Annotated in this window: 58 protein-coding genes (2 of these 58 cut by a window edge); 14 read left to right on the forward strand and 44 right to left on the reverse strand. The window is 35.4% G+C overall.

The genetic code is table 11. From position 1 onward, the window contains the following. The 16 genes from mraY to AN959_RS00380 all read right to left on the reverse strand — a co-directional run. A protein-coding gene (mraY, locus tag AN959_RS00310; RefSeq protein WP_053590099.1) for a phospho-N-acetylmuramoyl-pentapeptide-transferase crosses the window boundary here: on the reverse strand, nucleotides 1–235 show its 5' end (the start). Its footprint begins 737 nt before the window's first position; the window shows 235 of its 972 coding nt (coding positions 1–235); its start codon is at nucleotides 233–235; its stop codon lies beyond the left edge, outside the window. Nucleotides 236–286: 51 nt separating this feature from the next. Next, nucleotides 287–2,137 carry a penicillin-binding transpeptidase domain-containing protein gene (locus tag AN959_RS00315; RefSeq protein WP_056829050.1) on the reverse strand — a complete coding sequence of 617 codons (1,851 nt, stop codon included), beginning with the start codon at nucleotides 2,135–2,137 and terminating at the stop codon, nucleotides 287–289. 116 nt (nucleotides 2,138–2,253) lie between these two features. Beyond that, nucleotides 2,254–4,455 (reverse strand): penicillin-binding transpeptidase domain-containing protein, encoded by a 2,202-nt coding sequence (locus AN959_RS00320; RefSeq protein WP_056827382.1) that lies wholly within the window; start codon nucleotides 4,453–4,455, stop codon nucleotides 2,254–2,256. Further along, nucleotides 4,452–4,820: a cell division protein FtsL gene (gene ftsL / locus AN959_RS00325; protein ID WP_053590101.1), complete on the reverse strand. Its 369-nt coding sequence runs from the start codon at nucleotides 4,818–4,820 to the stop codon at nucleotides 4,452–4,454. The genes AN959_RS00320 and ftsL overlap by 4 nt, the downstream gene beginning before the upstream one ends. Then, the gene (gene rsmH, locus AN959_RS00330; protein WP_056827385.1) at nucleotides 4,821–5,771 is read right to left on the reverse strand and encodes a 16S rRNA (cytosine(1402)-N(4))-methyltransferase RsmH; all 951 of its coding nucleotides are present in this window, start codon (nucleotides 5,769–5,771) and stop codon (nucleotides 4,821–4,823) included. 14 nt (nucleotides 5,772–5,785) lie between these two features. Then, nucleotides 5,786–6,217, reverse strand: a complete 432-nt coding sequence (gene mraZ, locus AN959_RS00335; RefSeq protein ID WP_053590103.1) for a division/cell wall cluster transcriptional repressor MraZ — start codon at nucleotides 6,215–6,217, stop codon at nucleotides 5,786–5,788. Between the two features lie 451 nt (nucleotides 6,218–6,668). Beyond that, on the reverse strand, nucleotides 6,669–8,288 hold the full coding sequence (gene bshC, locus AN959_RS00340; protein WP_056827386.1) for a bacillithiol biosynthesis cysteine-adding enzyme BshC: 1,620 nt from the start codon (nucleotides 8,286–8,288) through the stop codon (nucleotides 6,669–6,671). Between the two features lie 165 nt (nucleotides 8,289–8,453). Continuing rightward, a complete protein-coding gene (locus AN959_RS21995) occupies nucleotides 8,454–8,822 on the reverse strand; it encodes a DUF3397 domain-containing protein (RefSeq protein ID WP_082460671.1) in 369 nt (122 codons plus the stop codon). 4 nt (nucleotides 8,823–8,826) lie between these two features. Continuing rightward, nucleotides 8,827–9,708, reverse strand: coding sequence for a 2-dehydropantoate 2-reductase (locus AN959_RS00345; protein ID WP_056827388.1), 882 nt, complete (start codon nucleotides 9,706–9,708; stop codon nucleotides 8,827–8,829). A 65-nt stretch (nucleotides 9,709–9,773) separates the two neighbouring features. Then, the gene (locus AN959_RS00350; RefSeq protein WP_371256450.1) at nucleotides 9,774–11,315 is read right to left on the reverse strand and encodes an acyl-CoA carboxylase subunit beta; all 1,542 of its coding nucleotides are present in this window, start codon (nucleotides 11,313–11,315) and stop codon (nucleotides 9,774–9,776) included. 160 nt (nucleotides 11,316–11,475) lie between these two features. Then, nucleotides 11,476–11,688, reverse strand: a complete 213-nt coding sequence (locus AN959_RS00355; protein WP_053590107.1) for an acetyl-CoA carboxylase biotin carboxyl carrier protein subunit — start codon at nucleotides 11,686–11,688, stop codon at nucleotides 11,476–11,478. Next, nucleotides 11,685–13,046: an acetyl/propionyl/methylcrotonyl-CoA carboxylase subunit alpha gene (locus AN959_RS00360; protein WP_056827392.1), complete on the reverse strand. Its 1,362-nt coding sequence runs from the start codon at nucleotides 13,044–13,046 to the stop codon at nucleotides 11,685–11,687. Before AN959_RS00360 ends, AN959_RS00355 begins: the two co-directional genes overlap by 4 nt. Before the next feature lie 159 nt (nucleotides 13,047–13,205). Then, nucleotides 13,206–13,598, reverse strand: a complete 393-nt coding sequence (locus tag AN959_RS00365; protein ID WP_056827394.1) for a hypothetical protein — start codon at nucleotides 13,596–13,598, stop codon at nucleotides 13,206–13,208. 373 nt (nucleotides 13,599–13,971) lie between these two features. Beyond that, the gene (locus AN959_RS00370; protein WP_056827396.1) at nucleotides 13,972–14,736 is read right to left on the reverse strand and encodes an enoyl-CoA hydratase/isomerase family protein; all 765 of its coding nucleotides are present in this window, start codon (nucleotides 14,734–14,736) and stop codon (nucleotides 13,972–13,974) included. A gap of 92 nt (nucleotides 14,737–14,828) precedes the next feature. After that, nucleotides 14,829–15,002 carry a 50S ribosomal protein L32 gene (gene rpmF / locus AN959_RS00375; RefSeq protein WP_053590111.1) on the reverse strand — a complete coding sequence of 58 codons (174 nt, stop codon included), beginning with the start codon at nucleotides 15,000–15,002 and terminating at the stop codon, nucleotides 14,829–14,831. Nucleotides 15,003–15,026: 24 nt separating this feature from the next. Further along, nucleotides 15,027–15,566 (reverse strand): DUF177 domain-containing protein, encoded by a 540-nt coding sequence (locus AN959_RS00380; protein WP_053590112.1) that lies wholly within the window; start codon nucleotides 15,564–15,566, stop codon nucleotides 15,027–15,029. 181 nt (nucleotides 15,567–15,747) lie between these two features. Between AN959_RS00380 and AN959_RS00385 the strand changes: the two genes are divergently transcribed. Then, nucleotides 15,748–16,962, forward strand: a complete 1,215-nt coding sequence (locus AN959_RS00385; protein WP_056829052.1) for a nucleotidyltransferase — start codon at nucleotides 15,748–15,750, stop codon at nucleotides 16,960–16,962. A 4-nt stretch (nucleotides 16,963–16,966) separates the two neighbouring features. Here the strand turns inward: AN959_RS00385 and AN959_RS00390 are convergent, their stop codons facing one another. Further along, nucleotides 16,967–18,049 carry a SepM family pheromone-processing serine protease gene (locus AN959_RS00390; RefSeq protein ID WP_371256451.1) on the reverse strand — a complete coding sequence of 361 codons (1,083 nt, stop codon included), beginning with the start codon at nucleotides 18,047–18,049 and terminating at the stop codon, nucleotides 16,967–16,969. Between the two features lie 60 nt (nucleotides 18,050–18,109). Here AN959_RS00390 and AN959_RS00395 point away from each other — a divergent pair, with 60 nt between their 5' ends. After that, nucleotides 18,110–18,991, forward strand: coding sequence for a hypothetical protein (locus AN959_RS00395; RefSeq protein WP_056827399.1), 882 nt, complete (start codon nucleotides 18,110–18,112; stop codon nucleotides 18,989–18,991). Nucleotides 18,992–19,100: 109 nt separating this feature from the next. On the opposite strand, the gene coaD is transcribed toward AN959_RS00395, so the two are convergent. The 3 genes from coaD to AN959_RS00410 form a co-directional block, all read right to left on the reverse strand. Next, entirely contained in the window at nucleotides 19,101–19,586 is a 486-nt protein-coding gene (gene coaD, locus AN959_RS00400) for a pantetheine-phosphate adenylyltransferase (RefSeq protein WP_053590114.1), read from the reverse strand. Between the two features lies 1 nt (nucleotide 19,587). After that, the gene (gene rsmD / locus AN959_RS00405; RefSeq protein ID WP_056827402.1) at nucleotides 19,588–20,154 is read right to left on the reverse strand and encodes a 16S rRNA (guanine(966)-N(2))-methyltransferase RsmD; all 567 of its coding nucleotides are present in this window, start codon (nucleotides 20,152–20,154) and stop codon (nucleotides 19,588–19,590) included. A 107-nt stretch (nucleotides 20,155–20,261) separates the two neighbouring features. Beyond that, the gene (locus AN959_RS00410) at nucleotides 20,262–21,680 is read right to left on the reverse strand and encodes a hypothetical protein (RefSeq protein ID WP_056827404.1); all 1,419 of its coding nucleotides are present in this window, start codon (nucleotides 21,678–21,680) and stop codon (nucleotides 20,262–20,264) included. Nucleotides 21,681–21,723: 43 nt separating this feature from the next. On the opposite strand from AN959_RS00410, the gene AN959_RS00415 reads away from it, so the two are divergent. Then, a complete protein-coding gene (locus tag AN959_RS00415; RefSeq protein ID WP_331457312.1) occupies nucleotides 21,724–22,119 on the forward strand; it encodes a methylthioribose kinase in 396 nt (131 codons plus the stop codon). 6 nt (nucleotides 22,120–22,125) lie between these two features. Here the strand turns inward: AN959_RS00415 and AN959_RS00420 are convergent, their stop codons facing one another. Next, nucleotides 22,126–22,398, reverse strand: a complete 273-nt coding sequence (locus tag AN959_RS00420) for a YlbG family protein (RefSeq protein ID WP_053590118.1) — start codon at nucleotides 22,396–22,398, stop codon at nucleotides 22,126–22,128. Nucleotides 22,399–22,532: 134 nt separating this feature from the next. On the opposite strand from AN959_RS00420, the gene AN959_RS00425 reads away from it, so the two are divergent. Beyond that, nucleotides 22,533–23,435, forward strand: coding sequence for a glycerophosphodiester phosphodiesterase (locus AN959_RS00425; RefSeq protein ID WP_053590119.1), 903 nt, complete (start codon nucleotides 22,533–22,535; stop codon nucleotides 23,433–23,435). A gap of 65 nt (nucleotides 23,436–23,500) precedes the next feature. On the opposite strand, the gene AN959_RS00430 is transcribed toward AN959_RS00425, so the two are convergent. Further along, complete coding sequence (locus AN959_RS00430; RefSeq protein ID WP_053590120.1) at nucleotides 23,501–23,950, reverse strand: YlbF family regulator; 450 nt, start codon at nucleotides 23,948–23,950, stop codon at nucleotides 23,501–23,503. 82 nt (nucleotides 23,951–24,032) lie between these two features. Here AN959_RS00430 and AN959_RS00435 point away from each other — a divergent pair, with 82 nt between their 5' ends. Beyond that, complete coding sequence (locus tag AN959_RS00435; protein ID WP_056827405.1) at nucleotides 24,033–24,530, forward strand: PaaI family thioesterase; 498 nt, start codon at nucleotides 24,033–24,035, stop codon at nucleotides 24,528–24,530. Here AN959_RS00435 and AN959_RS00440 read toward each other — a convergent pair. Continuing rightward, a complete protein-coding gene (locus tag AN959_RS00440; RefSeq protein WP_156350702.1) occupies nucleotides 24,479–26,101 on the reverse strand; it encodes a UDP-N-acetylmuramoyl-L-alanyl-D-glutamate--2,6-diaminopimelate ligase in 1,623 nt (540 codons plus the stop codon). The genes AN959_RS00435 and AN959_RS00440 overlap by 52 nt on opposite strands. Here AN959_RS00440 and AN959_RS00445 point away from each other — a divergent pair. Further along, nucleotides 26,078–26,782: a hypothetical protein gene (locus AN959_RS00445; protein WP_056827409.1), complete on the forward strand. Its 705-nt coding sequence runs from the start codon at nucleotides 26,078–26,080 to the stop codon at nucleotides 26,780–26,782. The genes AN959_RS00440 and AN959_RS00445 overlap by 24 nt on opposite strands. Before the next feature lie 3 nt (nucleotides 26,783–26,785). Here AN959_RS00445 and AN959_RS00450 read toward each other — a convergent pair whose 3' ends face one another. Further along, nucleotides 26,786–27,859 carry a CAP-associated domain-containing protein gene (locus tag AN959_RS00450; RefSeq protein WP_056827410.1) on the reverse strand — a complete coding sequence of 358 codons (1,074 nt, stop codon included), beginning with the start codon at nucleotides 27,857–27,859 and terminating at the stop codon, nucleotides 26,786–26,788. 152 nt (nucleotides 27,860–28,011) lie between these two features. Between AN959_RS00450 and AN959_RS00455 the strand changes: the two genes are divergently transcribed. Next, the gene (locus tag AN959_RS00455) at nucleotides 28,012–28,377 is read left to right on the forward strand and encodes a YugN family protein (protein WP_053590125.1); all 366 of its coding nucleotides are present in this window, start codon (nucleotides 28,012–28,014) and stop codon (nucleotides 28,375–28,377) included. Between the two features lie 111 nt (nucleotides 28,378–28,488). Continuing rightward, nucleotides 28,489–29,553 carry a sporulation integral membrane protein YtvI gene (gene ytvI, locus AN959_RS00460; protein ID WP_056827412.1) on the forward strand — a complete coding sequence of 355 codons (1,065 nt, stop codon included), beginning with the start codon at nucleotides 28,489–28,491 and terminating at the stop codon, nucleotides 29,551–29,553. A gap of 51 nt (nucleotides 29,554–29,604) precedes the next feature. On the opposite strand, the gene AN959_RS00465 is transcribed toward ytvI, so the two are convergent. From AN959_RS00465 to cyoE, 7 genes are all read right to left on the reverse strand, one after another. Continuing rightward, the gene (locus AN959_RS00465; protein ID WP_172794277.1) at nucleotides 29,605–30,066 is read right to left on the reverse strand and encodes a DUF420 domain-containing protein; all 462 of its coding nucleotides are present in this window, start codon (nucleotides 30,064–30,066) and stop codon (nucleotides 29,605–29,607) included. A 36-nt stretch (nucleotides 30,067–30,102) separates the two neighbouring features. Beyond that, on the reverse strand, nucleotides 30,103–31,014 hold the full coding sequence (gene ctaG, locus AN959_RS00470; RefSeq protein ID WP_056827414.1) for a cytochrome c oxidase assembly factor CtaG: 912 nt from the start codon (nucleotides 31,012–31,014) through the stop codon (nucleotides 30,103–30,105). A 1,091-nt stretch (nucleotides 31,015–32,105) separates the two neighbouring features. After that, complete coding sequence (gene ctaF, locus AN959_RS00475; RefSeq protein ID WP_056827416.1) at nucleotides 32,106–32,438, reverse strand: cytochrome c oxidase subunit IVB; 333 nt, start codon at nucleotides 32,436–32,438, stop codon at nucleotides 32,106–32,108. A gap of 1 nt (nucleotide 32,439) precedes the next feature. Further along, the gene (locus tag AN959_RS00480) at nucleotides 32,440–33,066 is read right to left on the reverse strand and encodes a cytochrome (ubi)quinol oxidase subunit III (protein WP_053590130.1); all 627 of its coding nucleotides are present in this window, start codon (nucleotides 33,064–33,066) and stop codon (nucleotides 32,440–32,442) included. 2 nt (nucleotides 33,067–33,068) lie between these two features. Beyond that, nucleotides 33,069–34,931: a cytochrome c oxidase subunit I gene (locus AN959_RS00485; RefSeq protein ID WP_056827418.1), complete on the reverse strand. Its 1,863-nt coding sequence runs from the start codon at nucleotides 34,929–34,931 to the stop codon at nucleotides 33,069–33,071. A 32-nt stretch (nucleotides 34,932–34,963) separates the two neighbouring features. Continuing rightward, nucleotides 34,964–36,046 (reverse strand): cytochrome c oxidase subunit II, encoded by a 1,083-nt coding sequence (gene coxB / locus AN959_RS00490; protein WP_056827420.1) that lies wholly within the window; start codon nucleotides 36,044–36,046, stop codon nucleotides 34,964–34,966. Between the two features lie 100 nt (nucleotides 36,047–36,146). After that, a complete protein-coding gene (cyoE, locus tag AN959_RS00495; protein ID WP_053590133.1) occupies nucleotides 36,147–37,070 on the reverse strand; it encodes a heme o synthase in 924 nt (307 codons plus the stop codon). A gap of 325 nt (nucleotides 37,071–37,395) precedes the next feature. Between cyoE and AN959_RS00500 the strand changes: the two genes are divergently transcribed. After that, nucleotides 37,396–38,307 (forward strand): heme A synthase, encoded by a 912-nt coding sequence (locus AN959_RS00500; RefSeq protein WP_056827422.1) that lies wholly within the window; start codon nucleotides 37,396–37,398, stop codon nucleotides 38,305–38,307. A 739-nt stretch (nucleotides 38,308–39,046) separates the two neighbouring features. Here AN959_RS00500 and pyc read toward each other — a convergent pair. From pyc to AN959_RS00515, 3 genes are all read right to left on the reverse strand, one after another. Then, on the reverse strand, nucleotides 39,047–42,490 hold the full coding sequence (pyc, locus tag AN959_RS00505) for a pyruvate carboxylase (protein WP_056827423.1): 3,444 nt from the start codon (nucleotides 42,488–42,490) through the stop codon (nucleotides 39,047–39,049). A gap of 16 nt (nucleotides 42,491–42,506) precedes the next feature. Beyond that, nucleotides 42,507–43,673, reverse strand: coding sequence for an FtsW/RodA/SpoVE family cell cycle protein (locus AN959_RS00510; protein ID WP_053590136.1), 1,167 nt, complete (start codon nucleotides 43,671–43,673; stop codon nucleotides 42,507–42,509). 85 nt (nucleotides 43,674–43,758) lie between these two features. Next, nucleotides 43,759–44,040 carry a YlaN family protein gene (locus AN959_RS00515; protein WP_053590137.1) on the reverse strand — a complete coding sequence of 94 codons (282 nt, stop codon included), beginning with the start codon at nucleotides 44,038–44,040 and terminating at the stop codon, nucleotides 43,759–43,761. Between the two features lie 178 nt (nucleotides 44,041–44,218). Between AN959_RS00515 and AN959_RS00520 the strand changes: the two genes are divergently transcribed. Next, a complete protein-coding gene (locus tag AN959_RS00520; RefSeq protein ID WP_053590138.1) occupies nucleotides 44,219–44,716 on the forward strand; it encodes a hypothetical protein in 498 nt (165 codons plus the stop codon). A gap of 11 nt (nucleotides 44,717–44,727) precedes the next feature. Next, a complete protein-coding gene (locus tag AN959_RS00525; RefSeq protein WP_053590139.1) occupies nucleotides 44,728–44,931 on the forward strand; it encodes a YlaI family protein in 204 nt (67 codons plus the stop codon). A gap of 256 nt (nucleotides 44,932–45,187) precedes the next feature. Here AN959_RS00525 and AN959_RS00530 read toward each other — a convergent pair whose 3' ends face one another. Together AN959_RS00530 and typA are read right to left on the reverse strand one after the other, a co-directional pair. Continuing rightward, a complete protein-coding gene (locus AN959_RS00530) occupies nucleotides 45,188–45,514 on the reverse strand; it encodes a YlaH-like family protein (RefSeq protein ID WP_253278847.1) in 327 nt (108 codons plus the stop codon). A 21-nt stretch (nucleotides 45,515–45,535) separates the two neighbouring features. Further along, on the reverse strand, nucleotides 45,536–47,383 hold the full coding sequence (typA, locus tag AN959_RS00535) for a translational GTPase TypA (protein ID WP_053590140.1): 1,848 nt from the start codon (nucleotides 47,381–47,383) through the stop codon (nucleotides 45,536–45,538). A gap of 106 nt (nucleotides 47,384–47,489) precedes the next feature. Between typA and AN959_RS00540 the strand changes: the two genes are divergently transcribed. Further along, nucleotides 47,490–47,675, forward strand: coding sequence for a YlaF family protein (locus AN959_RS00540; protein ID WP_056827425.1), 186 nt, complete (start codon nucleotides 47,490–47,492; stop codon nucleotides 47,673–47,675). A gap of 35 nt (nucleotides 47,676–47,710) precedes the next feature. On the opposite strand, the gene AN959_RS00545 is transcribed toward AN959_RS00540, so the two are convergent. Both AN959_RS00545 and AN959_RS00550 read right to left on the reverse strand, forming a co-directional pair. Next, complete coding sequence (locus AN959_RS00545; RefSeq protein ID WP_056829058.1) at nucleotides 47,711–48,502, reverse strand: inositol monophosphatase family protein; 792 nt, start codon at nucleotides 48,500–48,502, stop codon at nucleotides 47,711–47,713. Between the two features lie 103 nt (nucleotides 48,503–48,605). Beyond that, entirely contained in the window at nucleotides 48,606–48,803 is a 198-nt protein-coding gene (locus AN959_RS00550) for a hypothetical protein (RefSeq protein WP_053590142.1), read from the reverse strand. A 158-nt stretch (nucleotides 48,804–48,961) separates the two neighbouring features. Between AN959_RS00550 and AN959_RS00555 the strand changes: the two genes are divergently transcribed. Then, nucleotides 48,962–49,609 (forward strand): YktB family protein, encoded by a 648-nt coding sequence (locus tag AN959_RS00555; protein WP_056827427.1) that lies wholly within the window; start codon nucleotides 48,962–48,964, stop codon nucleotides 49,607–49,609. 80 nt (nucleotides 49,610–49,689) lie between these two features. Here the strand turns inward: AN959_RS00555 and AN959_RS00560 are convergent, their stop codons facing one another. After that, entirely contained in the window at nucleotides 49,690–49,959 is a 270-nt protein-coding gene (locus AN959_RS00560; protein ID WP_053590144.1) for a UPF0223 family protein, read from the reverse strand. Between the two features lie 12 nt (nucleotides 49,960–49,971). Then, nucleotides 49,972–50,931 carry a nitronate monooxygenase family protein gene (locus AN959_RS00565; RefSeq protein ID WP_056827428.1) on the reverse strand — a complete coding sequence of 320 codons (960 nt, stop codon included), beginning with the start codon at nucleotides 50,929–50,931 and terminating at the stop codon, nucleotides 49,972–49,974. 202 nt (nucleotides 50,932–51,133) lie between these two features. On the opposite strand from AN959_RS00565, the gene AN959_RS00570 reads away from it, so the two are divergent. Then, entirely contained in the window at nucleotides 51,134–52,603 is a 1,470-nt protein-coding gene (locus tag AN959_RS00570) for an aminotransferase class I/II-fold pyridoxal phosphate-dependent enzyme (RefSeq protein ID WP_056827430.1), read from the forward strand. A gap of 54 nt (nucleotides 52,604–52,657) precedes the next feature. Here the strand turns inward: AN959_RS00570 and AN959_RS20870 are convergent, their stop codons facing one another. From AN959_RS20870 to AN959_RS00590, 4 genes are all read right to left on the reverse strand, one after another. After that, nucleotides 52,658–53,332 carry an LrgB family protein gene (locus AN959_RS20870; protein ID WP_056827432.1) on the reverse strand — a complete coding sequence of 225 codons (675 nt, stop codon included), beginning with the start codon at nucleotides 53,330–53,332 and terminating at the stop codon, nucleotides 52,658–52,660. Then, on the reverse strand, nucleotides 53,333–53,716 hold the full coding sequence (locus AN959_RS20875; protein ID WP_256363910.1) for a CidA/LrgA family protein: 384 nt from the start codon (nucleotides 53,714–53,716) through the stop codon (nucleotides 53,333–53,335). It abuts the gene before it with no gap. A gap of 118 nt (nucleotides 53,717–53,834) precedes the next feature. Beyond that, nucleotides 53,835–54,650 carry a polysaccharide deacetylase family protein gene (locus AN959_RS00585; protein ID WP_056827434.1) on the reverse strand — a complete coding sequence of 272 codons (816 nt, stop codon included), beginning with the start codon at nucleotides 54,648–54,650 and terminating at the stop codon, nucleotides 53,835–53,837. Nucleotides 54,651–54,737: 87 nt separating this feature from the next. Beyond that, nucleotides 54,738–57,671: the 3' portion of an efflux RND transporter permease subunit gene (locus AN959_RS00590; protein ID WP_056827437.1), read on the reverse strand. The gene runs 114 nt beyond the window's last position; 2,934 of the gene's 3,048 nt are visible here — the last part of the coding sequence; the start codon falls outside the window, past its right edge; its stop codon occupies nucleotides 54,738–54,740.

The following is a 57,671-nucleotide window of genomic DNA, read 5'->3' on the forward strand; positions in this document are numbered from 1 at the left end:
TTGTTAGCTTATCGAAGTAAAATGAGACTGCTACAGTCGAAATAATGATCGAAATTAAAAATATAAGCCCACCCATTGTAGGTGTTCCTGCTTTTTTTTGATGGGATTCTGGTCCTTCTTCTCGAATACTTTGACCAAACTTCATCCTTCTTAAATACGGGATAATTATTGGTGCAAGAATAACGGACAAAAGAAAACTAATACTAATTGTAATAATCGTTGTAGATAAAGTCATGAAAAAATCTCCTTAGTTGCGATCAACTATCAATAAATTTACTATAGTTAATTATTTTGTGTAGACATGTATTTTTCCGTCTAATGGAATTAAACTGTTTTCCTTTGGTAATTGTGAAAGTATTTCTTCCCCATCACCATGCCAAACAATTGTAAATGGATACATATAAGATGTTATCTCTTTTTTCTTTATTCCTACTAAGTTTGGTACACGAACTTGTTGGATATCCCCCCAACGATATTCTTTTTCAAGTTGCTTACCACCTGCAGTAACTTCCAGGGAGTCCTCAATGATTTGACCTACTATAGGTGCGGCAATAACTCCACCAAATTGTGTACTATGCTTAGGATTGTCAATGGCAACATAAACGATTAACTCTGGATCATCCGCAGGAGCAAATCCTATAAATGAAACGATATATTCACCGTCCATATATCTACCATTTTGTACTTTTTGAGCTGTTCCAGTTTTTCCGCCAATTCGCAATTGATCACGATAAGCATTTCGGCCAGAACCTTCCGCTACAACATGTTCGAGCGCTTCTCGAACCTTCGCTGATGTTTCCTCACTAATTACCTGGTGTTTCATATCTGGCTCAGAAGTAGATAAAATTTCGTTCGTTTCGCCATCTAAAATATTTTTTATAATAAATGGTTTAAATAATTTTCCACCGTTTATAGCAGCAGCAACAGCTTGAACCTGCTGTATTGGTGTTACAGAAATACCTTGACCAAACGATGTGGTGGCATGCTCTACCGGTCCATAAGCTTCCTTACTAAAAAGAATTCCTGTCGATTCACCAGCCATTCCTGACCCTGTTGATTGCCCGAAACCAAATTTTCGTATGTAATCCGAAAGTTTTTCCGGCCCTACTCTTCTTCCTAGTTCAATAAAACCTGGGTTACAGGAGTTCTCCACAACTTCCAAGAAGGTTTGATTTCCATGTCCAGATCTCTTCCAGCATCTTAGTCGTGATCCCTCTATCATTGTATAGCCAGCATCATGAAAATGATCATCTTCCAAATCGACTACCTTTTCTTCTAATGCTGCGCTCAATGTAATAATTTTAAAGGTAGATCCAGGCTCGAAAGTCATCCAAACTGGTAAATTACGATTATAAATAGTAGAGTCAACTTCCTGATAAGACGATGGATCAAAATTTGGGGCAGAAGAAAGAGCAAGAATTTCTCCATTTTTCGGATTCATCACAATCGCAATCGCCTGTGTTGCTTCGTATTTTTGCATTGCTTGTGAAAGTTCTCTTTCCACAACCTGTTGGATTTTCATATCGATGGTCAGTTGAACATGATTACCCGAAACTCCATTTTTCCATCCATCATCCACATGGGGAAGCGGAACTCCTTTTGCATCTGTAAACATTCGAATCGCTGATTGCTTTCCTTTTAAAACGGAATCGTATTGATATTCGATTCCTGCTAGCCCTTGAGCATCATAACCTGTAAAACCTATTAATCTTGAAAGCATATTACCATTTGGATAGTCTCGTATATAATCGATACCCGCATATAGTCCCGGAATATTTTTATCCTGGATTTGCATCGCAAGTTCGGAACTAATATTTTTCCCATGTGGTGCAATTTTTACTAAGTAATCTCTTTTATTGAGTTGTTCAAATAATTTTGCTTCCTCCATATTTAAAAGTGGAGCGATTTCTTTGGCTACTTTTTCTGGTTCATCGTTTTGTGAAGGCATGTAAAATAATGTAGGAGAAAGCTTATTTCCGACAATTACCTCTCCATTCCTATCCAATATATTCCCCCGAAGCGATGCGTAAGGAAGCTCACGATCCCAACTCTCTTTTGCTTTGGTTGTCAATTCATCAAACTGAAAAAATTGAAGCTGCACTAACTTCAACACAACAGCTAAAAACAATAAAATCATCAATACCCAAATTACACGGAGACGCAAAACTTGTTTTACTTTAGAAATTACACTTTCCCCTTTTATTCGTTTTAGATAACGTATGAGAAAATGACAAAAACTATTCTATCACTCCATTAGTCTTGGGGTGGTTCTTCCATAGATTCCTCTAATTCAGGTACAATTTTTGTTTCTTCTGGTGTCGACAAGTGAACAACAACAGGAGTATCTTTTGAAACAATAGATCCAGCAGTTAAACTTTGGCTTGTTACATAACCTTCACCTGAAATTTCAATTGGTATATTTGATAATGATTTATAAATCATAATATTACGTTTGGACCATCCGGTGAAGTTAGGAAGTTCAATGTCTCCCTCACCTTTTATAAAAACTGTACCTTTGGCTAAAATCGAAGTTCCTGCGGCTGGGAATTGCTCTTTCACGTTTTCCGACTGTCCAATTATAACAGTTTTTAAGCCTTGTGACTCTAGTGTGGTCTGACTTTCCATCATATTTTGCCCGACAATATTTGGCATTTTTATGGAAGAGGCAAGTTCAAGATTTTCAGGTTGTATATTTAAGTATTTTAAGCTGTTTTCTGTTACAGAATTAAAAATGTCTGAAGTAGGCTCTGATCCTACCTCGGTGTCTTTCAATTGCGGTTTGTGGACAGCAACATAGACAATAAGTTGTGGATCTTCGACAGGTGCCAACCCTAAAAAGGAATACAAAAACAAATTACGACCCCAAAAATATCCACCCTCAGGGTTTGCAATTTGAGCGGTACCTGTTTTCCCAGCAGTAGTATAATCATCTAATTTAAACCGTTGAGCAGTCCCTTTTTCCGATGTAACCGTACTTGCTAAAATTTCTTTCACCTGTTCCGCAGTCTTTTCGGATATTGGAGATTCCTTTTCAACTGGTTTGTGATCGCTAACTAGCTTTCCTGTGCTTGGATCTACAATTTTATCTATCACATATGGCTGCATCATTTTACCTTTATTTGCAATGGCAGTCATGGCTTGAACAAGCTGAATTGGTGTAACAGTAGTCCCTTGACCATAAGTGGTAGTTACCCTATTAATAGGATACTTATCACTAACCGTCCCAGTCGCTTCATGTGGCAAATCAATCCCTGTTTTTTCTCCAAATCCAAATCGATGAATATAATCTATAAAAGTCTCATCTCCGATTCTATTTAACAAGTAAGCCATCGACACATTTGAAGAGCGTTGAAAACCTTCTAAGTAAGAAATAGTGCCCCATCCATATACGTTGTGATCACGTATTGTTCGATCATATACTGTATAGGATCCAGATTTATACGTGGCATTCGGCTCCCATACTCCTTCTTCAATTGCTGATGCTAACGTGAAAATTTTCATCGTTGAGCCAGGTTCAATCGTTTGTTCAATTGCTTCATTTAGCCAGTTCGTAGATAATCCTTCTCTCGTATTCGGCTCGAAGGTAGGTCTTTGCGACATAGCAAGAATTTCTCCTGTTTTAGGATTCGCAACAATAGCGGTCATTTTTTCAGGATTATACTTTTCTTCTGCTTTGTTAAGTGCATCTTCTAAGAAGTTTTGTATTGTTTTATCAATCGTTAAATGAATATTGTCTCCATCTTTCGGATTCGTTATCATTTTTTCAGCATTTGGCAATAAAAAGCCTTTCGTATCACTCTTAAAATTTACTTTTCCAGGCGTTCCGGTTAATTCTTCATCATAAATATACTCCAAGCCCATCTTTCCTACCGCTACAGCTTCGCCATCTTCATTTTCTTCTTTTAAGGCGAAACCAATTAGATGAGAGGCAAATTGCCCATTTGGATAAAGTCTTTTCATATCTTGAACAAAAATTATTCCTGGTAGATTGTTATTTTTAATTTCTGTCATTACTTTATAGCTAATATCCCTACCAGCTTTTCCGAACTCCACTTGATATTTACCTGCTTTTATATATTTGTTTAGCACGTCCAATATATCTTGCTCTGGCATATCAATATATTCAGCTAACACTTTCGCAGTTTTTTCAGGATCTACTACATGCCGTGGTGCACTACTGTTATTGGTAGCTTCAGGACTTATAACTGCAATAATTTTATAACTTAGCGTATCTTCTACAATAATATCTCCGTTACGGTCTACAATTTTACCTCTACTTGCTGGAATCACTTGTTCTCTACTATACTTAGAGTCTGCTTTTGTAGATAATACTTGTCCTTCTGCAGTCCCCGTAACTTGAATAAACACAAATCGGCTTAACAATAGAAAAAAGAGCCCTCCATAAAGTAAAAACATTAGAAAGGCTCCCCATTGAAAACGAAATTTCTTATTCATTGTCCTGGTACTACCTTTACGTTTTGCTCATTTAGTTTTAAACCGAGCTCTTCCGCTTTTTTCCAAATACGCTCATAGGTAGATAATTCGCTTACTTGTATGGACAAGTCTGTATTTTCTTTTGATACATTGTCGATTTGTTTTTCCATTAGTTGTATGTCTGCATTTGTTGAACGTACAGCTGTCTGAGTTTGAATGATCATTAAAGCAAGTATAGTTACTGCTGATAATAAACCTATAAGAAGGAATCTTTCCCCTTTTGTCAATATCTTTTTCGCTTGTTTAGTCGGCTTCTTTATTTGTGGTTGTTCAGGAAAAGAAGGACGACTTATGTATGTTTGTGACTGATGTTTACGTAAAGCCATTTAAACACTTCCCTTTTCATTAATTTTTTCCACAATTCTTAGTTTAGCTGAACGAGATCTATTATTTTCTTCTAATTCTTCTACAGAAGGTAAAATAGGCTTTCTAGTGATAAGTTTTAAAGACGGCTCCATTCCTACTGGTATTACAGGTAAATTAGGTGGTAATTCTGGTAAAGACGCAGCTTCTTTAAAGATAGTTTTGGTTAATCTATCCTCTAGAGAATGAAATGTAATAACACTTATTCTTCCGCCAACCTTAATAACTTTAATTGCATCCTCTAATGAATCTTCCGCTGCTCCTAGTTCATCATTCACAGCTATTCTTATAGCTTGGAAAATTCGTTTCGCAGGATGTCCACCAGTTCTCCTTGCAGCTGCAGGGATTCCAGCTTTTATTAATTCAACTAATTGAAATGTTGTTTCAATTGGAGCGTTTTCTCTAGCCTGCTCAATCTTTCTCGCAACTTGCTTAGAGAATTTCTCTTCACCATATCGAAAGAATATTTTCACTAGTTTTTCATATGGCCAATCATTTACTACGTGAAAAGCAGTTAATTCACTTGTCTGATCCATCCTCATATCTAGTGGTGCATCGTAATTGTAACTAAAGCCTCGTTCTGGAGTATCGAGCTGTGGAGAAGAAACTCCTAAATCATATAGAACACCATCCACTTTTTCGATTCCAATATTTTCAAGTTCCTCTTTTAGATAACGGAAATTTGCATGTACAAATGTTACTTTGTCTAGGAAAGGAGCTAATCTAACTTTTGCGTTCTCAATAGCTGTCCTATCTTGGTCAAAACAAATTAACCTACCACTTTCCCCTAATTGCTGGACAAGATATTCACTATGGCCTGCTCCTCCCAGAGTACAGTCCACATAAATTCCATCTGGACGAACGGCAAGTCCATCTACCGTTTCTTTTAATAATACCGTTGTGTGATGAAACAAGCCTTTTCCTCCTCTTATATGTCAAAGCCAATCATATTTTCTGCAATGTCATTGAATGAGTCCTCAGATTCCTCAAAGTAATTTTCCCAAGCATCCTTAGCCCATATTTCTAAACGATTGGAAACACCCAAAACTATACATTCTTTATCCATCTTTGCATAGCTACGTAAATTACTTGGGATATTAATACGACCTTGTTTGTCAATTTCAACCTCTGTTGCACCAGAAAAGAAAAAACGGGTAAATGCCCGAGCATCTTTTTTCGTAACAGGAAGTTCTTTTAATTTTTCCTCGAGTTTTCGCCATTCATTCATAGGATAACCAAATAAGCAATTATCAAGACCGCGTGTTAAAACAAAACAATCTTCTAAATGCTCCCGAAACTTGGAAGGTATGATTAACCGGCCTTTCGGATCAACGTTATGTTGATATTCGCCCATGAACATGCTATTCACCCCACTTTATGAGAATAACATACCACATCCCCCCACTTTCCTCCACCCATTTTTCAAAATTTAGTGTAATAATTTTCAAAATGTGTAAATAGTACTTGTTGAGATGGAAAAAGCGAAAGAAAGTTTATGTAGTTTAATAAAAATACAGGTATTTTTCCATATAAAAAATCTCCACGATTTACCGTGGAGATTTTTTTTTGCTCTGATAAACTTCCTTGTCATTATGCAACTTACTCCTGATGAAAGTTCATCACCGTAGAAAGTGCTACTTCATTCTGCTTGCTCTTGTTTACTTTTTTAGGTCCATAATTCGCTCATGCAATCGCCCTCTTTAAATTGTGAGAATGGTAGGGATTCAATTGAATGATGAAAAATCAAAAGTCCTGAATACTGAATTCCAAGTTTACTTCTTCACTTAAAGGGGTATTGTATCAAGAGCCTTTTATATATACACAATCTGATGCTTCCCATTAAACTCGTAAGGAAGTTCTAAAAGATCCTGTATCAATTCCATCCCAACTTCGTTTAAAAGCTGAAGTGGTGAAAATGTACGTTCTTGTAATCCTCCATTTGGATTTAATTCCATCGTTAAACGATCATAACGATAAATGGAAGCATCAAGCTTTCCTAGAAGAGTGTCTTCTATTGCATTATTTAAAAATGTTATTTGTTTTTTATGATAATCTAAATTTTTATTTACTAAAGGAGCTAACTTTAAATTCTCTTCTTCAAGAAGAATCGTTTCTAACTCTTTATATTTTGCTGTAATATCCTCTTCTATTGAAGTGAGCAGTGTTGGTATCTTTTCATTTCTATGTTCATCAATAAATTGAAGCTTCGCTTTTTCAACCATGCCTTCCCATATTTCAGGAATGCGGAAGGATAGCTTCTCCAACAAATTTTGCGTTTTAGAGTTCACAATGGAAATACTTAGTCTTGGCATAATCACCGGCATTCTCATTTCAAACAATTCAAATGCAGACTTAAGTGTACCCCAGTAAGCAATTTCTCCTGGACCTCCAATAAAACTTAATACAGGAAAGACCATTTCTTGCATTAGAGGTCTTGTTACGACATTATTACTCAATTTTTCAGGTTCATTTATAGCTATATTCATCAATTCTTCTTCTGAAAAAGCTATTCCTTTACCTTCATTGACAAATTTCTTATCTTTTCTTTCTAATAAAAAACGTTCTCCATCTTCTACATAAAATAAGTGAGCTGCATTTTCCTTTGTCTGAATAGGTGTACCATATCCAGCCTTTTCAAAAACAGCTTCATTCTCAAATACGACCTCTGCGAGACGTGATGAATACTTCACCATTTTTTGAAAATACTCACTTTCTAATTTGCGTAAAGGCTCATATGCGGCATCTATCAATAACAAACCTTCTTGTTGGAAAAAGTTATTCATCAACGCTGCAAAAAAATCACTATAATTCATATTATCTTCTAATAGAGCATTTATCTTTTGGAATAAGTTTTTAGTATGCAAGGTTTCTGGCAGACTTTTAAACAACTCTTCCAAATAAGCTGTAATCATTTTTTTCTCAAAAGGACTTTTAGAGGCCATCTTTTTGATTCTCGATGCTTCAGGATAAGTCATCTTTTGAAGCTTTCGACCTCTTTCTATGTATACATGATTAACCTCATCAATATCATGATCCTCTCCCGCTATCCAAAAAACTGGAATGACAGGGACGCCTAAAACTTCTCGTTGCTGTTTTGCTAACACGATTACGGAAATGGCTTTATGAATAGAATACATAGGGCCTGACATTAGACCTGCTTGTTGTCCACCAATAACAACAATTCCATTATCCTTTAATTCATCTAAATGCAATTTACTTTTTTCTGATATCCCAAATGGACTCATATAATTTGTTATTACTTCTACCAGTTCATTTCTTTTATGTTTACTAAAGTCAGTTTCCTGAAGTCTATTATTTAATGCATTTTGATTCCATTCATAATGATAGAAAGAAGACAAACTAGGCATATCTTCTAAATATTTCTTATAAAATGAGGAAGCGAATGGTTGTGTGTACTGCTCTACTCGCACGATTTTTCCACCTCTAAATTTCAAATTCACCTCGACGTATTGTACTCAGATTAAAATAAAATCTGTAGCATTTGCCAGAGGCATATATCTAGTCATGCAGGCATCCTGCTTGACAATTTTTTATACTTTAAGAGTATATCACTTCGAAATGAAGTGTTAAAATTATTAGCTTATATAATACAATACATAGCGGATAACTCCGATTAACCAAATAAGGGCATATATCACACACAGTAAAAGGAATAATAATCTCCATATCTTCCGAAGGAGGGGCATTACTACAATTTCTTTTTCTTTCCTCCATTCAATATAAGTGAGAGTACTAGCTATAATTAATGAGATACCAATTAAAATCAGAAAAATATTCTTTGAAAAAACGATATAAAAAGCATTAGATACAGAGAAATACAACAAGAACGTTGTTATATCTGCTGCTAACCCAAATGACTTTTTTCTCTTATGTAATAAATAATTTGAAATAATAAAGGTAACAAAAAACACAATAACAGGGAATAATATTAATAGGGTAAGCATCTTACTAATGGCGATCACCTACTTTGTTCATTTCTTTCAATAAAAGATAAAAAGTATTTAATATGGGTAACACTTTATTCCTTTTCTTCGCTTCAACCAATATCGCTCCTACAATTGTATCAATCTCCATAATGCGATTATTTTCATAATCTGATAGCATAGAAGAACGGTTATTTTCGGTATTTTTACAAAGCTCGACTACTTCCTCCCACAGTAGCATTTCATTCCATTCATCAAACACATCCATCAATTCTTCATACATATTTTTCATAATCATTCTGTAAGAATCATTTTTAATAAGCATTCCATTTGGAGCCTTTGTAATAGTCGTTAAAGGATTTATTAAACAGTTCATTAATGCTTTTTTAAATAAAGTTGTTTCAATATGGTTTGTATATAAAAGGGGGAAATCATCTGACGAACTTCCGAAAAATTCATCTGACTTTTCCCAAACTCCTTTATATACGCCAACAGATGTTTTTCCAACACCTAGATGACATACTGTAGATGGAGTAACTTTAGTAGCCCCGTGCAATACTGATCCAATCATAATCGTTTCTTGTTTAAGTTGATTAGCAAATGAAAGGTGAAGTAATCCATTTTGTAAAAACAATAATGGGATATGTTTTGGTAGCAAATCCAATTCACTTTTCAACTTTTCTAAGTGATGGTATTTCACAGCAATTATTATTAAATCCATTGAAAACAAGGGTTCTATTTCGATAACTTGTTTACACTTTATGAGTTCAGGATTATTAGGTACTTTTTCTATGTATAAATTTTCAGTTTCTTTGCGTACAAAAAATACAATCTCATGCTCTGCTTCAGCTAAATAACCGCCAAATATTAACCCTATTGCACCCGCTCCAATAATACCTATTTTCACCAGTTCATCACCTCAAACTTATAAAAAAGGCCTACCGGAATGGCAGACCTTATTTTTTAGATTTATTATACAGGAAGCACTGGATGTTTTCGAGGTGCTTTCGGAATTTCTTTATTTTCATAGTATCTAAAACGATTAGCAAGCTCGCTACGTAGCTCACTTGGTGAAACTATTTCATCCACGATCATCTCAGATGCAAGTTTATAAATATCAATTTCTTCTTTGTACTCAGCATGTTTTTCTTGAACAAATTTTAAACGTTCTTTCGGATCTTCAATAGCCTCTATTTTGTTAGAATAAACAGCATTCACAGCTGCCTCTGGACCCATAACTGCAATTTGTGCAGTAGGTAAGGCAATACATACATCCGGTTCAAAAGCTGGACCGGCCATTGCGTATAACCCTGCACCATATGCTTTACGTACAATAACGGAGATTTTTGGTACAGTAGCTGAGCTCATAGCTGCAATCAGTTTCGCTCCATGTCGTATAATCCCTGCACGTTCCACCTTCGTACCAATCATGAAGCCTGGAACATCCGCTAAAAATAATAGAGGAATTGAAAAAGCATCGCATAGTGAAATAAATTTTGCTGCTTTATCAGACGAATCAACAAAAAGCACTCCACCCTTTGCCTTAGGCTGGTTTGCAATAATTCCTACTGCTTGCCCCTCGATACGTCCAAAACCTGTAATTAACTCTGGTGCAAATAATTTTTTAACATCAAAAAATGAATCTTCATCTATTATTGCATTAATTGCTTCATACATATCAAACGGAGCATTTTGATTTTCAGGTATAATGGCTTCTAAAGTTCTGCCTTCTTTTGCTTTCTTCGGTTCTACTTTTTTAGGCTTTTCCGTATAGTTAGCTGGGAAATAACTTAAATATCGTTTGGCTTCATTAATAGCTTCTTCTTCAGAAGTTGCCAACACATCTCCACATCCACTAATCGTACAGTGCATGCGAGCTCCACCCATTTCTTCTAACGTAACTTTTTCACCAATTACTTTTTCAGCCATACGTGGTGAACCTAAGTACATGGAGGCATTTCCTTCCACCATAATAACTAAATCACAAAATGCAGGTATGTATGCCCCACCCGCTGCAGATGGACCAAATAGTAAACAAATCTGTGGAATGAAACCAGAAAGTCTTACTTGGTTATGAAATATTCTGCCCGCACCACGGCGATTAGGAAACATGTCTAATTGGTCTGTTATACGAGCACCTGCTGAATCTACTAAATATAACATTGGAACTCTATTTTTCTCTGCTATTTCTTGTATGCGAATAATTTTCTCCACTGTACGTGAACCCCACGAACCGGCCTTTACAGTAGAGTCATTGGCCATTACACAAACCGTCTGACCATTAACTTTTCCTGTCGCTGTAACAACGCCATCAGCAGGTAAGTCACCTGCCTCAACATTTGCAAAGCGTCCATCTTCAATATATTCCCCGTTGTCAAATAGTAAAGCTAAACGATCACGAACAAATAACTTATTTTGCTCTTTCATTTTTTCATGGTATTTAGAATGACCACCTGCAAAAATGGACGTTAACTTTTCTTCTAATCTTTCATTATACGTTTTCGTTTCTCCCAAACTAAAAACCCCCATATCTAAAGGATTGGCTCTGTATTATTTATTAGTGATTTTCAATGCGGTCATAGAATGTATTTCAACACAAACAGATGTGCGTTCGCCACACACTACTAATTAATCTCCGCAGAACTATTTAACAATGCCAAAGTAATTGAAAATTTTACTCAAACGTTACTAAAACGTCTCCTTCATTAACGAAATCGCCTTCTTTAGCATTAATAGAAGCGACTTTACCAGCGACTTCTGCTTCAATTGGAATTTCCATTTTCATTGATTCTAGAACCATCACTACTTGTCCAGCAGAAACTTCTTCTCCTACTTCTACATTCACTGTAAATACTGTACCTGCCATTGTCGATTCTAAATTTTTCATTTTGAAACTTCCTCCCCTTGATTTTGCATCCATTCCCCTAAAATGGATGTGGAATATACTCCACTGTTAAAACTCTCAGCGTGTAAAAAACGATCAAACAAGTCAATATTTGTTTTCACACCTTCTATTTTAGCAGAAGAAAATACTTTTTGTGCTTTCTCAATTGCCAATTCTCTGTTCGATTCATGAATAATTATTTTAGCAATCATCGGATCATAAAAAGGGGTTACTTTATTTCCTTCTTCGTACCCTGCCTCTATTCTTATTTCCTCCACTTCTCCCCAATTTAAATAAGTTATTGTTCCTGGTGAAGGAAAGAAAGTTTTTGGATCTTCTGCATATACTCTAAATTCAAAAGCATGACCATTTGACTTAATTAACTGTTGGTCTTTTACTGGTAGTTCTTCTCCTGAAGCAACTTTTAACTGCCATTCTACCAAATCAAAACCAGTCACAGCTTCAGTAACGGGATGTTCAACTTGAAGCCTCGTGTTCATTTCTAAGAAATAAAATTGATGATTTTGATCTACTATGAATTCAACTGTTCCAGCATTAACATATTCTACAGCCTTCGCAGCATTTATCGCTGCTTCATATAACTTTTCGCGTGCTTCTTGTGGAAAGTTAGGGGATGGTGATTCCTCTAATACTTTTTGATTTCTTCGTTGTACCGAGCAATTTCGCTCAAATAAATGAACGATATTACCAAAACTATCACCAAATATTTGCACTTCAATATGTCGGGAAGCATCTATAAATTTTTCTAAAAATACAACATCATTTCCAAAATAGGATTTTGCACGTGTTTTTATTGACTCAAAATGCTTTTCTAAAGTTGCTTCATCGTCACAGCGAATCATGCCTATACCCCCACCACCAGCACTAGCTTTTAACATAATGGGATAGCTTATATTTAAAGCAGCTTCTTTCGCTTCCACTATAGATGTAAGACCCTCTTCCGTTCCAGGAACGACAGGGACATTTGCATGAATCATTGTGAGTCTCGAGCCAATTTTATCGCCCATTTTTTCAATTGTTTCTGGTTTTGGTCCTATAAATTTAATCCCTGCAGCTTCCGCTTTTCGAGCAAAGTCTGCGTTTTCTGATAAAAATCCATAGCCTGGATGGATTGCATCCACATTCTCTTTAATAGCAATCGCAATAATTTCGTCCACTTTTAAATAGGACTGTTGTACAGGGTTTGGTCCGATTAAATAAGCATAATCAGCTTCTTTTACATACGGTAGCTCTTGATCTGCTTCCGAATATATTGCAACTGTTTCAATGTTTAGCTTTTTACAAGTTTTAATAATACGTCTTGCAATTTCACCCCTGTTTGCAATAAGTACTTTTTTCATTATATTACCCCCTCTATAAAAACGTGAACCCCATCTCTATTAGTCTATACGAATAATGAAAACGATTTCAACTAAATAACAAAAAAAATTGTTATTTTGATAAATGATTTGCATTTACATTTAAAAAAGCCTCTAATAAATAGAGACTTTGTGTTATTTCTATTCTATATGCGTAATCCCTTGTCTAACCCAATTAACTAATTGTTCGTAATCTCTCTTCAATAAGTTGTATGCGTTGGAAATTTGATCATAAGATTGTTTCATTTCATCATAACTTTCCATCGCTAGCTGAAGATGATTTTGCACAGATGACGAATCTGCAGTATCTCTTGCTTGCGCTTCTTTTTTAGGCATTTCTCTTTGAAGGACAATCGGGCGAAGGTTTTTATTCCACCTGAAAGCACATGCTTGTTTTGAGCGACCTAACAAAATGCTCGCTTCTTCAAATCCGGATATTTGTGTATGTCCTTGCTCTATTTTCTTTAAAACTATTTCTTTTAAAAGATTGTCTTCTTCCACAGTCCAACTATCTTTTCTAATTTTAACATTCATGTTATCACCCTTTGCTTTTTTAATAATATATGCAAATTGGGTATAAATAGACTCTAAATGTTATTACTTTTTTTATTACTTATTTATTACTGTTAAATTTTTTACTGCTAGCTTTGTTATTCACATAGAATGAGGTTTATAACACTTAATAGAATGTGTTTTAGCAACTTAGAGAGGAGAACACGGCTGTATGCTTTTCCGCACACTCAAGAGCTTCCGGAGGAAGAATAGCTTCTGTTACGGGGCTCAATCTTCACACTTTTACGGCGTGTGAGGCGCACATCCTGAATCCACTAGTTTCATTCTGTCCTTGAGAAAAGTGGTACTCAATCGACCGCCTCCTGAAAGCTTAAAAGTACTTAAGTAGAAAAGTTTATACCTTCTTATTGTTCAAAAAGTTATTGACTGCATCGTGGTGGATATCCTGTTCCCAGAGAACAGCGCAGCTTGAAACCTCTTCCATTACTCGTTCATATAATTTACTTTGCTCCCATTTACGGATTGCTTGAATTTTATATGCTTGAAGTACGGTAGAATGGGGAACGATCATTTTTTGGATAAACTTGTTTAATGCGATAAGTTTATCTCCCTCATATAATTGTGTTGCCCATCCGATTGAGAAAAGGTAATCAGCTGTATAGGGCACTGCTTCTGTAAGCATTTGTAATGCTTGGTCATGCCTCATGCCTTTTTCAAATAAATAGGTGCCGCCTCCCCAACCAGAGGTGATTGCTAATTTCCCTTGAATGTACCCACATTTCGCTTCTTTTTTTACGAGTCGATAATCACAAAGAGTAGCTATTTCACAGCCCCCTCCTACTGCTGTTCCGTTAACGAGAGCAATTGTAGGAATTGGTAACGTTGCTACTTCGTATAAGACATTTGCCGTCTCACTTAACATTTTATAGGATTCCTTTTCTGTTTTTAATTTATGAAAAACAGAAAGATCTCCTCCTGAACAAAATGTTTTTTCACCTGCTCCAGTGATTACAGCGAGTTTAATCGACTCATTTGTTTTTACATTATGTATAAGTTCCTTAAATCCTTCCACTACTTCTCCATTGATGGCGTTATGAATGTCAGGTCTATTTATTTCAAAAATTATCATGTCGTCTCTTATTTCCATTGTAAAAGCCACTTCATGCACCCCTGTTTTTGAAAATTTATAGAGAAAAAGGCTACCGAAGAGCCATGGTCTCTTTGGTAGCCTTTAATGGAACAAATACTGAATTATTTGCTCACTACTTCTTTCCCTTTGTATTGACCGCATGATTTACAAATTCGGTGAGCCAATTTCATTTCACCACAATTTGGACAAGCAACCATACCAGGTACGGATAATTTAAAATGTGTACGACGTTTTCTTTTTACAGTTTTAGAAGTTCTTCTAGCTGGTACTGCCATTGGTGGCACCTCCTTACAGATCTATTATTCGTCTGTTTGATCAAAATACTTAGCTAAGTCAGCCAGTCTTGGATCCAATTTTGGTTGATCATCTTCCTGCATATCATTTAGATCATCATCTGTTGTATATGACCAGCCGTTTCCACCCTCATGCTTAAATTGGTCTGCACCTTCTTTAAACACTTGCAATGGAATTTCTAGTAGGATTAACTCCTCTAACACTGGATCAACTTGAATAACATCGCCGTCTACTATATGAAAGTTATCATATGCTTGCGCAGTGGCAGATGCAGTTTCAGACCAGCTGAAAATTTCATCAGATTGAATCTCAAATGGAAATTCTACATCTTCCCAAGTGCGAGCACAAGGTAATATGAGAGTTCCTGAAAGCTGAAAATGACAAGTCATTTGCGCTGCACCAAACGTGCAGTGCCCTGTTACATGAACGGGTGAAATATTTCGAACGTCCGGGTTTCGCTTCTTCACATTTTCGAGAGTTACGAATTCATCTAACGTCATCCCGTTATCACGATATTTAGCTAATTGATGAATTGCCCATTTCATACGATTATCACCTCAAGACAACAAAATTTATTATATAATGACAGGATTTAGATGTCAAGATAATTTCTTGTCACTACTTCATTTTAACATTATACTCTCATTAAGGAAAGCGCTTGATTCTAGACAGCTACTATTTAGGAAAGTTATACTTTCTTCGAGGAAGGAAAGGATTTGATTGATGATGAAAGCTACAGGAATAGTTGTTGAATATAACCCTTTTCACAATGGACATTTATACCATTTAAATCAATCACGAAGTAAAACAAACAGTGATGTGATTGTAGCGGTAATGTCTGGAAACTTTTTGCAACGTGGAGAACCCGCATTAGTTGACAAGTGGGCACGTGCAAAAATGGCTGTTTCAGCTGGTGTTGATTTAGTAATAGAATTACCATACGCATTCGCTACAGCCCAAGCGAGTGACTTTGCAAAAGGTGCCATTTTTTTATTAGATTCATTAAAATGTGAATTCTTTTGTTTCGGTAGTGAAGAAGGCTCTTTAGATTCTTTTCATCATACATATGACTTATTATCGACCAATAAAGCCGATTATAATACAGCTATCTCGACTTTAATGAAACAAGGTATTAGTTACCCAAGAGCTTTAAACGAAGCTTACAAAATGATTTCAAGTGATTCAACTGTTCCGTTAGTTGACTTATCAAAACCAAATAATATATTAGGGTATCATTATATCGAGGCAGCTTATCAGTTAAATGCATCTATAAAGCCAGAAACGATTCATCGGGTCATAGCAAATTATCACGATGATGCGGAGGCTTCCCAAACAATTGCAAGTGCTACAGGAATAAGAAAAGTGTTGTTTGGGGAAATGGATCTTACATCTATTCAATCTTATTTACCTAATACTAGTATTACGGAATTGCATGCTTGGCATTCAGCTTTCAATGCTTTTGGTAGTTGGGAAAGTTTTTGGATATCTTTAAGATATATTATTTTAAGGCATACTAAAGAGCAATTAGCTAATTATGCAGAAGTCACGGAAGGTATGGAAAATGCCATTTGGGATGCTGCGATGAAGTGTAATTCCTTTCAATCCTTCATGCAACAAATAAAATCAAAACGTTTTACTTGGACGAGGATTCAAAGAATGTTAACGCATATCTATATTGGTTTTACATGGAATGAGTTAAAGCAAATGGACTTGCCTACTTATATACGACCACTTGCAATGAGCAGGAATGGCCAGGCTTATTTAAATTCCTTAAAAAAAGATTTACAGCTTCCACTGATAAGTAGAGTAGCTGCTCATAAAGAAAACGAGATGCTTATGCTTGATCTGAAAGCGGCAAATTTATATTATTTAGGTCTCCAATCTACTTTTGCACAAAAGATGATTGGAAGCGACTATAGAATCGCTCCAATTATTTTGTAATAACCTATTTAGGCTCTAATTGATCTAAATAGGCGAGTGCATCATCTATTGTTCTAACAGGCACAATTTTCATTTTTGTGCCTATTTTTTTTGCAGATTTTAAAGCTTCCTCATAGTTTGTTGTTAAATCAGGGTTATTCGCTAAAATAGATGGATCGATTTCGTCATCTGGCGCAAACATTATTTCGATTCCTTTTCTATCAGCCGCGATAACTTTTAAATCTATTCCACCAATTCGTCCAACTGTACCATCTGGCTTCATTTCACCAGTACCCGCAATGTTATAACCTTTTGAAATATCTTCCGGTATAAGTTGATTCAAAATTTCTAACGTAAACATAAGACCTGCTGATGGGCCCCCTATATCTTCTGAGTTCATATGGACGACAGGGGTAGTTTCTACTTTTTTGTCTTCTGTGTAAGATATCCCGATTCCTGGTTTTTCAAGAACGCCTGGTATTGATTTTAAAGTAACTTCTTTTTCAAGTGTTTCTCCGTCTCTTTCAACTGTCAGTTGGACAACATCACCCTGACCTTTTTCGCTCAAGTACGTTTTAAGTTTTTCTTCGGTCAATTCCGTTAAATTATCCATTCCAATAATTTTATCTCCAGGTTCTAAAATGCCGTCAGCAGCACTATCTTTTAAAACATTAAAAATAAATATTCCATTGTTTATTACTTTATATGGCTTATTTGCTCGATCAAATGCTACCGAAATAGCATTAAATTGAGAATCAGACATAAGCTTTAATTGACGAATATTATATTCTTGTTCATCTTCATCTGCGTTACGGATTTGACTGGCTTTATAAATTTTTTGGTTATCGACTATTTTGGCATACGCATAAGTTAATGGAGTAGCTTTTGCTAAGGAGATTGTAAGAAGACTCATTTTCCCTTCATCGTCTTCATCTCCACCTTGTACTTCTACAAATGGTGTAAGTTCATATGCACCACCTGGTTTAGAAATATAGGATTCCATTGGGTAAAAGGCTAGGGATGCTACTAGCACCAAAATTAGAAGGAGAATTATTGGTTTTCTCTTCAGCATAATATATTTATCCCTTCCTTTTAATTTCATATTCATTAGTTTATCACTTCCATTTTTACCTGACAAAACAAATGAACAATAAAGGATGTAATAATTTTGCACAAAATAATTTCAATCGGCAGTTGGGCACTCATCATTCTTTTATTTATGCAACCAGGTATTGCACATAAGGGAGCCGTAGAAGGAATGCGTATATTTACTACTGCATTACTTCCTTATTTACTACCTTACTTAGTGATCACTCAAATGTTTATACGCTCGCAAAATTCTTTTTTAAAGACTAAAAATAAGTTTAAGTTGTATTTGAATATTTACCTTCTCAGTGCCATTGGTGGCTTTCCTAGTGGAGCAGCAATTATTTCGTCTTTAAAAGAAATGGGCACTTTAACTAACCGGAATGCTAGTTGGCTAATTGCAATTTGCCATGCCCCAAGCCCAATGTTTGTCATTGGTTTTGTTGGTATAGATATATTTAATGCAGAAATAGCTGGTCTGAAGTTGTTATTAATTATTCATATTGTAAATTTGTTATTCCTTTTAGTATTCATTATTCGATCTCCTGCTATTCAGACAAATATTGAGACTGTTAAATTTTCTTCTTCGCCGTTTCAAGAGAGTATCAAAGAAACCTCTCAAATATTACTACTAATAGGTACTACAGTTGTCTTTTTTACAACGGTTAGTATTATTGTGTTTGAATCCGTAAAAGAGGTTTTACCTAATTTATCTCCACTTCTATTAGTATTTGTAGCATCCTTTTTTGAAATGACTGGAGGAATAAGTCTTTCCGGTGAAATATTATCTGGAAATGAATTTCTTCCTGTAATTGTAGCGCTGATCATTGCATTTAGTGGTATAAGCATACATATGCAAATAATCGTTCTTGCGCAAAAAGCAGGAATTTCCATTCGCCGTTACATAGTCTTCCGTTTTCTTCACATAATCATAATCCCAATCCTTTTCTACTTTTTCGCATAAGTAGAAATGTTACGGTTGGATTACTGGTGCCAGGCACCAGTAATCTACTCGTAACAATATGTAAATGAGAGGAAAATGAACAGAGAAAAACCTTGCAATGGTTGCAAGGTTAGTCGAGGTTGTATTTAAGTTTAAGTGCTGCTTCTACTTGAGGTGGAACAAGCTCACTAATTTGACCGCCATATTTAGCGACTTCTTTTACTATGCTCGAGCTTAAGAAAGAATATTGATTTTTTGTCATGATGAAAAATGTTTCAATTTCATCATTCAACACTCGATTCATTGAAGTGATTTGCATTTCGTATTCAAAATCCGAAACTGCTCTTAAGCCGCGGATAATAGCGCTTGCATTTACACTTTCCGCATAATCCATTAATAACCCAGAAAATGTTTCTACTTTCACATTCGGAAGATTTGCTGTCACTTCCTCGATGAGTTTTACTCTTTCCTCTACAGAAAACAGAGGATTCTTCGAGGAATTGTTTAATACAACTACATGAACTTGTCCAAAAATAGCTGCTCCTCGGTGAATAATATCTAGATGTCCATATGTAATTGGATCAAAACTTCCCGGTACGACTGCAATTTTAACCAATTTAATTCCCCTCTTCCATCCGTTTACGGTAAATAGAGATAACGGTATTCCCATAAGTTTCTCTTCTTGTTAGAGTAAACGTTTCTAAATCAGTTTCCAAGTCGACGGTTTTATCATGTTCGCAAACAATTATCCCCGTGTCTTTCATACACCCTATCTCTACAATCTTTTTAGCTAAATCATAAAATTGTACTTTACTATATGGTGGATCGACAAATAACAAGTCAATTTGAAGTTCTCTTTTCTCAAAAGCCTTCACTGCTCTTGAAGCATCAATTTTATATCTTTCGCTTGATTCATCTAAACGACATTTCTGTAGATTATCCACAATAGTTTGCATCGCTTTTTGGTCTTTTTCAATAAAAATACAAGTATCAATTCCTCGACTGAGTGCTTCAATTCCTAAATTGCCACTACCTGCAAACAAATCGACTGCGATTCCTCCATCGAAATAAGGACCAATCATATTGAAAATAGATTCTTTTACTTTATCTGTAGTTGGTCTTGTATTAGTTCCGGGAACCGCTTTTAAAGGTAGCCCTTTTTTCGTTCCTGATATAACTCTCATTTTAATACTCCTAGCTATCAAATTCGCCTTAGCGAATTTGTGTGACAAGATTTTTCGCCTACCTATAGGCTATCTCTCCAAAAACAGAAGACTTTTACTAAATTAAATTAAAATAACCCAGACTGTTTAATATTTATTCGCTTTTCTTCCTTTTCTACATCCAGCAAAAATAAGCGAATCATCCATGCTTCTTCGATATAATAAATAGCACCAATTTTTTCAAACGGTTCGGACATAGCATCATATCTTTTTTGGTTTAATACATAAAAAGGCTCTTGAATAGGAAAACGGAAGGCTCTTGTAGCATTTTGTATATATAATCCCTTATCCGTATCATTTATCGTATAACCTAATTCAGAAAGTAGTGGTTCTACCGAGTACAATACTTTTCCTTCTTTAAAAAGCACCTTCATATTTTCCTGTTCTAATTCATTTATATAAACTGGTCTTGAATCCTCAAACAGCAATGGAAAATGCTCAGCACCGGCTTGTACATTAAAGGTAAAAAAAGATGTTTTCAATTTGAGAATATTTGTTAACATAGTATCTAATTTTTCAGCATCAACCTGTTTATTTTTCTCTAAAGCTAATTTCCAATTTTCCAATTGATCAGTTGTAAGATAGCTAACAAGTGTATCATACATCCATCTCGCCTTTTCAGAACCAATAGGTTGGTCCAGTAGAAAACTACTGATTACTTCTGCTAACAACGTGTCTGGCGAGTCTATTCCGTATATTAACTGAACATGTTTAACAATTAGCTCTCGCTGAATAGAGATTATATCCTCACTTTCAATAAAAGCAATTCTAGAAGAATTCATTTCAAGTTTTTTATTTGAAAAAAGTACTGACACATGTTCTCTGTTTGGTAAATGTAATTGTTCTAACTGTTCTATTAACTCTTTTGGTATTTCTTTATGAGAATAGAGACTGTAGTTGTTATCTTCATATTGAATAGGTACCACTTCTTTTTGCCAATATAATTCTTTAACATCACCTTCACCGATGAAAAGAGAGTAGTCAATTAAATCTAATGACGTGCTGCCTAGAACTGACAATCCACTTACCCACATTCCACCTCTTTTTAACTCATCCGTTATATGAAGTGTTGTATAGGAAACGCCACCTTTATCTAATTTCACCAGAAAGTCAGAAAAAATTTGAGCCTCTTTTAATCCATCTAGAAGTGGAATTTCATATGAAATACTTTGGCTTGAAGATTCTCCTTCTTTAAAGGCTGTCAAATCTTCTGTTAAACGATCACAGTCAGAGTTTTTACTTAAATCACAACTTCTATTTTCACTAGAAATTGGCCAAACTACTGCAATTTTTTCTGAAGGCAAGTTATTAAAATGTTGTTTTACAATAATTTTATCTGCTTTGAATTTCAATTCAATCTCTTGCTCGTAAAAGTATGAAGCCTCATCAGCATCCAAGCTAGAGGAGTAGACGTGATACTGCGATAACAATAAAACGCTATTCGTCACAATGAGTAACATAGATATAAAGCTAATAATAAATTTCATAGAAATGTCCTCCAACAAAATGGTAAGATGAATTGGAAAGGAAGTGTTATCATTGATTCAACGTTTTATTGAGCTTGGCGAGGGCTATGGAGATATTTTTGAGCTTTGTGAACTTGCACGAGTAAACAAAAATCGAATTCATCGGGCTTTTATTTTTACTTCTAAAAAAGAGAATAAAGAATACTGTTCCATTGCAATTGCCCTAAAACCAATTAATTCTGCTAATTTTTTCCCGATTTATATATGTCGTGAAGGAATACCTAATACCAATCCAATTACACAAAGGCTATCGACCTTTCAGGCAACATTAGATGAATTAAAAATTATACCAGTTCAATTGGAAATCAAACATTCATCCATATATGATGATAAGGAACTATTCTATCAATACGTGATCGGAGTTTTACGTTTAAATCATTTAATACCGCCGTTACAATAGATTACGTTACAAACCGATTTTATAATCATATTCTTTCGCTTTATCAGGCTTACTATTTTCAAATTCAGTTTTTAAAAACGGCCGATAGGATTCTAAAATTTCTTTCACAAAAGGTAGTTTACTCATCTTTTGTTTTGCAATTTCAATCATATCTTGGTCACAGTATAAGACTACATATTTTAATCTTTTCGAAATATAATGGACATGCCCATATTTACGTAAAGACTTTGCTTGTTTTAAATGATGCACATAGACAATTAATCCTTGTCTTTCTGTCATACGATTCCCTCATTTCTTCTTATAAAAAGAATAACATATGGAGGAAAATGATAGCAACAACAACTAGCTGACAGTTTTGCATCAATTCGATATAATTAAAACTACCTTTCGTTAAAAAGGAGGATTAGAAAGTAATGGGTAAAAAAACAAATGTAGCAATCGCCATTGCAGCAGCAGCTGGAGCAGCTTGGGCAAGTACAAAGGCTCTCTCTAAGCCACTTAGCCGTTCTGCAAAAGAAGCACTAGAATACAATCAACCAATTATTCTTGCTCATCGTGGAGGATCTGCTCTTGCACCCGAATGTTCTCCATCCGCTTTTGAAAATGCAGCTAAGCTTGGTGTTCATGGTTTTGAAATAGATATAAGACTAACAAAAGATGAAGAAATTGTGGTTTTTCACGATGAATACACTGACAGAGTGACTAATCTTACTGGAAGAGTTGCCGATTATACGTTAGTAGAGCTTAAAAAAGCTGATTTAGGATTTCACTTCCTAGATTTAAATGGAGAAAATTCTTATAGAGATTGTGGAGAACAAATAATGACATTAGGAGAGTTGCTAGACAAGTACCCTCAAATGCTTATTAATCTGGATATCAAAGATGCCCCACAGTCCTACGAAGGAAGCTTAATGCCATCTAAGCTTTGGAGACTATTAGAAGAAAAACAGGCATTCCACCGGGTTGTCGTCACCAGTTTTTATGACGAACAAATTGATCGATTTAATCTTTATGCTCAAAACACAGTAGCACTTGGGGCTGGAGAAAGAGAAGTACGAAAAGCATATACAGCATTCACTAGTCAATTCAAACACTTATATCATCCAAAAGCTGATGTATTTCAAATCCCAGTGCGATCAAATATGTTCCCTTTAGATAGTGCAAGTTTCATAAAATTTTTAAATTCTTTAAATATCCCAGTTCACTATTGGACGATCGATGATCCAGTTGTTATGAGAAGGCTAATTGACAATGGTGCAAAAGGTATTATCACAGACCGACCGGACCTAGCTATTGAAGCACTTAAGCTAGATTAGTTATGTAAAGCATTGCAAAAAAAAAAGGATGTGTGCCAATGCACACATCCTTCCTTATTCCATACTTAAGCTGAACAAGAGCAGGAACCACCTGTACCACAGCCACTGCCACAGCTAGAACCGCTTGATGCAAAAAATGGATTGCTTACTGGTACTTTGACACCTTCTGAAACAGATTTACCGATTAACAAGCTCACTTCGTCCAACAAGTCTTGCAAGTCATTTTCAGCGATTTTTAATATCGCAACTTCATCCACCATATCGAGCTTTCTTTTAGTAACTCGAATATTCTTCATTACTGTTGAATAATCTGGATGGTATTTTCCGAAACGTTGAACCTCTTCGTATTGGTCCTTAAGTCTTGCAAAATCATTAATTTCTCTGACTAAGCTAGAATTTGTATATACAGCACGATGTGCGTCTAAGTAACGATAAAATTGTTCAGAGGAAAGTATCATACTACATAGTTCGTCTGATTGGTCCATTATTGTGGCCCATTCATAGGTCATAATCATTTCCATTCCTCCAATCATCTTTATCATAACAAAAACTAGAAACAATTGCTAAACTATTATCTTATCGTTAGGAGTAATATAAATGAATGAATTAAACTCTTTAATAACTCAAGTTACAGAAAATGCATCAGAGGTAGAAATAAACTTACTAAAAGAATTTTTAAAAGGTATACAAAATAAACAACAAGAAAAAGCTCCTACCTATTTAAATGCAGTTTTTCATATGGATACTCAATATGAGGGAGATAAATGCATTGTAACTCTACCAATCACTCCATTATCTTACAATAGTTTTGATATTCCACATGGTGGCGTAATTGCAACTCTTGCAGATAATGCGATGGGTTTTCTCGTTAATAAAGATTTGCGTTCCGAAGGAAAAGGTGCTGTAACAACAAATATGACGATCCATTATGTAAAAGCAGCAACAGAAAACACTTTAGTTGCTACTGCTACTTACTTACACAAAGGTCGCCAAACATTAGTTATGGAATGCACGGTAACACAACCTAATGGCAAAAAAATTGCTTATGCAACCGGATCATTTTTTGTTATTGATCCAGCTAACTCTTCAAAATAACTTTTCACTACTTCATGATCAGAAAAAGGGACTACGAGATCATTCACGATTTGCTCTTGTTCATGTCCCTTTCCTGCAATTAATACAATATCTCCTTTCGTTGCAATACTTAATGCTAATAATATTGCTTGTTTTCGGTCCATCTCTACGATGGCTTTATCTCTTTTCGTGCCTTGTAAAATATCCGCGACAATGTCAACAGGATTCTCATATCTTGGATTATCATTCGTTATAATAGCCTTTGTAGCATACTTAGTAGCTACTTCTCCCATCCCTCTTCTCTTTTGCCTGTCACGATTTCCACCACAACCAAAAACAACATAAACTTCTTTTTTAGCATATGTTTTAATTGCACCTAAGCTAGCCTCTAGTGCATCCGGAGTATGTGCGTAATCTATTAATACTTCGATTCCTTGTTCATTTTCAATCCTTTCTAATCTACCTTTTGGGAGCTTTACAGGTTTTAACTCTTCAATCGATATACCTAGAGCTTTCATAACTGCTATTGCTGCTGCTAGGTTCGACCCATTATAATATCCACTATTAGTCATCTCTGTATGCAATGCTTTTTTACCAACCAAAAATTTATACTTTATCTTTTCCTTTGTATAATCTACCTTTTGATAAATGACATCATTTTTTTGATTTTCTCCAAAACGTGTTACAGGTAAATAAGTCTTCTCTGCGATGGACTTACACCATGCATCATCATCATTAATCACCAAATGCTTGGAAAGTAAAACAAGCAGTTCTTTCGATTTTTTATATGGAACCATTCCGCCATGGAACTCAATATGATCTTTACCTATATTTAAAAATACACCTACATCAATTGGATAATTACACAATCGTTGATCTAGTAAACCTTGAGAAGATGCTTCCAAAACAATATAATCTACTTTCTTCTCATAACAATACTTCACTACTTGAATAAAATCATAAAAAGGTAAAGTAGTATTGCTTCGTAAATAATGATCTAGTCTATTACCATTCTCGAATACACCTAGCGTTCCAATGACACAAACTGATTTTTTTTGTTGCCTCAATAGCTGTCCAACAAAGGATGCTACTGTAGTTTTACCATTTGTGCCAGTTATACCTATTGTTTTTATTTTACTACCATATAGTTCATATGTTAATGTTGATAGTTTTCTTTTAAAATGATGCATATCTGTAGGAATGATTATTTGTGGAACCATACAATCCGGTATAAAACACTCGGTTAGGATTGCAACAGCTCCTCGTCTTATCGCTTCATCTATAAAGATACGATTGTTCGTTTGAGAGACAAAAACATCTCCAACTGTTATTTGCTTTGAATGATCAATACACCTGTTTATTGAAACGTTTTGAAAATCACCAATAATTTCGTACTGTAATCCTTTTAATAATTCTTTTAAAGGATAAATAATTATCCACTCCCTACACCATTCTTGTATGTTCGCATAAAGTAAAATGAATTCCTTGTATCGTATGAACGGAGTGTTTAAAATGTCACGAGTAAAGTTGATGAGGTTATGATTGTTCAGAAGTATGGTGGTGTTGCTATGCAGAATCATCAAAGTAGACAATTAGTTATATCACATATTAGAAAAGCTATTAGCAAACACCAGAAAGTGCTTGTTGTTGTTTCTGCCATGGGAAGAAGAGGTCAATATTATTCAACCGATACACTTTTAGATCTAATACCAACATCTAATAATAATAGCGTGGAAACGGATTTACTATCTGCCTGTGGCGAATTAATCTCTGCATCTGTTTTGTGTGCAGAAATAAAAAAGGAAGGAATTCCTGCTACAATCCTATATGGAAAAAGTGCAGGTATAATTACAAATGAGGCATATGGTAATGCAGATATTTTATATGTAGAAACTAAAGAAGTAACTAATACGTTTAAGGATTATCCTTGCATTATAGTTCCAGGCTTCCAAGGTCTTTCGGAAAATCTTCAAACTTTTACTACATTAGGTAGAGGTGGGAGTGATTTAACAGCAGTCGTTTACGGGCATCATTTAAATGCAGATATTGTTGAATTTTACAAAAATGTTCCAGGTGTTATGACTTCCGATCCTTTTAAAAACGAATCAGTACAATTAATTTCTACAATGTCATATGAGGAATTACAAAACATAATCATAGAGCCTGTTGAAATCATACAAAAAAGAGCAGCGAAATTTGCTGCTCTTCACAAAGTACCTTTGCACATACGTTCTTTATATGAAGAAAGAGATGGAACTTATGTTTTTCAATAACTGTTATCTGTCTTCTTTTGGTATAGCTCTTTCAATAAAGTTTTGTGTGTAATAATTACCGTAAACACCTACTCCAGTATGTGTATACCATTTTCCTAATATTGTATCTCGATGATCTTTCGAGTTTAACCATCCATTGACTGCATCTCCTGCATCAAAATAAAAAGCTGCAGTATTTCCACCAGCTCTGTTAAAATCAATTGCTGATTCCTGTAATGTATCACTAAATTTAGGTACCTCAAAAGAATCGTTTTTTACAATATTGTTCTTTGCCATTTCTTCACTTTGTTGCCTTGCAATTTTTTGAAGATCTATATCAGATTCTAGAACTTTATAGCCATGTCTCAGTCTAAACAAATTGGTGATTTCAACAATTTGTCGTTCATTTGCTCGGTCTACAGAAACTTGCAAATCAGATGGTGGAGTTGTAGATTCCACCATTGACCCATTGTATAAAATATCATATGGTTTTTGTAAAAGAAGCGTTTCTGCATCAGAAAATCGAACAGCTTCTAATTGATTATCTTTCCCGTCTATATATAACATTGCATATAAGTTCTCAAATGGAACTAAAATTCTATTTGTTATGTCTTCTTTATTTAAAGAGAACGTATATATATTGGAGTCAATAGTCATTGTTATCTCAGATTGTACTATCGTAAAACGATAAATATCCTCCAATGATTGACCAATATCATATGGTGTTACGTCAATCTTATTCCCGATAGCAAGAATCTGTGAAACTTTATCTTCTGATACACCAATCATTTGATAATTTGAAAAAGAAGAATTATATATCCACCAATCATATCCAAAAACAGAAGGTTCTACTCGATCCGGCTTTCCTAATAGTTTTACTACCTCGCTAGAAGATTGACCTATTAGAACGGAGATACCTGTATTTGGTCTTGTAAAGATATTGTTCGATTCCACTACTTCTGTTGTTTCTTGAGGAATAACCTGTCCTGAGTTCTTTGATCCTGTAATTAGCTCATTTTCTTTCACAGGATTATCCAAATATATAAATATCACTAGTACTATAGCAATAAAAATTAAGATTCTAAATAGATTTTTCATCTTATATAACTCCTTACCAATTACTCCATTATCACTAGTATAACAAGCTTCTATAGAAATACACAATGTTGTCATTGCAACATTTTCAAATTTGAATTAATATTAATGAGAACGTACACTATGGTATATTGAACGTGAAGGAGGACAATTTAATGTATTTCGAAAACACAGGTATTGAAAACACGGTCATCGATCTAAATGTATTAGATGATGTTATGAAAAAACATGGTTTAGTTCGTGAAGGCCAATGGGACTACGAACGAGTTACTTACGACAAAAAGTATGAAATTAAAGAGGGTATTTTTTACCTTCGTGTATTTGGTTTTACTAAAGATGGTGATGTTGGTGCACACGATGCAAATATCACTTTACTTAAACCAGTTGTTGGTAAGCATTATTACCCTCATGGTGTTGAATATGGAGAAAATGAAGTTTTCCCAAATCACTTAGTTAAATCTTGTGAACAAACTTTAGCTGCTTTAAAAGAAGATTTAAAAGCTTTTGAAGCACGTGTATAATAGTATTACTTATAAAACGTTAGAGAATGTGTTCTCTAGCGTTTTTATCTGTTCAATTATAAATATCTTGTCTATACTAATAAAAAGAATAGAAAGGAGGAATTATAAAACATGGTATGGAAAATCTTAAAAAAAGAATACGTTAAGTACATAATAGTAGCCATTTTCCTTTTAATAATTGCTTTTTTTATCCTTCCAGTTTCTATTCCTATTATTTTAGCATTGCTTACTGCAATTATAATTGAACCTGCTGTAAAATTTACTCAAAGAACATTTAAATGGAAACGAAAGCCGGCAGTAATTGCTAATTTCACATTTTTCATCATTATTATTTCAGGCCTATTATACTTCGCAGTCACTAAACTAATAAGCCAGTTGATATATACGTCTAAAGTTTTCCCATTCCATTTAAATAACCTCACTGGTATTTGGATAGATATTCAAAATAACCTTTTTAAATATACGGAAGGCTTGCCAAAAGAAGTGGTAACATCCATTCAAGATAAAGTGGATTCAACATTAAACAGCATGAAGGAATCTTTACTTGATTTACTTAGCTATTCTAATATATCTGCTATTCTCACAAATATTCCGAATTTTTTAATAAGTTTCATTGTTTTTATCATCGCCCTCTTTTTATTCATGTTGGACTTAGCTAAATTACGAGCGAAGCTATTTTACTATTTATCCGATAGTACCGCAGAAAAAGTACGATTTATGTCATCAAGTATTAAAAAAACTGTTATTGGTTTTTTCAAAGCTCAAATATTAGCAAGTTTTATCATTTTAGGAGCAGCATTTTTAGGATTACTTTTTATTATTACACCAAGGTACGCTTTTATTATGGCGGTTGTAATTTGGATTATCGATATTATCCCAATACTCGGTTCCATTGCAGTATTGGCACCTTGGGCAATTTATCACTATTTAACTGGAGACATCGTTCTTGGCACAAAACTTACTGTTCTTGCAATTATATTATTGATTATAAGAAGAGCGGTAGAACCAAAACTAATGGGGTCTCAAATGGGGATTTCTCCACTTGCTATACTAATAGCTATGTTCATAGGTGCAAAACTATTTGGATTTCTTGGTTTTATGATAGGTCCTCTTATGGTAATCCTTTTTATAACCGCTAAAGAATCCGGGATGATCAAACTAAACTTCAAATTATAAAAATAAAACAGTAACCACCTAGATGCGGTTACTGTTTTATTTTGCTTTTAATTAGCTACCAATTATAGCTTTAATAACGGAAGTAGTTTCCCCTCCATGGTAAAAAACATAAAGTAACAGGTAGACAGCCACGCCTGTAATTGCAACAAAGAACCAGATAACGCTCGTAATTGGCCCAATTTTACGATGTTTTACTATATTATTTTTGTAACCTAAATACAAGGTTACTATTCCAAAAACTGCACCAACTGTTGCCAAAGTAATATGAAAAATTAAAAATATCGTATAGTAAATTTTAATATCATCGGGACCACCAAAAGCAGTATTTCCTATAAAGATTGTCCGAGATGCGTAGATAATAAAAAAAGTTAATGCAGATAGAGCTGCAGCAAACATTGTTTTTTTATGTGCTTCTATTTTTCTTTGTTTTACTAATATCCAACCAATTGCTACTAGCACTGCACTTAACACGATAAAAAAGGTACTAATTGTAGGTAATAAAGGTAAACTCATCATCATTCTCCTCGGTAACAAAAATTAAATAATTAGTTAGGCTCTACTTGAATTATGAAGATCATCTAATGCCTTTTGCGTAATTTCATCAGCAGTTTCCTGTTCTTTACGATACCATTGGAAGAAGATTGAAAATAGCACTACTCCATAAATTATTTCTTGAATAATTTTCATAATAATTCCACCAAGTTGTTGATCCTCGAATGGTGGCATATCTGAAAATAACTCAGGTCCAGATAATGATAGACCCGATAACGTACTTGTTGGTACACATAGCTCCATTGCTTTTAACCATGAATCAGGATTTGTATACGTATCATACATTGGAGATCCAGAAAAAATGATAAGTGCACATGCAGGAGTAATTAATACTGCACTTGCAATAAGGTAACCTATTTTCTTTAATCCATGTAATCCTTTTCCATCTTTAATAATTTCAACAACTGACCACCACATGAAAATCGCTGACATAAACAAGATGAACGTATATGTTCCATGTAATACCTCATTCAACTTAATATAATCGAAAATTAAAGGTATATGGTAAAAAGAGAATAGCCCTGAAAACACGATTAATGCAAACAAAGGTTTTGTTAATAGAGGAAATACTTTTCGAACTACAGGTAATTCAATTACTACCTTCCAAACCCACCAAGGAATTCCCTTCATCATGAGAGGTGGAACTAGTAATAACAAAATAGCCATTTGTGTCATATGAAAAGAGAACATAATATGACCCATCAAGTCTATAGGCGATCCCTTAATAATATATAAAAGAACTAAGCTTGTTAAAAAATATGCAGCTTCTTTACCTTTTAATGGTTCGGAGATTTTAAAATCCTTTCTCCATTTTACAGTGATTAAAAAATACAATATTGTAATAAATACTAAAACGCCAATCATGACAGGACTCCACAATGCTTGAAAACCAAATATACTTAAAGGCATACGTATCCTCGCTCCTTTTTACATTACTCACACTATTATAATGCTCTATCGCTATAACTTCAATGAACGAACTATGACAAATGAGATTGCAAACTATAAGAGACCGAAGAGAAGAGGCAGCGTTGGCCTTCCTTCCACTAGTACAACTAAGGGCACTGAAAAAGTCCTCAATGAGTTTTCTTAACAGTATGTGAGCGACAAGTTGTTCACATATTCGATTTTTTATTTTGGACCCGTTAATTTCCGTTCCAGGCGGACGCGTTCCGCCGGCATGGCTTCAGCCGCTTCCCTTGCTCCTGCGCAGAGCTCGTCGCAAAAAACAATGCTCCTGCGCAAAGCTCGTCGCAAAAAACAATGCTCCTGCGCAAAGCTCGTCGTAAAAAACAATGCTCCTGCGCAAAGCTCGTCGCAAAAAAACAATGCTCCTGCGCAAGCTCGTCGCAAAAATTAATTTCGCTACGCTCAGTCCAGGGTCTTCACCTCATGCACCTGCCGCTTCGCTTTCGGTGCAGAAAACATTTGCTATTCCGGCTGGAGTCGCCGCCTTCACTACAATTAACTCTTATCCGCTTTTCAATTAGGAAATCATTATGAAATTAATAGTGGAAGTTTTTATCACTTACATTCTTTCAATTAATATTTATAAAAAATCGTTGAAAAAGGCGACACTCCTGCGGAAATAGCGTTAGCCGAAGACCCCGCAGTTGAGGGGAACGCAATCTAAGTTCACCGCATCCTGGTCCTGCGCAAAGCTCGTCGCAAAATAACTTTTGCGGCAACGATTGCATGACCAACATCGTGTTGGCTTAGGAGGCTAAGGCAACGCCCGCGGAAAGGGAACCATTTCAACGATTTTCTTATTTATTGGACGATATTATGTAGTAAATTCAAATTCTATAGATTTTTTCAGTGCCCTCGCTACGCTCCTACTGGGTCCTGTCTTTCTCGTTTTTCGGCAGGAATCGAGCAGAGGGTTCTCCAAACTAATCCATATTTTTTTTTAACGTGTTTGCCCGAATGGTTCTGCGCTCGCTTTCTAAAAGTGATTAAAAAAAAACGAGACTAAGCATAAACTTAGTCTCGTTTTAATATTACCACCAAATAATCGTTAAGAATGTAAGGAGCATTGTAAAGCCAATAGTGGCTGCTGTATATAAGAAGAACGTTGTAACAGCATGACCCTTTTCACTCATATGCATGAAATAATAAAGTTGCAATACTACTTGAATTGCAGCCAACAATAAAATTATTGGAACAATATAGTATTTTGAAAAACCTGCAGCAACTGAAGTAAATGAAACAAGTGTCAAGAAAATCATTATTGCAAATGTTGTTACTTGAGCACGCATATCTTCTCTTCTCTTGCGGCGAGTATATTCATACTCTGTTTGTGATTTCACATATACGTGAGCGTCGTTTGACATATTAACCAACAACTCCCATCAAGTATACTACTGTAAAGATGAATACCCACACAACATCGATGAAGTGCCAGTATAAAGAAGCAGTATAGTATTTTGGTGCATTATACAAGCTAAATCCACGTTTAGCATTACGGATAATCAATAAGATAATCCAGCCTAAACCGATTACAACGTGAAGACCATGCGTTCCTACCAATGTAAAGAACGCTGATGAAAACGCACTTTGTCCATAAGTAAATCCGATGTGTACATAATGATAAAACTCATAAATCTCTAATGCTAAGAATCCGAAACCAAGTAATACAGTAATCGCTAACCAAGTTTGCATTCCTCTAAAATTATGGTTCTTCATGTGGTACATTGCGTACACACTCGTTAGAGAAGATGTAAGAAGTAACATCGTCATAACAAAGGCAAGTGGTAATTCATATAAAGATTGAGTTGAAAACTCCATACCACTTGGCCCTTTGTTTTTAAGAGCCAAATAAGTAGCAAACAAACTAGCGAATAGTACAGTTTCTCCACCTAGAAACAGCCAGAAACCTACGAATTTGTTTTTACCTTCTAAGGTTACTTGCTCTGGATGATCTGGCCAAGATTGTGGGGTGTACTTCGTATTAAAGTCCATTATTAATTACCCCCTTTTTCATTCATTAAATCTTCTTTGTGAATATGGAAACCATGGTCATCTTTTAATGAACGTACTGCCATTGAAAGTAATGTAATTGCTAATCCAAGAACGATAACTGGAACTGCCCATGATTTTTCACCATTGTAAAGAGCACCGAATGCTGCTACGAATAATCCAAGTGACATTACAAAAGGAATAAATGAGTTATTTGGCATATGAATATCAGATAGTGGCTCTGCATATGTCATACCTTCTTTATTACCCTCTTGTTTTTCAATCCAGAAAGTATCAAGTCCACGAACAAGTGGAGTTTGTTTAAAGTTATAAAAAGGAACTGGTTGTGGAATAGCCCATTCTAATGTACGGCCATCTTCCCAAGGATCTCTTCCAACAGGAACATTCTTAACAACTGTAATGATAATATTGATTACTAAAATGATTACACCAATTGCCATGAAAATCGCACCGATTGAACTGATTAGGTTGAATAGATCCCAACCTTGATTTGCTCCATAAGTGAAAACACGACGTGGCATACCCATTAGACCTAAGAAATGTTGAATAAAGAAAGTAAGATGGAAACCGATAAAGAAGAACCAGAATGTCCATACACCAAGTTTTTCACTTAACATTTGGTTAAACATTAAAGGCCAATATAAGTGCAATGCTGCTAAGATTGCCAGTACTACCCCACCAACGATTACATAGTGGAAATGGGCAACGATAAAGTATGAATCGTGTAACTGATAGTCAAGAGGTGCTGCAGCTTGCATAACACCAGTAACCCCACCTGCTACGAATGAAGGAATGAATCCTAATGCATAAAGCATTGGAGTAGTTACTTTAATACTACCTCCCCAGATCGTAAGAAGCCAGTTAAAGATTTTCATACCTGTTGGTACAGCAATAGCCATTGTAGCAACAGCAAAAATCGCATTAGCTGTTGGTCCTAATCCAACTGTAAACATATGGTGAGCCCAAACCATGAATCCTAAGAATCCAATTAATACTGTAGCAAATACCATGGATGAGTAACCAAATAAACGTTTACGTGAGAATATTGCAAAGATTTCTGAGAAAATACCGAATGCAGGCAATATTAAGATATATACTTCAGGATGCCCAAATATCCAGAATAAATGCTCCCAAATAATTGTATTACCACCCATTGTATGGTCAAAGAAGTTTGCTCCAAACATACGGTCAAAGATTAAGAAAAATAATCCAATTGTTAAAGGTGGGAAAGCGAATAATATTAACGCACTTGCAACAAATGTAGTCCAAGTCATTAATGGCATACGCATGTATGTCATACCAGGAGCTCTCATATTAATAATTGTTACAAGAAAGTTAATACCGGCTATATATGTACCGGCACCGGATATTTGAAGTCCTAGTGCATAAAAGTCAATCCCATGACCTTCGGATGCTAGCGATAGAGATGCATAAGAAGTCCATCCAGCATCAGGTGCTCCACCCATAAACCAAGATAGATTAAGGAAAATACCACCAAAAAGGAATAACCAAAAACCAAGTGCATTTAAGAATGGGAATGCAACGTCACGTGCACCAATTTGTAAAGGCACAACAGCATTCATATATCCAAATAATATTGGCATGGCTGCTAGAAAGATCATTGTTGTACCATGCATTGTAATAATTTCGTTAAATAAACCAGCACTTACAAAATCATTGTCCGGTTTTGCCAATTGTATACGAATAAGCATTGCCTCGATACCACCGATTACAAAAAACAATCCGCCGGCAGCGAGGTAAAGGACAGCGATTTTTTTATGGTCAACCGTTGTTAAATAGTCCCATAAAGTTGCGCCAAAGCCTTTTTTCTTAGCGATTGAACTCACAACTTTAACCTCCTTTATTTTTATCTATTGATTTACTTTTCAATAGATAATCCCATTAAATATTCCGCAAGAGCATCTAATTGCTCTTCACTAAATTTGTTGCCATTGTTGATTGCTTCAGGCTGTGGCATTAGGTTGCCTGGTTTGTGACTTTGTGGATCATTGATCCAAGCTTTTAAGTTTTCTTCGTTATGCTCCATGAATCCTGCAACACGGTTACGGTCTCCAAATGCAGCTAAGTTAGGACCTACTCCACCACCAGTACCTGCAGCAGAAGTTGCATGACAAGCGATACAACTTGTGTTAAAGATTTCTTCACCAGATTTAGCAAGTTCGCCTTCAGCAGTAGGTTCTGTTGTTTTAGCAGACTCTACCCATGCGTTAAAATCTTCTCTTTCCATAGTTTTAACTTTGAAATCCATCAAAGCATGTGAAGGACCACAAAGTTCAGCACATTTACCATAGAAAACGCCTTGTTCTAATCCAGCAGAAGCTTCATCAAATTCTAAATAGAATTGGTTTACATTTTCCACGTTTGTATCCATTTTACCACCAGCTGATGGAATCCAGAATGAGTGCTTAACATCTGCAGCTTTTAAATTAAAGTACACTTTTTCATCAGTAGGAACTACTAATTCCTGAGAAGTAACTACACCTAAATCTGGGTATTCAAACTCCCACCAGTATAATTTTGCTGTAACATTTACAGTAACTGCTGTTTTGTTACCTTCCTCATCTACTTTTTCCATTCCTGCGACATCCGCATGCTTATAAGTTAAATAAACAGTTGGAACAGCAAGTACTAATAATAGAAGAATAGGAATAACTGTCCAAATAATTTCTAGAGTATGACTTCCTTCCACTTGCTTTGGAATGACGTTTTCTCCTACTTTTTTACGACGGAATTTCACTAGTGCAAGAACATAAATAATTACTACTACTATAATAACTAAAGCCATAATAGCAGATGACAGTAATAGTAAGTTAAATTGATCCCTTCCGACTTGTCCTGCAGGTGTAAGCGTAGATAGATATTCTTCGCCACAACCCGATAGAAAAATCGTAAGAGCTGCTAACAGTGAAAAAAGTCGCCATTTTTTAAGCCCTTTCATCATAGCTAAATCAAACCCCTCTTTCATAGTTGTATTCATGTGCAGTTGGACTGTGGTTCTGTTCTATATGAATTCTTATTGATTAAAGAAAGAATTCCAGTAGTTAAATAAAGATAGAGAAGATTATCATTGATACGAACAGGATGGTCATATAGTTTAATGAATAAACAAACATACGAGTAGCCCATTTCAAATCGTCTTCAGCTCGGAAACCTTTAATAGCAAGTATGAGCCAACCTATATTAAGAGCTGTAGCTAATACGATGAAGAATGTTCCAAGTTCCATTAGCAAAAATGGTAATGGGAATAAGAATATTACCCATAAAAGCATAGAACGCTTCGTACGTTCAAATCCTTTTACAACTGGAAGCATTGGAATATTAGCTGCTCTGTATTCCTCTGTTCGTTTCATAGCTAGTGCATAAAAGTGCGGTGGTTGCCACACGAACATTATTAAGAACAGAGCTAGAGCTCCAAGGCTTAAACCAGGTTCTACTGCTCCCCATCCAATTAAAGGTGGAATTGCACCAGAAATACTGCCGACTACTGTGTTACTCACATGTTTTCTTTTTGACCACATGGAATAAAGAACTACATAACTAATGATACCAGCAAGTCCCCAAACTCCCGCAGAAGTTGAAGCCATAAATAACAAAATTTCACCTACAACTAACAAAGTAAGAGAAGTTATCAGCACGGCCGTAGGATTAAACCTTCCAGTAACAGTTGGTCTTGCTCTTTTACTCTTCATAATAGGATCTATATCACGATCAATATAGTTATTCATCGCACCTGATCCAGCGATAATTAAAGCCGCCCCAAATAGTGTGTAGAACAACAAATCTAATTCATGAAGAAAATTACGGTTAGTAAATTGAAAAGCTAACCAAATACCAGTAAACGTCGTTATAAGATTTGAATTTACAATCCCAATCTTAATAAGTGCAAGAAAGTCTTTAATGAATGACGCTGTTTCTGGATTTTTGTCAGTCTCGGTATTCGCGGTAATTGATTGACTATTCGACATGCTGCCCCCTCCTTTCAAAGTTGTAAGCATATTCCGCTATCTTTTACTATATCGAAAATCATCTCTAATTTCTATAGCGAAATATGTTTTTCGACTTATAAGTATTAAAAGATTCTCCTAAACAATACAACAATATTAATAGTAAATCATTTCTTTTTATTATTTGTGAAGGTTAAGGCACGAATTTATGAACAATTTGTGAAATGGCATTATCATACCCTATTCATTAAATGATAAACATTGTATTTTCTTCTATGTTTCGATATTATCAAAAGGCAGATACCGTCTTTTTAAGACGATCAAGATACATAAAGTAGGTGGCATATTGCACATTCACAAAAGTTTAAAATGGTTGGCTGTGGCCTCTACAGTTGGTATGCTTCTCATTCTATTAGGTGGAGCTCTTGTAACCAAAACCGACAGTGGAATGGGTTGCGGTAGACATTGGCCAGGCTGTAATGGACAACTAATACCTGATGAAATAACGACAGAAGTACTTATTGAATTTTCACACAGACTTGTTACAGGTGCTGTTGGAATACTTATTGTAGCTTTGGCAGTTTGGGCATGGCGTGCATTGGGAAATGTTCGCGAAACAAAGTTTTTATCATTTATGGCAATTTTCTTTTTGGTTCTACAAGCTTTAATTGGAGCAGCACAAGTTAAGTGGGGTCAAGGCGATTTCATTCTAGCACTACATTTTGGAATATCACTCATTTCTTTTGCAGCAGTATTATTATTGACCTTACTGGTCTTTGAAGTTGATAGAAAATTTGACACAGATAAAATTAGAATTGGTAAAACTTTAAAGTTTCATACAATCGGAGTCACATTATATTCATATATAGTAGTTTATACTGGTGCATTAGTAAGGCACACAGAGGCAAGTTTGGTTTGTAAAGATTGGCCTTTATGTAGAAATGACGAGTTTACACTACCTACCAATTTATATGAGTGGGTTCAGATGGGGCATCGTGCTGCAGCTGGCTTGATAATCATATGGATATTGATTATTGCTATTCATGTAATTAAGAACTATAAAGATCAACGTGCTCTTTATTGGGGCTGGATTATTGCATTAATTCTTGTTCTGTTACAAGGTTCTACTGGTATGCTAGTAGTATTAACTAAACTTAATCTTTATATCGCATTATTGCATTCTTTATTTGTTTCATTACTTTTCGGATTGCTCTGCTATATGATTTTACTTTTATCTAGAAGTCTGATGAAAAAATAATAAGCCGATTCACCTTTGTCCTTATTTGATCATTAACTGTTCGCTAGTGACAATTAAAGATACTAAACCAATTCCTATGAGCGTGGAGAGAAGAGACGTTGTCCCTTCTCTCCACGCTTTTTTGGTATATCTCGTTAAGATTAGCTACTAGTCTAAACTTTAATATAATTGATATTTCCTAATAGAGATTAAGAGTTGGAAACGTATGTGCACTTGCCGCACGCTACGTCTAAGCCTCCGTTGAATGAATCGCTCATCTGTCGCTATCACAACCTTTCCGGGAAATCATTTTTCGCCTCTTGCGATGAGTAACGCGCACATCTTGGATGCATCAGTTTAAATTGAAACAATCCATTAAAAAGATAAGCCTACTCAGGATTATTGATTAACAACCATATAACAGAATCTACTTTATTATTAGAGAAGATACTGGTATTCGCGCATTGCCAGCCATATGAAACAGAGAAATACGCTAGTGCATACAGCGGCACTTGCGGACGTGCGGCCAGCGCGAATGCCAATAAAGAGTAGATTCCCCCTTTCACCTAAGCCCAATGATTCCGCTCCATAGAAATTAGAAATTCGTATATGCGCTTGCCGCACGCTACCCAGTATGAATCTCTCCTTTGTCGCTCTCACATCCTTCGCGCTCTTGCGACGTCTAAGTCGTTTATGCTGGAAATAGTTTTACTCACATCAAAAAGACTGTTTGACAATTTATATCAAACAGTCTTTATAATTATTCTTTTTCTATTTCAATTAATAAATCACCAGTGGAAATAGCTTCTCCTGCGACTACATGAATCTCTTTAATTACTCCGTTGAAAGGTGCTTGAACTGTTGTTTCCATCTTCATTGCTTCCGTAATAAGTAAGTGTTGCCCTCTTTTCACTTTACTTCCAATCGAAACAGCTACTTTTAGTACAGTACCTGGCATAGTTGCACCTATATGTTGCTCATTAGTTACATCTACTTTCGGTCGAGACAAATGACTAACTTCGATTGTCAGATCTTGAATGGAAACTTCACGTGGCTGACCATTCAATTCAAAGTAGATAATTCTGTTGCCATCGTGAGTTGGCTCACTAATAGAAACCAATTTAATCATTAAAGTCTTTCCTACTTCAATCTCTACTTCGATTTCTTCTCCAAGCTTCATGCCATATAAGAAAGTGGGTGTATCTAGTACTGAAACATCTCCGAAGTTCTTTTCTGTAGTAGCATATTCATCGAATACTTTAGGATAAAGCGTATATGCTAAAATTTCTTGACTCGTTACAGGGCGTCCTAGTTTATTGAATAATTCTTCTCTCACTGCTTTAAAATCAATAGGCTCCAGTAATTCTCCAGGTCTTACTGTAATTGCCTGACGATCCTTTAATATTACTTCTTGCAGTTCTTTTGGGAACCCACCGTACGGCTGACCAATATACCCTTCAAAAAACTCGATAACAGAGTCAGGGAAATCAATCGTTTTTCCTCGTGTTATCACTGAAATTTCATCCAGATTATTTTGTACCATGAACAGCGCCATATCCCCAACAATTTTAGATGAAGGCGTAACTTTTACCACGTCTCCAAAGAGTAAGTTAACTCGAGAATACATCTCTTTTACTTCTTCCCAGCGTTCGCCTAGTCCTACACCCTTTGCTTGTTGTTGAAGATTACTATATTGTCCTCCTGGCATTTCATGTACATAAATCTCTGTATGCGGACTCATCATTCCACTTTCAAAATCTTGATAGTATTTACGTACATCTTCCCAATAATAGGATAACTTTTCAAAAGCATTTATATCACCGATAACTTCTCTGTTGCTCCCTTTTAACGCATAACTCAATGTACTTGCGCTCGGTTGAGATGTCAAACCAGCCATCGCACCTAAAGCCGTATCTACAATATCTACTCCAGCTTCTATAGCTTTTGCATACATATAAATTCCGTTTCCACTTGTATCATGTGTATGCAGATGAATTGGTAGATCCACTGTGCTTTTAAGTTCACTAATCAATCTAAAAGCCGCTTCTGGCTTTAATAGACCCGCCATGTCCTTAATCGCCAAAATATGCGCTCCTGCGGCTTCTAACTCTTTTGCCATATCTTTATAGTACTGCACCGTATATTTGGCACGTGAGTCATCTAAAATGTCTCCTGTGTAGCATATAGCCGCCTCAGCTATCTTTCCAGATTGTCGAGTAGCATCTATTGCAACTTCCATCCCTTTGATCCAGTTCAGGCTATCAAAAATTCGGAATACATCTATACCTGCTTCTGCCGACTCTTGAATAAACTCTCGAATGACATTATCCGGATAGTTTTTATATCCAACAGCATTTGCCCCTCGGAATAACATTTGAAAAAGAACATTTGGAATCATTTGTCGCATTTTTAGTAAACGATCCCATGGATTCTCTTTTAAGAAACGGTAGGCAACGTCAAACGTAGCTCCTCCCCACATTTCAAAAGAAAACAAGTCATGCATCCCATGGGCTGATTCTGTTGCTATTTCAAACATATCGTACGATCGAACACGCGTCGCGAGAAGTGACTGATGGGCATCCCTAAAAGTTGTGTCTGTTAGTAATACACCTTTTTGTTCCTTCACCCAGTTGACTACCCCTTCTGGGCCATGTTGCTCTAAAATTTGTTTTGTTCCAATTGTAGGTATTGTTGTTAAGTCAACTTTTGGTTTTCTTGCAGTACTAAAAATAGGTTTAGATTTTTTCTTCTCCACACCAGGAAAACCATTAACAGAAACATTACCAATATAATTTAATAGCTTTGTTCCACGGTCTTTCCTATTAGGGAATAAAAATAGTTCAGGAGTTGAATCAATAAAACTTGTATTAAATTTTCCTGAAAGGAAGCTTGGATGCTTTACAACATTTTCTAAAAAAGGAATATTAGTTTTTATCCCTCTTATTCTGAATTCCTGCAAATTTCTGTCCATTTTAGCTGCAGCTTCTTTAAATGTCATGCCCCAAGTCGAAACCTTCACTAACAATGAATCATAATAAGGAGTGATAACAGCTCCTTGAAACCCGTTTCCAGCATCTAAGCGTACACCAAAACCACCACCTGACCGATAAACCATAAGCTTTCCTGTATCAGGCATAAAATTATTCAATGGGTCTTCTGTTGTTACACGTGACTGAATCGCAAAACCAAAGAGTGGAATATTATCCTGACTCGGAATTCCCATTTCTTCACTGTTTAAAGCTAAACCATCAGCGATTTTGATTTGTGCATGTACAATATCAACACCAGTAATCATTTCTGTTATCGTATGTTCTACTTGTATACGAGGATTTACTTCAATAAAATAAAAATCATTTTCCGTTACTAAAAATTCAACTGTTCCTGCATTTATGTAAGATACATTTTTCATCAACTGAACTGCAGCTTGGCAAATGCTATCTCGTAATTCGGAACTCAAAGAATTAGAAGGAGCAATCTCTACCACCTTTTGATGTCTTCTTTGAATCGAACAGTCCCGTTCATACAAATGGATGAGATTACCTTGATTATCTCCAAGAATTTGGACTTCTATATGTTTTGGCTGATCAATGAATTTTTCTACGTACACTTCATCTGATCCAAATGCCGCCTTTGCTTCTGATTTTGCACGTTCATATGCACTATCCAATTCCTCTTCTGTTTGAACGACACGCATTCCACGTCCTCCGCCACCAAGAGAAGCTTTAATCATTAGCGGATAGCCATGTGCTTTACCAAACGCACGAACATCTTCCAAATTTTCTACTGGACCATCGCTTCCTGGAATAACAGGTATACCAGCCTTCACAGCCTGATCACGTGCTTTAACTTTGTCTCCAAACATATCGAGATGCTCTGATGTAGGTCCAATAAAGATGATGCCTTCTTCCTCACAACGTCTTGCAAAGTCAACATTCTCTGAAAGAAAACCATATCCTGGATGAATAGCATCAGCATTACTTTTTTTCGCTATTCGGATAATATCTTCTATATCCAAGTAAGCGTCAATTGGTTTTTTTCCATCTCCAACCAAGTAAGATTCATCTGATTTAAATCGATGAAAAGAGCCAATATCTTCTCTTGAATAAATAGCTACTGTACGTAGATTTAACTCTGTACAAGCCCGGAAAATTCGAATCGCTATTTCCCCTCTGTTAGCGACTACTATTTTATTGATTTTTTTCATCCCTACACCCCTTATCTTATCCTTTGGTTTTCTCATACTTTACAAACATTGAGACATTCATCAGTATCCCCATTGCTGCGGATAACAATATAATGGAGGTCCCCCCGTAACTGATAAACGGTAAAGGCACTCCGGTAAGTGGGATTATTCCCAGCATGCCACCTAAGTTAACAAATGTTTGAAATCCTATAATACTACCAATTCCAGCAGCTATCATACGAGCCTGAGGATCTTTTGTAGTGATGGCAATCATTATTGCCTTAAATACAAGAAAAAACAGTCCTAATAAAACGATTAATACCCCTATAATCCCAAGTTCCTCGGCAATAATTGCCATTATAAAATCCGTATGTGGTTCCGGAAGATATCCAAATTTCTGATTCGAGTTCCCCAACCCTAAACCTTTTAAACCTCCAGAACCTATCGCAATATAACCATTTACAATCTGATAGCCATAGCCTTGTTCATAATCAAAAGGATTAAAGAAAGCTTCTAGTCTGCCTCTTCTATGTGGAGTCAATAAAGTATCCTTCATCAAGTAAATCGCAACGAGACCTAATGTAATTACCATACCAATTAATCCAATAATTTTGGAAAATGACTTAAATTTTATTCCACTAGCAGCAATTACAGAAATTGCAACAAAGCTAATTATCATTGTATTTCCTACATCTGTTTCCATCATAATTGACACAAATACAAAAAATAACACGATGAGAGGCGGCCCAACAGATTCGTTTAGTTTATCTAATGTTCCATTTTCATATTTCTTCGTAAATATCCCTGCAAAATATAAAACTATTACAATTTTCGCAACTTCTGATGGTTGAATATTACCAAAACCTAAGTGAATCCAACTCTGTGAACCACTTTCCCCACCCGAACCAATAAAATGCACTAAAAATAAAAGCGTAAACATCACGAGTAGCATTAACTGCATTACAACTTTATTTTTATAATGTTTATACGGAAAAAAAGCAGTCAGGAAGAAAACTGGAATACAAAGTAATAAGTTTAGCTTTTGCTTGTTAAAAAAATAGTCGGGTTCCCAACCATAATTAAGAACCGACCAACCAAAACTAGCACTATATATCATTACTAAACCAAATAGGCAAAGTAACAAATAAACAAAGAATAACGGATAATCAAAGTTTTTTACATAACGTTTAATATACGGAATCATTTTAAAACCTCTATTTCATAATTTAAANACAAATAAATATTTCTAGAAAAAAAACTCAAACAGTATTTTTGTTTGAGTTTTATAATTATTTTTCTGTATGGATCTCATGTAAAATTGATAACTCTTTTTCAAGTGAAGCTATAATTTCTTTTCCTTCACTTTTCTCTAAAAGCCCTAGCTTTACCGCAAAGTCAATTTCACGTGACAAACCAAACATTTGAGTGTCCAGAACCTCTTCATAGAGAGGGCATTGAGGCATCGTTAAGTTATCCATCTGCACTTTTATAAGTTGTGCAATCTTTTCCGCATCTTTTTTCAAAAGCTCTAATGCTTTATCTTGATACGAAATTTGTATATTAGTATCCATGAGGACGCCCCCATTATTATAATTTCTAATTGTTTTACCTCCCTAAAGTGTATCTTTTGCGTAAGAAAAATGCAAGTGTTCTCTCATCTTACATTTTGATATAATTAATTATTCTTTGAGACTTTTCGATTTAAAGGTATACTTATATAGATTAGATAGTCTAGAGGAGGCAATTGTTTTGGAACAAATTATTCCTATTAAGGGTGCAGTAAAATTTAATATTACTTTAGATCCTACCGTATGGATTTTTGATGATCGTAGAATCGATTTGGATGATTTCTTTTCTGGTAAGTACGAATATAAAGATGAGTTAGAGGAGTATACAAAAGTTACTTCTGCTCATTGGTCTCGAGAAATCATTGAAGGCTCAACTAACCCACCGACATTAAAAACTGAAAAAAAATACGAGCGCACAAAAGTATTAACAAGTACTTTTGGTATTGACCTAAAGCAATTCATTTTAAATGCTGAGCCTTTAAATGATGCTACTACACTTGTTGTGGAAACTACTGATAGTGAACATACATTTTCTTTAAAAGAACTAGACTCCCTCTTATTGAAGTTTAGCCATAAAGGAAAGCCACTACGAGAAGATGGTCCTGTTCACATACTAAAAAAAGATGGATCCAATATCAATAACCCCATCAATAATATTACAGCATTTCGTATAGAATAGGAGGTAGCTTTATGAAGGTACAATGTGCCATTTGCGACCGAATTGACGAGCTTCCAAATGACTTGCCATTAGCGAAGAAATTAAGAAATCGACCTATTCACACTTATATGTGTCCAACCTGCCATGACAGAATAGAAGAAAAAACACTTGACCGATTAGCGACCGGCAAATTTATTTTTTACAAAACTTCAAAGCTTATTGAAAATGAATTTTAACTAGAAAAGAAAAAGCTCGACTACACTAAGTAGTCGAGCTTTTAGGTTGCGGACAAAGTCATTATTAGTCGGTGTTTCTTCAGGCTGTCTTGAAAACGCTTGTCAGTCGAGGCGCGAGCACAAGGCGGAAGCGAATAGAACTTATAGTTCATGAGCTTACAACGATGTGCAAACGCTCTTGTTTGCGACGAGCTTTGCACAGGAGCAAGCAACGAAGAATGCGAGCGTTTGTCAACAGTCTGAAAGCTCGACTACACTAAGTAGTCGAGCTTTTTCTTTTCTCAAGTCGTAAGCGAATTTTATAAATAATGAGGATTAATGCTGCAACAATTAGCCCTTCTACAACAGGAAGGAAAAAAGCTAAAAATGTTAGCATCAAACATCCGATAAATAAAAACGCATAAATGACTATATTTTGACCAATACGTAATTTTTTTGCAAATCCTAGCCTATAAACAAGGACGGATAGCAAGAAAATCACTAAAAATAATACATAACCCGCTATATCGTAGGATGGCATTGCCTCGTAAATATATCTTGCAATACTAGACATTCTACCAAATACGAATTGCTTTTCCTCCAAGGTTTTTCACCCTTTCAGTTCCTATTCCAGTTCTGCATTTTTCTTTTTCTTTGCGACACGTTCGCGTTCATTTTTATCTAAAATTTGTTTACGTAAACGAATTGATTGAGGAGTAATTTCTAGATACTCATCTTCGCCTAAATATTCTATCGCTTCTTCAAGAGTTAAAATACGAGGTTTTTTAATCACGTTTGTTTGATCTTTGTTAGCTGAACGAATATTCGTTTTTTGTTTCATTTTTGTAATATTAACAGTGATATCAGCATCACGAGTATTCTCTCCGACAACCATACCTTCGTAAATTTCAGTACCTGGTTCCACGAATAATGTACCACGATCTTCTATTTGCATCATTCCATAAGTTGATGCTTTACCAGTTTCCATTGAAACAAGTACTCCTTGGTGACGTCCACCAACACGACCTGAAACTACTGGTTGATAACTATCAAAAGTGTGGTTAATGATACCAAATCCTTTAGTCAGAGACATAAATTCAGTAGTATACCCGATTAATCCACGAGCAGGAACCATGAAGATCAAACGAACTTGACCATTACCATTGTTGACCATGTCAATCATTTCACCTTTACGAGTACCCATAGATTCGATAATTGAACCTACACTATCTTCTGGCACATCAATTTGAACACGCTCAACAGGTTCACATTTTACACCATCAATTTCTCTAATAATTACTTTCGGTTTGGAAACTTGTAATTCATATCCTTCACGACGCATATTTTCGATTAAAATCGATAAGTGAAGCTCACCACGACCAGAAACTGTCCAAGCATCAGGAGAGTCTGTATCTTCAACTCGTAATGATACATCTGTTTGTAATTGAGCACGTAAACGTTCTTCTATTTTACGTGAAGTAACCCATTTACCTTCACGACCAGCGAATGGTGAGTTATTTACTAAGAATGTCATTTGTAGAGTTGGTTCATCGATACGTAATGGTGTTAAAGCTTCAGGATGGTCTGTAGGACAAACTGTCTCACCTACATTAATTTCTTCCATACCAGATACCGCAATTAAATCTCCTGCTTTAGCTGACTGGATTTCTTCACGCTTTAATCCAAAGAAACCGAAAATTTTTGTTACACGGTAATTTTTCACCGAGCCATCTAGTTTCATAAGAGAAATTTGTTGCCCTACTTCAATTGTTCCGCGGAATACACGACCAATACCAATACGTCCTACATAATCATTATAGTCAAGTAATGCTACTTGGAATTGTAGTGGTTCGTCTGAGTTATCAATCGGTGCTGGAATTGCTTCGACAATCATGTCGAATAGACATTTCATGTTTTCTTCTTGGTTAGCAGGGTCTGGATCTAATGAAGCAGTACCGTTTACACCAGAAGCATATACAACTGGGAATTCTAATTGATCTTCATCTGCACCTAATTCTATTAATAGTTCTAAAACTTCATCTACTACTTCTAGTGGACGAGCAGAATCTTTATCTACTTTGTTAACTACAACGATTGGTGTTAATTTTTGTTCTAACGCTTTTTTCAATACGAAACGCGTTTGAGGCATACAACCCTCATATGCATCGACAACTAGTAAAACGCCGTCTACCATTTTTAAGATACGTTCTACCTCACCGCCGAAATCAGCATGTCCAGGTGTATCCAAGATATTGATGCGAGAACCATTATAATCTACTGCTGTATTTTTAGCTAAAATCGTAATACCGCGTTCACGCTCAATATCATTCGAGTCCATTGCACGTTCTTCAACGTGTTCATTTGAACGAAATGTACCAGATTGTTTTAATAATTGATCGACTAGTGTCGTTTTTCCATGGTCAACGTGTGCTATAATTGCAATGTTTCGTAAATCTTGACGAATTTTTGTCATATTTCCACTCCATATTCTTTTTTTCGCGTCCATAACTGTGTTATTATAGCACAAGTGAAACTAAAGTAATAATATTTTTTATCATTATTTTTTGGAGGTAATCATTTTGGGCAACATTAAATGGATTTTTGTTCTATTTTCTCTTGGTGCAATATTATCTATGGCTTTTGTTGGAATTGCGATTGCACTTAGAAGTATCCCATTAGTAATACTAGGACTTGTCTTACTTTGCGTGGTTATGGGATATGGTTTTAAAACAAAGAAAAAAATGAGAGATCAAGGTCTACTATAATAAATCGTCGACAAGAGTTTTCTTGCCGACGATTTTTATTTTAACTTTATATAATTTGTTACTAATTCCTTATGAAGACCCGGCTTTGCAATCAAAAAAGTATTTTGTGTCAATAAATTTATTGGTTTATCTGCCAAATCCGTAACAATCGCCCCCACCTCTTTTGCAACGACCATTCCACCTGCTATATCCCATGGTGATAGCCGCATCGACATATAGGCATCCAGTTTTCCAGTTACAACATAGGCTATTTCCAATGCAGCTGACCCGTAAGATCTAGTTCCACGTACTGTTTGTAAAAGCTTAATCATCCCATCATGTTCAATGTATTTATTTGGTACTACCCAACTGGCATTAATTCCAATAATGGATTGTTCAATCCTTGCTTTCTCTACGTTTGGTATTCGTAAATCATTATAATATGCTCCTTCACCAAGCGATGCAGATATTAAATCATCTTCCATCACATTATAAATATAGCCAAGTAGCCCTACTCCATCCTTATAAATACCTAGTGAAATAGCAAAGTTCTTTTTTTGATGAATAAAATTCATTGTTCCATCTATTGGATCCAACATCCAGACATACCCATTTAAATCTTGAATATCGTCACCAAATCCTTCTTCTCCAAAGATTCGATGTTCAGGAAAATCCTTTTTTATATGGCTTATAAAAAATTGTTCCGTTTCTTTATCAATATTTGTAACCAAATCGTTTGCTTCGGATTTTGTTTCAATAATAAGCTCAGTAGTAAAAGATGCTTGTATTCTACCCGCAGCTTCTTTAATGAGCGACTTAGCATATTTATCTAACTTATGTATATCCACTGCTCCCACCCTTTCTTCCCATCTACTATTCAGTATAAAGAAAAAAACACCGGCTGTCTTTTAAATAGCAGGTGTTTTTTATCTGGTATCCGAAATTATATCATCAGTTGAGCGCATTAAGTTCTCCTAACTGTTGATGTATTTCTTTAAGTCTTTCCTTTGACTTATTAATGTCATCTTCACTCTCATCTGTCATGGCATCAAAAAGAGTCGCCAATTCATAATCCAATTCCAATTTCAAAGTTTGAATTTTTTCTTTTTCCAAGTCATTTTTACGAATAATGTGAACAACCTGTCTCATAACTAACACCCCTTCTCTTTTGAGTTGTTTCGTAATATTCGGAACTTTTTTAATAATTTATGCTGACTATAAATTATTGGCAACTTTAAAATCCTACTTACAAGATTTTTACCCATATTTGCTATAAAATAAACATAGGAATTGAAAGGAGTTATAAAATGAGCAATCAATTTTGGGAAAGTAAAGATTTTAATGTATTTCAAATAGATGGGTTAGAAAATAGAATGGAAGCACTCATCTCAAATATAAGACCAAAGTTTGAATTATTAGGTGAACGTTATAGCCTCTATTTTTCTGGTGTTCTTGGTGATGAATATTTTGCCCATGTTGCAAAACATGCAAGGCGTTCCGTCAATCCTCCAAAGGACAGTTGGGTAGCATTTTCTCCTTATAAACGAGGATATAAAGCTTTACCTCATTTTCAAATAGGACTTTGGGGAAGCCATTTATTTATTATTGTGGCTGTTATTTATGAAGCCCCAGATAAAGTTGCTATTGCTGAACGCTTATTAAAGAAAAAAGCGTTGTTCAATAAACTTCCTAAGGATTTTATTGTATCGGGAGATCATATGAAGCAGGATGCTATACCTTTAAAGGAAGCCAAGAAAACGGAACTTGAGCAATTATTGACTCGCCTTCGTGATGTAAAAAAAGGAGAGTTTCTAGTGGGTAGACATATCCCTAGGGAAGAAGCAGTTAAACTAACGGAAGAAGAATTTTTGCGAATAGTGGAAGATACTTTTGAGCAGCTTTTACCTATTTATAAAACAATGACAAATATGAAAGTAGCACGCGCTACTAAATAATTTGATAATTAGCCCCTTTTTTAAAGGGGCTTGTTTATTTTTAACTGGATGGAAAACATTTTACATAAAGTCTGTTTACATTAACCTTTTATAATGGTGCTATCATCTTTTTCTTTCATTTGTTTTATGATGGGATAACTTGCATATCCACTTTCTTTTTCAAAATCACGAAAATACGTTTTTTCTTCTGCAATAGAAGGGACTATTTCTTTAAAACGACGATACTTTTTCAATAATTCCTCTCGTTTTATACCCTTTTCATAAGCTTTTTCAATTGCCTCGAAAAACTGAACGACATCAACTATTTCTTCTGTCGACCAGTCAATGGAGAATGGATATGTATATTCCATTTCCTCAACCTCCTATAATGACCATTTTTTCCTTATTTCTGTAGCATCTGAAACCATTTGTTGAAATAATTCTTGTACAGAAGGGATGTTATTTATCAATCCGACCCCTTGACCAGCCCATCCAAATCCTTTTTCAGCGTTACCTTCATAAATGAATTGTTTGTTTGCCTCACCACTAATATAGTCCTTTAAAGCATCATATGTCGGATTTTCCTTTTCAATACTCAGAATCGTTTGGGTCCAACTACCTTTAAGCGCTCTAGCTGGAGCTCCGATCGACCTTTTAATAACTACTGTGTCTGTTTCTCCACTTTCTAATATGGCATTTTTATATGCAGGAGATGCATGTACACACTCCTTAGTAGCGATGAAACGAGTACCCATTTCGATTCCCTCAGCCCCTAATGCATGTGCTGCCATCCAACCTCGTCCGTCTGCTATTCCACCAGATGCTATTACCGGAATCGATACTGCGTCTACAACCTGTGGGATTAGTACCATAGAACCTATATCATCTCTTCCAAGGTGCCCCCCACCTTCTTGTCCGACTACCATTACTGCATCAGCACCAAGCTGCTCCGCTTTTTGTGCTTGTCTTTTTGCTGCTACCAATACTAATTTTTTAATGGACGTTTTTTCCAAAGCCTCTAATATTGGAGCTGGATTTCCACCAGTCATTGAAATAACAGGAACGTTTTCATCAATTGCCACTTGCAGCATATGTTCATAAGGTCGTCCTGTTTGTCCAATAGCAAAATTTACTCCAAATGGTTTATCTGTTAACTCTCTTACTTTTTTAATTTCCTCTCTTAATTCTTCTGGTGTTTTTAAGCTCATTGCCGTCACTTGACCGAGTCCACCTGCATTTGATACTGCCGCACATAAGTCCGAATATGCCAAGTAGGCAAGTCCACCTTGAATAATTGGATATTCTATCCCTAGTAGATCTGTTACATTTGTTTGAAAATTCATCCTATTCCCTCCCTTGATTTTAAGTGTAAAATAATTAATCACTTGAATCAATTCACAAATATTTTTATAGTAATAGAATTAACGAAGTGCTATAATTCATTTGTTTTAAAAAAAGTGTTTGAAGTTGTTGTATTATGTCAAAATTTGTAGTAATTAATGTCATTAAACTAGACAAAAAATAATATTAGAGGTGGTATGAGCGTTGTCACAATTAGAAACTCCTTTGTTCGATGCATTATTGAAGCATCGTAACCGTCATCCTATCCAGTTTCATATTCCTGGGCATAAAAAAGGGAAAGGGATGGATCCTGCATTTCGAGAGTTTGTTGGAGATAATGTACTTTCCATAGATTTAATCAATATTGCTCCTTTAGATGACTTACACTCTCCTAAAGGTGCTATAAAAAAAGCACAACATTTGGCTGCTGAAGCCTTCGGAGCAGATCATACATTTTTCTCTGTCCAAGGTACGAGTGGTGCCATTATGACGATGATTCTTACTATTTGTGGTCCTGGAGATAAATTACTAGTCCCACGAAATGTTCATAAATCTATTATGTCAGCAATCGTTTTTGCAGGAGCAATACCTATTTTTATCCATCCAGAAGTTGATAAAGTGTTAGGAATTTCTCATGGGATATCTGCTGAATCTGTTGAAAAAGCGCTACAAGAACACCCTGATGCAAAAGGTTTACTTGTTATTAATCCAACTTATTTCGGATTTGCGGCTGACTTAAAAAAAATTGTAGACATCTCACATAAACATGGGATTCCTGTAGTTGTAGATGAGGCACATGGTGTCCATATTCATTTCCATCCTTCCTTACCAATTTCAGCTATGCAAGCAGGAGCAGATATGGCAGCTACATCTGTACACAAATTGGGCGGTTCGATGACACAAAGCTCTGTGTTAAACGTAAGAGAAGGTTTAGTTTCAGCAAAACGAGTACAATCCATTATTTCAATGCTTACGACAACTTCGACTTCCTATCCACTTCTAGCGTCATTAGACACTGCTAGACGCCAATTAGCGATTCATGGGGAGGATTTAATAGGAGAGGTCATAAGGCTTGCTAAAGATACACGTAAGCGTATTAATGTAATACCACATTTGCATTGTGCAGGAGAAGAAATTTTACAAACTTCCGCTACCTTTGATATGGATCCAACAAAATTATTAATAAGTGTAAAAAACTTAGGTATAACTGGTTATGCTGCAGAATCTTGGTTAAGAGAAAATGCAAATATAGAAGTTGAACTTTCCGATTTATATAATATTCTATGCTTATTTACTATTGGAGATACGAAGAAAGAAGCAAACATCTTAGTCAATGCACTCACTAGAATGGTAGCGGCATTTGAATCTGAAGCTGTTATTGTGGAGCCATCGGTTTCTTTACCAGATATACCAGGTTTAGCGATGTCCCCACGCGATGCTTTTTATGCGAAAACGGAATCCATTCCTTTAGTTAAAGCAAGTGGGCGTATTTCTGCAGAGTTCGTAATGGTTTATCCACCTGGAATTCCTATTTTTATTCCCGGGGAAATAATTACGCAAGGGAATATCGATTATATTCAAATGAACATAGAAGCAGGGCTACCTGTACAAGGCCCCGAAGATGATACGTTAGAGATGATTCATGTGATTAGAGAACAACAAGCAATAAAATAAACACAAAAAAACAGTCTTGCCTAAGCATTAAAATCTCGTTGGCAAGACTGTTTTTTATATGATTAATGCAAATAGTGGACATATAAAAGCACCTAACACCGCACTTAGCGTCATTGATACGGAACCCATTGACAAGACCTGTTCCCCGTATTCTGATAGTTTAGCCACACCAAATCCGTGTGAAGCACCGCCTATAGAGACACCTCTACTAATCGCTTTTTCTATATGACAAATTTTAAAGATAAAAGGACCTAATAACGAACCTGTTAATCCTGCAACTATTACGAATACAGCAGTCAAAGCTGGATTTCCATCTATTGATTGACTTATTTGCATAGCTACAGGAGTTGTAATCGATTTTGATAGCAATGAAAGTATTAATTCATCGTCTAATCTTAATAATTTTGCAAATAATATTATACTAATAAGTCCTGAAAACATGGCCACAATAATACTTGTCATTATAGGGAATTTATATTTTTTTATAATGCCTCTTTGCATATATAGTGGATATGCAAGACTTACAACAGCTGGACCTAACATCGCATCTATCCACTTAGCTCCATGCATATATTGTTCATAAGGAATGGAAAGAGAACTTAATAGAATAATTAATATAATCGTAGTTGTTAACACCGGGAATAAAAAAGGAGATGAAAAACGCATATATATCTTAGTCATAAGGTAATAGATTAATATAGTGCCCAATATTATAGCGATTACATCCATTTACTCTTCCTCCTTTACTGCTTGCTTAGTCTCCAAGTATTGCCCTACTCTTCCAGAAATGATTATCGTAATAATAGTACTTATAATAACAGATAATATAAGCAACAAACCTTGGAAAGACAAAAGTTCTGGATAATTCATTACACCAACTGTGGCTGGTACAAAAAATAAGGTCAATACACTAAGTAAAAAACCAGCTCCATCTTTTATTAATGAAATTGGTATTAGTTTAAAATATAAACCGGCAAACAGTAATATCAAACCTATAATACTACCTGGAAACTTAATATGTAATGACTGTACAATAACTGTTCCTAAAAAAGAAAACATATATAAGATAAGAATTTGAAATACAACTCGTAAGTATTTAAATATATATATCAATTTAAAGCTCCTAACAATTAGTAATATGCAATATTTTACTCCTTTACGTTCCATCGGTCTATTAGAACAAAAAAACATCTGGGAGAATATATGTATCACCCAAATGTTTTAAAGATTTTTATTCGATTCCTTTAATAGAATGTGGGTCAATCAGGTCATAACCTTTTGCTCTAAAACCTTCCACAATACTAGGCAACGCACCTGCTGTCCATGAACGATCATGCATCAACAAGTTTGCACCATCAGTCAAATATTCTGTATTCAACATGATTTCTGTAAGGCTATCTGCATCCATATATTGTTTTTCCCAGTCATAGCCATACGTCCAGTTCATGAGTAGCATACCTTCACTTTGGACCAAGGATCTACTGTAATCTGTATTAACACCAAAAGGAGCTCTGAAAAATTTAGGCTTCTCTCCAGTTACTGCCTCCACTGTCTCATTTACTCTAATTATTTCTTCTCTTTGCTCTTCCTCTGAGCTATTTTTTAAATTTACATGTGTCTGCGTGTGATTGCCTATAGAAAAGCCCATATCATAGATCGCTTTTAAATTAGCTTTTTCTTCCTCTGTTTCAATAAAATGTCCATTAACAAAAAAGATGGCAGGCGCATTCAATTCTTTCAATGTTTTCGCCATTTCTAAAGCATTTTTATCTGGTGCATCATCAATTGTTAATAAAACAGCCTTCGGATTAGCGGCTCCAATAGGTTTCAATGTCCAGTTTGCTTCGTTTAATTCATAAAGTATTTCCGGTACCTCTTCTACAGGTTCCTCTTCTTGTTTTTCTGTATCTTGTACAGTCTCTTCGTCAGCTGTTACTTCAATCTTTTCTTCGCTTTCTTTTTTTACTGTCGGTTCTTCCTTTTCTGCTCTACAAGCTGAAAGTACAAGAATCAATGCTGCAAGTATTACCCATTTTGTAAGTTTCAATATGATCACCCTGCCCTTCCATATGTATTTTACCACTAAAAAAAGGATGTTGTGTAGAGTATTTCCACACAACATCCTTCAAACTATTTAGCTATTTAAACCTTTCTTTCTTCTAAATTTTGCAAAAAACTCATATACCATTGGTACAAAAATTAGAGTAAGTAAAGTCGAACTTGTTAAACCACCTATAACCGTAACTCCTAGACCTTTTGAAATAAGTCCGCTACCTTCTGCTCCGATTGCAAGTGGAATTAAAGCTCCTATAGTTGCAAGAGCAGTCATTAGAATAGGGCGTAATCTTGTCGCTCCAGCTTCTAAAATAGCTTCTCTTGTAGGGTGGCCTTCATTTTCTTTATGAATAACACGGTCGATCAATACTATGGCATTTGTTACAACAATACCTATTAACATTAGCAACCCTAACATTGCGGACACACTTAATGTTTCTCCCGCAATAGCTAATCCTACTAATGCACCAATAATCGTAAATGGAAGAGAGAATAGAATTGCAAACGGAGCAAGCCCTCCACCAAATGTGATGACTAAAATTAAGTAGACGATAGCAATTGCCGCTAGCATCGCCAATCCTAACTGTGTAAACGCTTCTGTAATGTCTTCTGTAACTCCAGAAGTATTAATTTCTACTCCTGCCGGTACATCTAATTTGTCAATTTCTGCTTGAATATCTTGAGATGTTTTAGCTACATCCTTAGCAGTTAATGTTCCTGATACACTCGCGAAAACTTTTCCTTCACGGCGATTTACAGTATCTGCACTTGTTCCTTCTTTCACTTGGACTAATTCAGAAATAGGCACCTCAATTCCAACTGGAGTCGCAACTGTTTCGTCTAATAAATCTTCCAACGAAGTCTGTTTTTCCTTTTGTTGATCAATGTATACATCCACTGTTTGTTCATCTTTTGTAATGGTTGTTAATACTTCTCGTTGGACATTTGGGTTTAACTTCATTCCAATTTGCGCTGTCGTTAAACCATATTGCGTTAACTTTTCTTTATCAACAACAAAAGTATACTCAGTGTATGATTTTGATAAACTTGTATCTACATCTTTTAAGTCTTTCTCGTCTTCCATAATAGCTGCGATATCTTCTACTACTGGTTGAATAGCCTCTTTGTTTTTACCGTATACAAAATAACTAATTTGATTACTCGATCCACTAGTTGAGAAATCTTGAGATTTCCATTCTCCTTTAACCTCAAATTCCTCAATTTCTTTCATTACATTCTCTTTTACTTTTGCAAATTCTTCCGTTTCTGGGTCGAATGTAACGAACATCAAAGAACCATTACTAGCTCCTGGAGCCATTGGATTTGCGCCACCGATAGATACTTGAACAATATCTACTTGTTCTTTATCTAGGAAATAATTTTCTACTTGTTCTACACTCGCACTAATATCATTAGCAGTTTCCCCAGCATCAGGCGTATAAGTTACATACATCATCTTTTGCTCTTCTTCAGGTAAGAAACTTACTCCCACTACTGGTATTAGGAATAAACTTGCTACTAGAACTGCAACCGCTGCAATGGATGTAATCAGCTTATGATTTAATGCACCATTCAATATTTTTTTATATCCGGCTGCAAGCTTACCTTGCGACTCTTTATGAGCCATCTTTCCATTTTCCATATTCTTTCTAAATAATGTATGAGCTAGCATTGGAACAATTGTAATTGCCACCAATAAGGAAGCAAGCAATGCAAATACCATTGTTAATGCAAATGGTAAAAATAATTCCCCTACCATACCACTAACTAACCCAAGTGGTAGGAATACCGCTATTGTTACTAAAGTTGAGGATGTTATTGGAATAAACATCTCTTTTGTTGCTTCACGAATTAAATCTTTCCCTCTTAGTTTTTCTCCAGGAAGGTTCATTCGTCTGAAAATATTTTCTACAACTACGATTGAATCATCAATTACACGAGCAATAGCAACTGTCATTGCTCCGAGTGTCATCATATTTAATGTAATATCCATTTGGTTTAATAATATAAACGCAATTAATATAGACAATGGAATGGAAATAATCGAGATAATTGTAGACTTAAAGTTTCTTAAGAACAATAGGATGACAATTATTGCAAATAATGCTCCAAATAATGCTTTGCTGACCATTGTTTCTACTGAAGCCTCTATTGGTTCACCTTGATCTAATGTTATTTGAACATCTATGCCATCAAAATCTTTTTTTAACTCAGGAATCATATCTTTTACAGCGTTTGCTACCTCAACGGTATTTGCTTCTTGCGCTTTTACTATTTGAATGGCAATTGCTTCTTGCCCATTTGTACGTGAGATAGATTCTGCTTTTCCTATAAATTCGATTTTAGCTATTTCTTGTAAGGTTACTGTAGACATTCCTGTAGGACTAACTACTGGAATTTTTAGATTTTCTAAGTCTTCTAATGTAGCTACCTTTCCATCAACTACAACCGATTGTTCCTCTTTTTCAAATTGGAATAATCCTAAAGGCATCGTTATGTTAGTACCTTGCACAATTCCTTTAACTGTAGCTTCATCAAGTCCAAGTTGAGCCAATTTTTCTTGGTCGAAAACTAAACTTACTTCTTCTACTTGTTGACCTGAAACAGCAGCAGAAGAAACACCTTCAATACCTTCAATTTGTGGAACTATAATATTTTCTACGTCATCTGTAAGTGCCTCTAAATCTTTTTCACTATTAGAAACACTCAAAGCGATAATAGGAAATGCATTTATACTAATTCTAGCAACCGAAGGATCTTGAACATTTTCGGGTACTTTTGCATTAGTTAATGCTTCTTTTACTTCCGCTTCCGCTTCTTTCATATCAATTCCGTACTCATATTCAATTTGTAGGGATGATGCATTTTGATACGAAGTGGAACTTACCGTTTTAACACCTGATAAATTACTTACTGCTTTTTCAAATGGCTCTGATACATCTTTTGCCACTTGTTCTGGTGTTGCGCCAGGGTAAACAGTAGTAACGGTTACTACTGGAATTGTAATATCAGG

Origin of the sequence: Psychrobacillus sp. FJAT-21963, from assembly GCF_001420585.1 — a bacterium.
In the GTDB taxonomy this organism is placed as follows: Bacteria; Bacillota; Bacilli; order Bacillales_A; family Planococcaceae; genus Psychrobacillus.

Coding starts and splice junctions, on each gene's coding strand:
- AN959_RS21995 (WP_082460671.1), bottom strand. CDS start 8,822: ATGCTTACCCTATTAATATTATTCCCTGTTATTGTGTTTTTTGTTACC.
- AN959_RS00420 (WP_053590118.1), bottom strand. CDS start 22,398: ATGACAGAAAGACAAGGATTAATTGTCTATGTGCATCATTTAAAACAA.
- ctaF (WP_056827416.1), bottom strand. CDS start 32,438: ATGTCAAACGACGCTCACGTATATGTGAAATCACAAACAGAGTATGAA.
- AN959_RS00410 (WP_056827404.1), bottom strand. CDS start 21,680: ATGAAATTTATTATTAGCTTTATATCTATGTTACTCATTGTGACGAAT.
- cyoE (WP_053590133.1), bottom strand. CDS start 37,070: ATGTCGAATAGTCAATCAATTACCGCGAATACCGAGACTGACAAAAAT.
- AN959_RS00560 (WP_053590144.1), bottom strand. CDS start 49,959: ATGGAATATACATATCCATTCTCCATTGACTGGTCGACAGAAGAAATA.
- AN959_RS00450 (WP_056827410.1), bottom strand. CDS start 27,859: ATGAAAAATCTATTTAGAATCTTAATTTTTATTGCTATAGTACTAGTG.
- AN959_RS00555 (WP_056827427.1), top strand. CDS start 48,962: ATGAGCAATCAATTTTGGGAAAGTAAAGATTTTAATGTATTTCAAATA.
- AN959_RS00515 (WP_053590137.1), bottom strand. CDS start 44,040: ATGGATACTAATATACAAATTTCGTATCAAGATAAAGCATTAGAGCTT.
- AN959_RS00425 (WP_053590119.1), top strand. CDS start 22,533: ATGGGTAAAAAAACAAATGTAGCAATCGCCATTGCAGCAGCAGCTGGA.
- AN959_RS00445 (WP_056827409.1), top strand. CDS start 26,078: ATGCAGAATCATCAAAGTAGACAATTAGTTATATCACATATTAGAAAA.
- coxB (WP_056827420.1), bottom strand. CDS start 36,046: ATGATGAAAGGGCTTAAAAAATGGCGACTTTTTTCACTGTTAGCAGCT.
- rpmF (WP_053590111.1), bottom strand. CDS start 15,002: ATGGCAGTACCAGCTAGAAGAACTTCTAAAACTGTAAAAAGAAAACGT.
- pyc (WP_056827423.1), bottom strand. CDS start 42,490: ATGAAAAAAATCAATAAAATAGTAGTCGCTAACAGAGGGGAAATAGCG.
- AN959_RS00385 (WP_056829052.1), top strand. CDS start 15,748: ATGAAAGCTACAGGAATAGTTGTTGAATATAACCCTTTTCACAATGGA.
- AN959_RS00355 (WP_053590107.1), bottom strand. CDS start 11,688: ATGAAAAATTTAGAATCGACAATGGCAGGTACAGTATTTACAGTGAAT.
- AN959_RS00315 (WP_056829050.1), bottom strand. CDS start 2,137: ATGATTTTATTGTTTTTAGCTGTTGTGTTGAAGTTAGTGCAGCTTCAA.
- AN959_RS00510 (WP_053590136.1), bottom strand. CDS start 43,673: ATGATTCCGTATATTAAACGTTATGTAAAAAACTTTGATTATCCGTTA.
- AN959_RS00550 (WP_053590142.1), bottom strand. CDS start 48,803: ATGAGACAGGTTGTTCACATTATTCGTAAAAATGACTTGGAAAAAGAA.
- AN959_RS00390 (WP_371256451.1), bottom strand. CDS start 18,049: ATGAATATGAAATTAAAAGGAAGGGATAAATATATTATGCTGAAGAGA.
- ftsL (WP_053590101.1), bottom strand. CDS start 4,820: ATGGCTTTACGTAAACATCAGTCACAAACATACATAAGTCGTCCTTCT.
- AN959_RS00435 (WP_056827405.1), top strand. CDS start 24,033: ATGAATGAATTAAACTCTTTAATAACTCAAGTTACAGAAAATGCATCA.
- AN959_RS00360 (WP_056827392.1), bottom strand. CDS start 13,046: ATGAAAAAAGTACTTATTGCAAACAGGGGTGAAATTGCAAGACGTATT.
- AN959_RS00455 (WP_053590125.1), top strand. CDS start 28,012: ATGTATTTCGAAAACACAGGTATTGAAAACACGGTCATCGATCTAAAT.
- AN959_RS00380 (WP_053590112.1), bottom strand. CDS start 15,566: ATGAAATGGGCAATTCATCAATTAGCTAAATATCGTGATAACGGGATG.
- ytvI (WP_056827412.1), top strand. CDS start 28,489: ATGGTATGGAAAATCTTAAAAAAAGAATACGTTAAGTACATAATAGTA.
- AN959_RS00565 (WP_056827428.1), bottom strand. CDS start 50,931: ATGAATTTTCAAACAAATGTAACAGATCTACTAGGGATAGAATATCCA.
- AN959_RS20870 (WP_056827432.1), bottom strand. CDS start 53,332: ATGGATGTAATCGCTATAATATTGGGCACTATATTAATCTATTACCTT.
- AN959_RS00365 (WP_056827394.1), bottom strand. CDS start 13,598: ATGAATGTTAAAATTAGAAAAGATAGTTGGACTGTGGAAGAAGACAAT.
- rsmD (WP_056827402.1), bottom strand. CDS start 20,154: ATGAGAGTTATATCAGGAACGAAAAAAGGGCTACCTTTAAAAGCGGTT.
- AN959_RS00525 (WP_053590139.1), top strand. CDS start 44,728: ATGAAGGTACAATGTGCCATTTGCGACCGAATTGACGAGCTTCCAAAT.
- ctaG (WP_056827414.1), bottom strand. CDS start 31,014: ATGCCTTTAAGTATATTTGGTTTTCAAGCATTGTGGAGTCCTGTCATG.
- mraZ (WP_053590103.1), bottom strand. CDS start 6,217: ATGTTCATGGGCGAATATCAACATAACGTTGATCCGAAAGGCCGGTTA.
- AN959_RS00320 (WP_056827382.1), bottom strand. CDS start 4,455: ATGAATAAGAAATTTCGTTTTCAATGGGGAGCCTTTCTAATGTTTTTA.
- AN959_RS00480 (WP_053590130.1), bottom strand. CDS start 33,066: ATGGACTTTAATACGAAGTACACCCCACAATCTTGGCCAGATCATCCA.
- typA (WP_053590140.1), bottom strand. CDS start 47,383: ATGACAAAAATTCGTCAAGATTTACGAAACATTGCAATTATAGCACAC.
- AN959_RS00430 (WP_053590120.1), bottom strand. CDS start 23,950: ATGATTATGACCTATGAATGGGCCACAATAATGGACCAATCAGACGAA.
- AN959_RS00465 (WP_172794277.1), bottom strand. CDS start 30,066: ATGAGTTTACCTTTATTACCTACAATTAGTACCTTTTTTATCGTGTTA.